40 protein-coding genes and 1 pseudogene are annotated in these 57671 nt (G+C 73.1%); 21 read left to right on the forward strand and 20 right to left on the reverse strand.

Features of this window, described 5'->3' with window-relative positions:
* Positions 1–158: 158 nt before the first annotated feature.
* Together AB0950_RS16175 and AB0950_RS16180 are read right to left on the reverse strand one after the other, a co-directional pair.
* Positions 159–2216, reverse strand: coding sequence for a cell wall-binding repeat-containing protein (locus AB0950_RS16175; RefSeq protein ID WP_366778747.1), 2058 nt, complete (start codon positions 2214–2216; stop codon positions 159–161).
* 209 nt (positions 2217–2425) lie between these two features.
* Positions 2426–3199, reverse strand: coding sequence for a VOC family protein (locus tag AB0950_RS16180; RefSeq protein ID WP_366778748.1), 774 nt, complete (start codon positions 3197–3199; stop codon positions 2426–2428).
* A 192-nt stretch (positions 3200–3391) separates the two neighbouring features.
* Here AB0950_RS16180 and AB0950_RS16185 point away from each other — a divergent pair, with 192 nt between their 5' ends.
* Positions 3392–4255 carry a hypothetical protein gene (locus AB0950_RS16185; protein ID WP_360571724.1) on the forward strand — a complete coding sequence of 288 codons (864 nt, stop codon included), beginning with the start codon at positions 3392–3394 and terminating at the stop codon, positions 4253–4255.
* Positions 4256–4384: 129 nt separating this feature from the next.
* Here AB0950_RS16185 and AB0950_RS16190 read toward each other — a convergent pair whose 3' ends face one another.
* A complete protein-coding gene (locus tag AB0950_RS16190; RefSeq protein WP_366778749.1) occupies positions 4385–9193 on the reverse strand; it encodes a DNA repair ATPase in 4809 nt (1602 codons plus the stop codon).
* Positions 9194–9338: 145 nt separating this feature from the next.
* On the reverse strand, positions 9339–11528 hold the full coding sequence (locus AB0950_RS16195) for a flotillin family protein (RefSeq protein ID WP_366778750.1): 2190 nt from the start codon (positions 11526–11528) through the stop codon (positions 9339–9341).
* Positions 11529–11779: 251 nt separating this feature from the next.
* Between AB0950_RS16195 and AB0950_RS16200 the strand changes: the two genes are divergently transcribed.
* Positions 11780–12859 carry a helix-turn-helix domain-containing protein gene (locus AB0950_RS16200; RefSeq protein WP_360152961.1) on the forward strand — a complete coding sequence of 360 codons (1080 nt, stop codon included), beginning with the start codon at positions 11780–11782 and terminating at the stop codon, positions 12857–12859.
* Positions 12860–12907: 48 nt separating this feature from the next.
* Here AB0950_RS16200 and AB0950_RS16205 read toward each other — a convergent pair whose 3' ends face one another.
* The 3 genes from AB0950_RS16205 to AB0950_RS16215 form a co-directional block, all read right to left on the reverse strand.
* The gene (locus AB0950_RS16205) at positions 12908–14812 is read right to left on the reverse strand and encodes an AAA family ATPase (RefSeq protein ID WP_366778751.1); all 1905 of its coding nucleotides are present in this window, start codon (positions 14810–14812) and stop codon (positions 12908–12910) included.
* Between the two features lie 185 nt (positions 14813–14997).
* The gene (locus tag AB0950_RS16210; protein WP_360152967.1) at positions 14998–15945 is read right to left on the reverse strand and encodes an MIP/aquaporin family protein; all 948 of its coding nucleotides are present in this window, start codon (positions 15943–15945) and stop codon (positions 14998–15000) included.
* A gap of 120 nt (positions 15946–16065) precedes the next feature.
* Positions 16066–16731 (reverse strand): SDR family NAD(P)-dependent oxidoreductase, encoded by a 666-nt coding sequence (locus AB0950_RS16215; protein ID WP_360152970.1) that lies wholly within the window; start codon positions 16729–16731, stop codon positions 16066–16068.
* Between the two features lie 214 nt (positions 16732–16945).
* On the opposite strand from AB0950_RS16215, the pseudogene ctaD reads away from it, so the two are divergent.
* Positions 16946–18607, forward strand: a pseudogene (gene ctaD / locus AB0950_RS16220) (cytochrome c oxidase subunit I); the annotation flags it as partial.
* 83 nt (positions 18608–18690) lie between these two features.
* Positions 18691–19020 carry a cytochrome C oxidase subunit I gene (locus AB0950_RS16225; RefSeq protein ID WP_360153716.1) on the forward strand — a complete coding sequence of 110 codons (330 nt, stop codon included), beginning with the start codon at positions 18691–18693 and terminating at the stop codon, positions 19018–19020.
* A gap of 13 nt (positions 19021–19033) precedes the next feature.
* On the opposite strand, the gene AB0950_RS16230 is transcribed toward AB0950_RS16225, so the two are convergent.
* Complete coding sequence (locus tag AB0950_RS16230) at positions 19034–19717, reverse strand: DUF6445 family protein (RefSeq protein WP_366778873.1); 684 nt, start codon at positions 19715–19717, stop codon at positions 19034–19036.
* A 314-nt stretch (positions 19718–20031) separates the two neighbouring features.
* Between AB0950_RS16230 and AB0950_RS16235 the strand changes: the two genes are divergently transcribed.
* Positions 20032–20772 (forward strand): DUF4142 domain-containing protein, encoded by a 741-nt coding sequence (locus tag AB0950_RS16235; protein ID WP_360153722.1) that lies wholly within the window; start codon positions 20032–20034, stop codon positions 20770–20772.
* Positions 20773–20781: 9 nt separating this feature from the next.
* Here the strand turns inward: AB0950_RS16235 and AB0950_RS16240 are convergent, their stop codons facing one another.
* The 3 genes from AB0950_RS16240 to thrS all read right to left on the reverse strand — a co-directional run bounded on the left by AB0950_RS16240 (position 20782) and on the right by thrS (position 24808).
* Positions 20782–22440 carry a glycoside hydrolase family 13 protein gene (locus tag AB0950_RS16240; protein ID WP_360571716.1) on the reverse strand — a complete coding sequence of 553 codons (1659 nt, stop codon included), beginning with the start codon at positions 22438–22440 and terminating at the stop codon, positions 20782–20784.
* 122 nt (positions 22441–22562) lie between these two features.
* A complete protein-coding gene (locus tag AB0950_RS16245) occupies positions 22563–23531 on the reverse strand; it encodes a nucleoside hydrolase (protein WP_360152976.1) in 969 nt (322 codons plus the stop codon).
* A 50-nt stretch (positions 23532–23581) separates the two neighbouring features.
* Positions 23582–24808, reverse strand: a complete 1227-nt coding sequence (thrS, locus tag AB0950_RS16250; RefSeq protein ID WP_360152979.1) for a threonine--tRNA ligase — start codon at positions 24806–24808, stop codon at positions 23582–23584.
* Positions 24809–25233: 425 nt separating this feature from the next.
* On the opposite strand from thrS, the gene AB0950_RS16255 reads away from it, so the two are divergent.
* Positions 25234–26208 (forward strand): hypothetical protein, encoded by a 975-nt coding sequence (locus tag AB0950_RS16255; RefSeq protein ID WP_360152982.1) that lies wholly within the window; start codon positions 25234–25236, stop codon positions 26206–26208.
* 3 nt (positions 26209–26211) lie between these two features.
* Here the strand turns inward: AB0950_RS16255 and AB0950_RS16260 are convergent, their stop codons facing one another.
* Positions 26212–27555, reverse strand: coding sequence for a helix-turn-helix domain-containing protein (locus AB0950_RS16260; RefSeq protein ID WP_360152985.1), 1344 nt, complete (start codon positions 27553–27555; stop codon positions 26212–26214).
* 163 nt (positions 27556–27718) lie between these two features.
* Between AB0950_RS16260 and AB0950_RS16265 the strand changes: the two genes are divergently transcribed.
* The 3 genes from AB0950_RS16265 (at position 27719) to AB0950_RS16275 (ending at position 31273) form a co-directional block, all read left to right on the forward strand.
* Positions 27719–27841, forward strand: coding sequence for a hypothetical protein (locus tag AB0950_RS16265; protein ID WP_360571710.1), 123 nt, complete (start codon positions 27719–27721; stop codon positions 27839–27841).
* A 100-nt stretch (positions 27842–27941) separates the two neighbouring features.
* Positions 27942–29186: an amidohydrolase gene (locus AB0950_RS16270; protein ID WP_360152988.1), complete on the forward strand. Its 1245-nt coding sequence runs from the start codon at positions 27942–27944 to the stop codon at positions 29184–29186.
* A gap of 113 nt (positions 29187–29299) precedes the next feature.
* A complete protein-coding gene (locus tag AB0950_RS16275; RefSeq protein ID WP_360152991.1) occupies positions 29300–31273 on the forward strand; it encodes an Ig-like domain repeat protein in 1974 nt (657 codons plus the stop codon).
* A gap of 30 nt (positions 31274–31303) precedes the next feature.
* Here the strand turns inward: AB0950_RS16275 and AB0950_RS16280 are convergent, their stop codons facing one another.
* Entirely contained in the window at positions 31304–32563 is a 1260-nt protein-coding gene (locus AB0950_RS16280) for a hypothetical protein (RefSeq protein ID WP_360152994.1), read from the reverse strand.
* A 544-nt stretch (positions 32564–33107) separates the two neighbouring features.
* Positions 33108–34286, reverse strand: a complete 1179-nt coding sequence (locus tag AB0950_RS16285; RefSeq protein WP_360153725.1) for a PP2C family protein-serine/threonine phosphatase — start codon at positions 34284–34286, stop codon at positions 33108–33110.
* 158 nt (positions 34287–34444) lie between these two features.
* Between AB0950_RS16285 and AB0950_RS16290 the strand changes: the two genes are divergently transcribed.
* The 7 genes from AB0950_RS16290 (at position 34445) to AB0950_RS16320 (ending at position 43557) form a co-directional block, all read left to right on the forward strand.
* Positions 34445–34927 carry a hypothetical protein gene (locus AB0950_RS16290; protein ID WP_366778752.1) on the forward strand — a complete coding sequence of 161 codons (483 nt, stop codon included), beginning with the start codon at positions 34445–34447 and terminating at the stop codon, positions 34925–34927.
* A gap of 320 nt (positions 34928–35247) precedes the next feature.
* Positions 35248–36210 (forward strand): hypothetical protein, encoded by a 963-nt coding sequence (locus tag AB0950_RS16295; protein ID WP_366778753.1) that lies wholly within the window; start codon positions 35248–35250, stop codon positions 36208–36210.
* Positions 36211–36442: 232 nt separating this feature from the next.
* Positions 36443–37399: an endonuclease/exonuclease/phosphatase family protein gene (locus tag AB0950_RS16300; protein ID WP_366778754.1), complete on the forward strand. Its 957-nt coding sequence runs from the start codon at positions 36443–36445 to the stop codon at positions 37397–37399.
* 72 nt (positions 37400–37471) lie between these two features.
* Entirely contained in the window at positions 37472–39415 is a 1944-nt protein-coding gene (locus tag AB0950_RS16305; RefSeq protein ID WP_366778755.1) for an FUSC family protein, read from the forward strand.
* 71 nt (positions 39416–39486) lie between these two features.
* Entirely contained in the window at positions 39487–40932 is a 1446-nt protein-coding gene (locus tag AB0950_RS16310; RefSeq protein WP_366778757.1) for a VWA domain-containing protein, read from the forward strand.
* 124 nt (positions 40933–41056) lie between these two features.
* Entirely contained in the window at positions 41057–42772 is a 1716-nt protein-coding gene (gene metG / locus AB0950_RS16315; protein ID WP_360153012.1) for a methionine--tRNA ligase, read from the forward strand.
* A 77-nt stretch (positions 42773–42849) separates the two neighbouring features.
* Entirely contained in the window at positions 42850–43557 is a 708-nt protein-coding gene (locus AB0950_RS16320) for a hypothetical protein (RefSeq protein ID WP_360153015.1), read from the forward strand.
* Between the two features lie 32 nt (positions 43558–43589).
* On the opposite strand, the gene aspS is transcribed toward AB0950_RS16320, so the two are convergent.
* On the reverse strand, positions 43590–45353 hold the full coding sequence (aspS, locus tag AB0950_RS16325) for an aspartate--tRNA ligase (RefSeq protein ID WP_360153018.1): 1764 nt from the start codon (positions 45351–45353) through the stop codon (positions 43590–43592).
* 199 nt (positions 45354–45552) lie between these two features.
* Between aspS and AB0950_RS16330 the strand changes: the two genes are divergently transcribed.
* Positions 45553–47709, forward strand: coding sequence for a SpoIIE family protein phosphatase (locus tag AB0950_RS16330; RefSeq protein ID WP_360153021.1), 2157 nt, complete (start codon positions 45553–45555; stop codon positions 47707–47709).
* Here AB0950_RS16330 and AB0950_RS16335 read toward each other — a convergent pair.
* From AB0950_RS16335 to AB0950_RS16345, 3 genes are all read right to left on the reverse strand, one after another.
* Positions 47646–48725, reverse strand: coding sequence for an AI-2E family transporter (locus AB0950_RS16335; protein WP_360571700.1), 1080 nt, complete (start codon positions 48723–48725; stop codon positions 47646–47648). The two genes, AB0950_RS16330 and AB0950_RS16335, sit on opposite strands and share 64 nt — an antisense overlap.
* 108 nt (positions 48726–48833) lie before the next feature.
* Entirely contained in the window at positions 48834–49811 is a 978-nt protein-coding gene (locus AB0950_RS16340) for a pirin family protein (protein ID WP_360153027.1), read from the reverse strand.
* 107 nt (positions 49812–49918) lie between these two features.
* Positions 49919–50386: an SseB family protein gene (locus AB0950_RS16345; RefSeq protein WP_360153030.1), complete on the reverse strand. Its 468-nt coding sequence runs from the start codon at positions 50384–50386 to the stop codon at positions 49919–49921.
* 319 nt (positions 50387–50705) lie between these two features.
* Between AB0950_RS16345 and AB0950_RS16350 the strand changes: the two genes are divergently transcribed.
* The 3 genes from AB0950_RS16350 to AB0950_RS16360 all read left to right on the forward strand — a co-directional run bounded on the left by AB0950_RS16350 (position 50706) and on the right by AB0950_RS16360 (position 54247).
* Positions 50706–52532 (forward strand): acyl-CoA dehydrogenase, encoded by a 1827-nt coding sequence (locus AB0950_RS16350; RefSeq protein WP_360153033.1) that lies wholly within the window; start codon positions 50706–50708, stop codon positions 52530–52532.
* Positions 52533–52605: 73 nt separating this feature from the next.
* Positions 52606–53904, forward strand: coding sequence for a M18 family aminopeptidase (locus AB0950_RS16355; RefSeq protein ID WP_360153036.1), 1299 nt, complete (start codon positions 52606–52608; stop codon positions 53902–53904).
* Positions 53905–53992: 88 nt separating this feature from the next.
* On the forward strand, positions 53993–54247 hold the full coding sequence (locus AB0950_RS16360; RefSeq protein WP_360153039.1) for a hypothetical protein: 255 nt from the start codon (positions 53993–53995) through the stop codon (positions 54245–54247).
* 31 nt (positions 54248–54278) lie between these two features.
* Here AB0950_RS16360 and AB0950_RS16365 read toward each other — a convergent pair whose 3' ends face one another.
* The gene (locus tag AB0950_RS16365; protein WP_366778759.1) at positions 54279–56099 is read right to left on the reverse strand and encodes an NHL domain-containing thioredoxin family protein; all 1821 of its coding nucleotides are present in this window, start codon (positions 56097–56099) and stop codon (positions 54279–54281) included.
* 119 nt (positions 56100–56218) lie between these two features.
* Positions 56219–56614: a cupin domain-containing protein gene (locus AB0950_RS16370; RefSeq protein WP_360153045.1), complete on the reverse strand. Its 396-nt coding sequence runs from the start codon at positions 56612–56614 to the stop codon at positions 56219–56221.
* Between the two features lie 52 nt (positions 56615–56666).
* Here AB0950_RS16370 and AB0950_RS16375 point away from each other — a divergent pair, with 52 nt between their 5' ends.
* On the forward strand, positions 56667–57668 hold the full coding sequence (locus tag AB0950_RS16375) for a helix-turn-helix domain-containing protein (protein WP_360153048.1): 1002 nt from the start codon (positions 56667–56669) through the stop codon (positions 57666–57668).
* The last annotated feature ends 3 nt before the right edge of the window (positions 57669–57671 follow it).

Consider the following 57671-nt stretch of genomic DNA (forward strand, 5'->3'; position numbering starts at 1 on the left):
GTCCACGTCGCTCATGCTGATGGCCATGCCGGGGATCCTAGCTGGCGGGTCCGGGCACGTCCTCGGGGTTCCGGGCGGGGCGTCGCCCCCCCCCCCGCATCCACACAGCCCCGGGTCCAGAGGACCGGGGGCTGCGTGTCGGCGGACCGGCGGCCCGGCTAACGGGCGCTGTGGGCGTCGGGTGCGGGCAGGTGCTCGCCGGGGACCACGGCGGGATCCGGAGCCGGCCGGGCGCTGCCGCCGGCGGGGGCGGCGGGCGTCGCGGCGAAGGCGGACCGGCCCGCGGACTGCGCCGGCAGATCGCCGTCGGCCGCCCAGTACGTCGTCGTCCAGGAGCTGTTCGCGGCGATCGCCGAGGCGATGGCGGTGCGGTTGGCCGGCGGGTAGGAGGCGTTGCCGCCGAAGGTCTGCACGATCCAGATGCTCGCGGCCTCCTGGCCCAGGTAGTACGAGGCCGGCGCGGACAGCGTGGACTCGGTGGACCAGAGCATGGGCCCGTACGTGGCCGTGGCGGCGCCGCCCGCGACCGCGTTCTGCCAGGTCCAGGTGTCCTCGACGGTGGCGCTCGTCGGCGCCGACCACCAGAAGCGGGCCAGGTTGGCGGCGACGTCCTCGTGGGTCTTGCCGCCGATCGTCCAGAAGCTCCACGCCTTGTCCAGCGTCGCGTGCTCCATCGCCTGGGTGGCGTTGTAGCCGACCGCGACGAGGTTCGTGGTCTTCGGGTTCAGGGCGTTCAGGTAGTTCCTCACCGAGGCGGGGACCGTCTTGCCGTTGGTGAGCAGGACGACGCCGGTGCCGTGGTAGCCCAGCGCGCCGGCGGCCGTGGAGGCGGCGATCGGGTCGTGGTAGTCGGCTCCGTCGGCGACGAAGACCCAGCTCGGGGTCGCGCTGATCTGCCTGGCGACCCGGGCCGACAGCGCGGACAGGTCGGTGCCGTCGAGGCGCAGCGCCTTGTAGCCGAGCGCCTGCACCTGGCTCGCCACCTTGGAGCCGAGGATGCTGGTGCCGCCGTTCAGGTAGACGGTGCCGCCCTTGGGCAGGGACCGCTTGAGCTCCTTGGCGGCGGACGCGTCCAGGCCGCTGCCGGAGGTCATCAGCACCGGGCCCTGCTTCTCGGCGGCCAGCGCGATCGCCGGGGCCGAGTAGGTGGCGTTGCCCTTGTTGACCAGGACCGCGGACTTGGCGGCGAGCAGCCCCGGTACGTGGGTCGCGCCCACGGTGTCGAATGTCCAGCGGGAGGCGGCGGCGTCGATGCCGGTGGAGCCGGTGCCGTAGACCCGGGTCAGGGAGTTCTCACGCAGCGGCTGCCAGGACGGCCCGGCGCCCTGGCCGGCGCCGGTGACCTGGGCCGACGTACCGCCGGCCAGGTCCAGCAGCCGTACCGTCTGCACGTCGTCGGACCAGCCGGCGTGCGAGCTGTGCGCCTCGTAGGCGATCCGGCCGCCCGCCGGGTCCCAGGCCGGGGACAGGTGGTCGGAGGCGTCCGTGGTGACCTGCTGGACGCCGGTGCCGTCCGCGTCGGCCGTGAACAGCTGGTTCCAGCCGTCGACCTGGCGGGTGAAGGCCAGCTTGGTGCCGTCCGCCGAGAAGACCGGGGCGGAACCGGAGGCGATGATGTTCTTCAGCGCCTTGGTGGACGGGTCGTACGTCCAGATGCCCTGGCTGTCGGAGCAGCCGCCGTGGTGCCGTTCGAAGGCCAGCGTGCCCGTCGGGCTCGCCGTCGGGTGGGTGTCGCACACCGTCGACGGTTCCTGGGTGTCCGTCAGCAGCGGCTCGGGCGCCCAGGATCCGTCCGAGGGGCCGTAGGCGAGCTGGCCGCCCGTGCTGAACACCACGTACCGGCCGTCCAGCCAGAACACCGGGTCCTCGTACGACGCGCTGGAGCGCATGTCGGTGGCCCAGGGCAGCGTGACGACCGAGGTGGTGCCGGTGACGCGGCCCGTGGCGAGCCGGCTCCAGCCCGCCACCACCCTGCTGCCGTCCGGCGCCCAGTTCGGCACGTACCCGGCGTTCGGGATGTTGGGCACGGACCGCAGCCCGGACCCGTCGGCGTTGACCGTCTCCACCCCCGTGGAGCCGCCGTACAGGCTGATCTGACCCCCGGTCACCTCAGCCTGCGCGGCCTGTGCGCCCGATGCCGCGGCACCGAGCAGGCCGGCCGCCATCGAGACGGCCGACGTGAGCGCCGCGATACGACGGCGCGTGCGAGATCTCAACGAAGAAGCCCCCCTGCGACATGCCTGCGTGTTCCCGCAGGTCACTGCTGGAAGCAGGACGCTATGTGATGACGGACGGGGGGCACCGGAAAGTGTGTTCGAACAGTGGGTGAACAAACTTCGATCCACGTACTCGGCTCGCCGCAGCGGACGTTACTTCCCCCGTCGGACGCGCCGGGCCGGTGCGGATGGTCGTGCTGTCCGTCTTCTCAGGTCTGGCGTGGGTCCGGCCTGAGGACGGCGAACAGGGCCTGGGCCGGGTCGGTGAGCCAGGCGACGCGGCCGACGCCGGGGATGTTCGCCGCCGGCATGACGACCGAGCCGCCGCCCGCGGCCGTCGCGGCGACGGTCGCGTCGACGTCGGTCACCGCGAAGTACGGCACCCAGCGCGCGTCCTCCCGCTCGTCCGCCAGCGGGGCCACGCCGCCGAAGGAACCCTCCTGCTGGTCGCCCTCCGCGATGCTGAGCACCTGGTACGTCATGCCCGGCCCCTGCATCTCCTGGGTACGCCAGCCGAACAGCCCCTGGTAGAAGCCGATGGCCGCCGCCGGGTCGCCGACGTGCAGCTCCACCCACACCAGGGCGCCCTCCTCCGACGCCCGCTGCAGTCCCTGCCCGGACTGCAGCACCGCGAACTGCGCGCCCTGCGGGTCGGTGAACTGGGCCAACGTGGCCTCGCCCATGCTCATCGGCGCGGTGCGCACCGTGCCGCCGGCGTCGGTCACGGCGCGCGCGGTGGCCTGGGCGTCGTCGGTGCGGAAGTACGTCATCCAGGCGGACCTCGCCCCCGGTTCGGTCAGCGGGCCGAGTCCGGCGACGGTGCCGCCGTTCTTGCGGAAGAAGCCGTAGCCGCCGCCCTCCGGCCCCGCGGAGGCGAACTCCCAGCCGAGGACGGCGCCGTAGAAGGCGGCGGCCGCCTGGGTGTCGGGGCTGCCGAGGTCGATCCACTCGGGCGATCCGGTGCGGAACTCTGTACCGAGCATGCGTCTCCTCCTGCCGGTCCGGTACGAAAGCCGCCCGCCACTATGCCGACGCCGACGCCCGGGCACGGCCGGGACACGGGAAAAGAACCCCAGGAATCTGCGCAGGAGCGCCACAAGGGCTGCACACAGCCTTTCGAAAGGCTCGTTAGCGTGACGGACGCCCGCTCCCCTTTGGACTCAGGAAGACCACAGATGGACTACTGCTCCTCGTGCCGCCGGCACCTCAATGGCGCCCTGGTCTGCCCGGGGTGCGGTGCCTACGCCCCGGACATAGCCCCGCCCCAGACCGCAGCTCCCCGCCCCGGCGGACACGCCACGACGCCGCCCGCCGCGCCGCCCACCGACGACTGGTTCGCCACCGAGCACCCGTCCGGATCACCCGGCTCGGACACCGGCGCCTCGGCCGATGTCACGGACGCGCCGCGCGCTCCCCAGGGCCGCGCCGCTCGCCGCCGGCAGCTGGCGCGCTGGAAGAAGAACCAGCGCCGGGCCGTGGTGGCGACGGCCGTCGCGCTCGTCGGCGGCGGTATCACGCTCGCCTCGCTGGACCGCGGCAGCGGCGACAAGGCGCAGGCGGCCACCGCGCCGGACAACCGCAGCATGGGCCTCACCGACGAGCCGTCGGCAGCGCCCAGCCAGCCGGCGCCGGCGCCCACGTCGCCCGCCGCCGGGCACCGGCACACCCCGGCCACGCCGACGGCGCACACGCCCGCCGTCAGCGTCCCCCGGCAGCAGTCCGCCGCACCGGCGCCCCGCACGGTCCAGTCCGCCGACCGGCCGCACACCGCCGCGGTGGCCCCCCACCCGGCCGCCACCGCGTCACCGGCCACCCCGGTCGTCCCGCAGCAGCGCGGCACCACGACGTCGTCATCCGGAACAGACACGGGCACGGGCACGACCACGAACACCGGCGCGAGCAAGGGCTCCTCCGGTACGGCGGCCCAGCCGGCCCCCAGCACCGGCGGCGGCACCTCCGCGTCCTCCCCGTCCACACCGTCCCCGTCGCAGACCTCATCCTCCGGCCAGCTCTGCCTGGTCCTGCTCTGTCTGGGCTGAGACGACGCGTCCGGCCCCGGACTCACTCCCGGTACCGCCGTGCCGTGCGTCGGTCCCGGCGGATCAGGAGGGCCGTGGTCAGGGCGGTGAACGCGCATGCCGCCGACAGGGGGATGAGGAAGCAGGCCATCAGCGGGTCCGTCCTGTGTGCCGGGGGCGGTTGATCGCGGACTCCACTGCCGCCACGCGGTCCGCGAGCAGGCCCAGGGCCGCTACCGCGCGGCTCAGCGGATCGTCGTCGGGGCCGCCGAGGGTGCGGGTGCGGACGTGGGCGGTCTTCACGTCGGCCCAGCGGGCGGCCTGGGCCTCGGTGAGCGTGCCGCGCAGTTCGGCGAGTTTCAGGAGGTTGGCCTCGGCGCCCGTGGTCAGGGTCTGGGCCTCGGCGGCGTAGTGGTCGTCGACGACGGCCTCGCGTTCGGTGTCGTTCATGACCGGGCGCAGGCGCCCGGCGATCCTGTTCATGTCGCGGTAGGAGCCCTGGAGGCGGAAGGGCGGCTCGGTGCGGGCGTCCTCCGACTGGGCGGCGGAGGCGATGTAGGCCGCGTTGACGCTGAGCACGGTGTCGCGGACCGCCGTCAGATGGCGCAGCACCGCCAGCACGGCGTGCAGTTCGGCCGCCGGCATCGGATGGGCGAGGCGGTCGGCGCGGGCCGTGGGATCGGCCGCCGCGAGCCGGACCAGCAGGTCGAGGTCGGCCCGGTCGCGGGCGGCGAGCGGGGCGAGCACCGGGTTGGCGGTGAGGGCGTTCTCCACGAAGCTGAGCGCGAAGACGTCCTCCTTGCCGGTCAGCACGTCGCCGAGGTTCCACACGTCGGCGCGGTTGGCGAGCATGTCGGGGATGCGGAAGCGCTCCCCGGACTCGGTGTAGGGGTTGCCGGCCATGCAGACGGCGAACCGCTTGCCGCGCAGGTCGTAGGTGCGCGGCCGGCCGTCCCACACGCCGTCCACGCGCCGGGTGGCGTCGCACAGCGGGATGAACCTCTGCAGCAGCTCGGGCGAGGTGTGCTGGATGTCGTCCAGGTACAGGAGCGTGTTGTTGCCGGCCGCCAGCGCGAAGTTGATCTTCTCGATCTCGCGGCGGGCGGTGGCGTTCGGGGCGTCGGCCGGGTCGAGCGAGGTGACGGTGTGGCCGAGCGCCGGGCCGCTGACCCTGACGAGCATCAGGCCGAGCCGGTCGGCGACGTACTCCATGAGGGTCGTCTTGCCGTAGCCCGGAGGGGAGACGAGCAGCAGCAGGCCGCCGGTGTCGGTGCGTTTCGACTCGCCTGTGGTGCCGAGCTGGCGGGCCAGGCTGTCGCCGATCAGGGGAAGGTACACCTCGTCGACCAGGCGGCCCCGGACGAACGCCGACATCACGCGCGGGCGGTGCTCGTCCAGGCGGAGGCGGTCGCGTTCGGCCGCCACCAGGGCCGTACGGCGGCGCTGGTAGGCGCGGAAGGCGGGCACGTCCGAGGCCGCGAAGCGGGACGTGCGGGCCAGGAACTCGTCCAGCCGGAGATGGAGCCGGCCGCCGGCCACGCGCGGGTGGGTGCCGAGCAGGCCCTCCGCCGTCGCCGTCAGCGGGGCGTCGCCGTCGTAGCGGGGCAGGCCGGGGCACAGCTCGGCGGCGACCGCCTCGGCCAGCTCGCCGGGCGTGGCCTCGGTGCCGGTGGCGGCGGCGTACGCGGCGAGCCAGGCGTGCACCACCTGCCGGCGTGCGGCCAGGTCGGTCAGCCCCTCCAGGTCGGCGCGGTAACTGCCGCCCGCGTGCCGGAACTTCTCCAGCAGCGTGCGCGCCGTGACCCCGAGGACGAAACCCTCCGGGCCGCCGGTCAGCTCCTCGAAGAGGTACGAGGCGGCCGGCCCGCCCGGCGCCGACGCCTCCCACGCCGCGATCGCCCCGGCCAGCTCCCGCTCCAGCTCCCCGATGGCCGGTACGGCCCCGAAGGCGTCCCGGGCCCGCGCCAGCGACACCGCCCGCCGGGACCAGGCCGTCCGGGCCTCCTCCGTCGTGCCGTGCGCCCAGAACAGCTGGGCGGCGGCACGCGCGGCGGGCTCGTGCCGCAGGGTCCCGGCGCCCTCGTACAGCGGCAGCAGGGCCCGGAGCACGAGTGTCGCGTCGTGGTCGTGGACGCCGCGCTCGTAGCCCTCGTCGTACGACTCCTGCGCCGCCCGGCGGACCAGGTCCGGCAGGTCGTCGGCGGCGGCGAGGGCGGCCGGGCCGTGCTCGGCGAGCAGGCGGGCGGCTAGGTGCTCGGCGCGGTACACCTCGGGCGACTCGGAGGGCAGACGGCGGTCCCAGTAGGGGCGGTACGCGGCGAAGTCCGGGTCGGTGACCGGGGCCCGGTAGTCGGTGCCGGTGACGGCGAAGGCCAGGGTGTCGCCGTGCGGGACCAGGGTGAGGTCGAGCGGCTGGGTGTTGACGGCGAAGCGGTGGCCGCCGAGCAGCAGGGTGCGGCCGTCCCCGTCGTACAGGTCGGCGCGGTCACGCAGGGCGCGGGCGGCCTCCTGGCGGGCCGACTTCAGCCGGCCGTCCAGCTCCTCGGCACGCACGCTGTCGCCGAGGGCGCGCAGCTCGTCGGCGGTGCGGCGGACCTTGGCGACCAGCGGGTCGGAGGCGAAGTACGCGGCGACCGCGTCGCCGTCGGCCAGGGTGGCCGCCCGGCGCCCGACCGTCTCCAGCACGCGCCCCGCCGAGACGGCGAGCTGCTCGGCGCGGCGGGCGCGGGCGTCGGTCAGGGACTGCTTGCGGGCGGCGAACGCCTCGTAGATCTCGGTACGCCGGTCCGCCAGCTCGGCGAGGAAGTCGTCGGACTCGGCGAACCGCCCGTCCAGGTCCTCCAATCGGGCCAGCACGGAAGCGAGTTGGTCGTCGCACTCCTCGGGTGTGCCGGACGCGGCGAGCGCGGCGGTGACGGCCTGGGCGAGCAGCGCGGTCTCGGCGGCGAACTCGGCCCGGCCCTCGCTGTCCTTCAGGGCGCGGCGCCGGCCGTCGAGAAGGGCACGGGCGCGGTTGACACCGCCCAGCACCTCGGCGATCCGCTCCAGCACGGCCGTACGGACGGTGGCGTCGGCGATGTCGAGACCGGTCACGACCTCGGTGACGGTACGCAGCCCGTCGGCGAGTGTGTCGAGCCGCTCGGCGACCGGCCGGGCGCCGGCCACGGTCTCGACGGCCGCAGCCTCCCCGGCCAGGTGCTCGACCTCCGTCTGCTGGGCGGCGAAGGCGTCCTCGCGCGCCAGGAACTGCACCGCGCGCCGCCCGAACCCGGCGAGGTCGTCCTCGGCGGCGGCCGCCAGGGCGTCGATCCGGGCGGTGTCGGCGTACCGCAGGTCCCGCAGCGTGAGCAGGTGCCCGTGCGCCTGCCGCAGCTCGGTCAGGCCGCGCACCCAGGCGGCGGCCTCGCGCGGGGCCTCGCCGCGCAGCCGGCGCACCACGGCCGCGATCCGCGCCTCGGCGTCGTCGAGGGCGTCGGCGGCCTGCCGGGTCAGCTCCCGTACGGTCTCGAACTCGCCCAGCACCTGCTCGGCGGTCGCCCGTACCTCTCCCAACGGACCGGCAAGGCCGCCCAGTTCGGGATCGGCCAGCCAGTGATGGGCGTCGGCGGCCCGCACGCACGCGGCGACGAGCGCCCGGTACCCCTCGCTCGTCCCGACGCCGTCGGTCACCAGCCGGGCCACGGACAGGCAGTCGGCGAGCCCCCGCACGAGATCGGCGTTGCCGACCCGGGCGAACGCGCCGGTGCCGGTGCGCAGCGCGGCGGCGTGCGTGTCGGAGACGTACGGCGAGGTCCACCACTGCACCGGATGGGTGTGCGCGGGCTCCTCGCCGGCCGCCCGCAGCACGGCGAGCGCGCCGTCCCCGAACAGCGCCCAGCCCCGGCACGGCAGCGGGGCGGCGACCTCCTTGCGCAGGGTGTTGTACGACAGCAGCAGCGCGCGCCCCCCGGCCCGGGACCGGAACGCGTACAGCACGTCCTCGCCGTTCGGCGCGCGCACCTCGCACTCGAACTCCAGGCCGGCCACGTCGAGGTCGTACGTCTTGTGGGCGCCGCCCGCGAGGCAGTACCCGCCCGGGAAGACGATCCCCTGCTCCTCGGGCAGCCGCCGGCACGCCTGCCCGATGCCGTCGAGCCGCACCACCGTACGGCTGAGGGTGTCGAAGACCAGGTACCGGTCGTCCTCCTCCTTGTACGGCCGCACCCGCAGCAGCACCAGCGGGCCCACGCGCGCGTGGGCGACGGCCGCGTCGGCGAGCGCCTGCAGCGGCTCCCGCACGGGCTCGGCGTACAGCTCGTCCCCTTCCGGGGTGCGCACGGTGAGGGAGCCGCCGACGGTCGACACCCCGAGCCCACCGGGGACGGCGACGTACGGGCCGCCGCGTTCGAGGACGTGGTCCTCGCGGGTGGTCCGCGCCCAGGTGAGGTCCTGGGCGGGCGGGAAGACGTCGTCGCGGTCGCCGCGCGCGTCCAGGAACGCCACGGCGCCGTCCTCGGCGACGCTCCAGCGCAGCACGCGGACGTCGTCGGCCTTCTCGCCGGTGCGGAACACCGCGAGCAGCCGGCCGTCGACCCGGCGCAGGCGCAGCAGACTCGCCTCGCGGTAGTAACGGTGCAGCGCGCCGAACTCCCTCACGAACCCCGGGTCGTCCAGCAGACCGGGTACGGCGTCCCCGGCCGGCCGCTCGCCGTCGCGGCCGTACAGTGCGAGGACGTCCGTGACGGTGCCGGTCGCGCCGAAGAGGAGTGCGTCGCCTACGGCCACGATGTCGCTCGGCACACACGCGTGCTCGGTGCGGAGGCGAGCGGTGCGCGCGAGGTCCAGCCCGGCCGAGCCGAACTCCTCGGCTCGGCGGGCGTTCAGCGTCTCCGCCCTGCGGGCCAGCTCGGCCGCCTGCACGGCGAGCCGGTCGCGGAGCACCTCGTAGGTACCGGGGTCGACGGCACCATCGGTTGCCATGGCGGATGCGGTTCCCTTCGTGGATCGGACGGCTGGGAGCTCGGTGGCGTGCGTCGTATGCCGGGTGCGGGTGCGGGGTGGGCTGGTCGCGCCCGCGCGGCGGAGCCGCGTATCAGGCACAGCCCCGCGCCCCTCCCCGGCCGCCTCAGTTCTGGCTCACGCTGCCGTTCAGCGCCGTCACCGGTGTGTCGGCCAGCCCCAGTTCGCTCGCTCGGTCGAGGAGTTTCTGGAGCTGGCCGGCGTTCGGGCCGCCGCCCTTGATCTGCTTCATCAGCAGCGCGGACACCGTCAGGTTCCGTACGTCCGCCGAGCCCAGCGAACCCAGCACCCGGCTCAGGTCGTCCGTGAAGCTGCCCGAGCCGTCCAGCCACGGCTTCGCCAGGGCCTGCGCGGTGTGGGAGCTGGAGAGGAAGCCGTCCACGCCCTTGCCGAGGGCGATGGAGGACACCAGCCGGTCGAAGAAGACGGACTCCCCGCCGACGATGTCGATGTCGGCGTGCTCCAGACCGGTCGCGAGGACCGTCGCCTGGGCCTCGGCCACCTGCCGCTGGGTCTCCAGTCCGGCCAGCCGGATCTCCTTCTCCGCCTGGAGCCGGAGCCGGTACTCCTCGTGCCCGCGCGACGCCTCGTCCAGCGCGGCCATCGCGGCGGCCTTGTCGGTCAGACCGGCGGCCTCGGCCTTCAGCTTCTCGCCGATGGCGGTGGCCTCCGCGAGCGCCTTCGCCTTGGCGCTCTCCGCCTCGGCCAGGCCCTTGGCCCGCGCGCCCTCCGCCTCGGCCTTGAGCCGCGCCTCGGTGGCCTCCGCCGCCGCCCGCGCGCCCTCGGCCTCCGCGAGCCCCTTCGCCCGCGCGCCCTCGGCCTCGGCGAGCGCCTTGGCCTGGGTGCCCTCGGCCTCGGCCCGCAGCCGTGCCTCGGTGGCCTCGGCCTCCGCGCGGCCGGCCTTGACGGTGACCTCGGCCTCCTTGTCGCGGACCTGCACCGCGGCGAGGCCCTCGGCGGCGGCCTCGGCCTGGACGCCCTCGGCGAGGCGGAGCTTGGCCCGGGCGTCGAGGTCGGCGGTCTTCATCCGGACCTCGGCGAGGGTGAGTTCCTCGGCGGCGCGGTGCGTGGCGGCCTGTTCCGCCGCCTCGGCGGCCTTGATGTCCTTGACCAGCTTCTCCTGCGCCTCCGCCTCGGCGGCGATGACGAGGGCCTGCCGCTCCCGCTCGGCCTCCTCGACCACGCGGAGCTTCTTGATGGACTCCTCCTGCTCGGCGACCGTACGGTCCACCGCGACCCGCTCCCGGATGACCTCGGCGATCTCCCGCTTCTCCGCCTCGACCTCCTTCTCGGCGGAGATCCTCGTCAGCTGGGTCTCCCGCTCGCGGGCGATGACCTCCAGCAGCCGGTCCTTCTCGATCCGCTCGTTCTCGACGGCGATGACCCGCTCGCGGTTCTTCGCGGCGACGGCGATCTCCCGGGCCTGGTTCTCCCGCTGGACGCCCAGCTGCTCCTCGGTGCGCAGGAAGGCGGCCTGGGCGCGCAGCCGTTCCTCCTCCACCACGCGGGCGGTCTCCGCCTCCTCGCGGGCGCGTGACGTCTCGATCTCCCGCTTCTGCTTGATCTCGGCGTCCGCCTGCCGGCGCTCCAGCTCCAGGATGGCCTCACGGGCGTCGACGTTCTGCCGGGTGATCTCCTTCTGCTCGGTGCGCTGCGCCTCGTTGGTGCGCACGTGCTCGACCGCCGTCAGCTCGGTGATCTTCCGGATGCCCTGGGCGTCGAGGACGTTGGCCGGGTCCAGCTGGGTGAGCGGGGTCTGCTCCAGGTAGTCGATCGCCGCGTCCTCGAGGTGGTAGCCGTTGAGGTCGATGCCGATCAACTCGATGATGTGATACCGGAGTTCCTCGCGCTTGGTGTAGAGGTCGGTGAAGTCCATCTGCTTGCCGACGGTCTTCAGCGCCTCGGAGAACTTCGCGTGGAACAGCTCCTGCAGCGTGTCCTGGTGGCTGGCGCGCTCGGTGCCGACGGTCTGGGCGACCTTGATGACGTCCTCGACGGTCTTGTTGACCTTGACGAAGAACAGGATCCGGATGTCGGCGCGGATGTTGTCCCGGCAGATCAGGCCGTCCCGCCCCGAGCGGCTGATCTCGATGGTCTTCACCGAGATGTCCATGACCTCGGCCTTGTGCAGGATGGGCAGCACGACCTGGCCGGTGAAGGAGACGTCGACCCGGCGCGTCTTCGACACGATCAGGGCCTGGCTCTGGTCCACCTTCCGGTACAGCCGCGAGAACCCGAGCAGCACGAGCAGCACGACGACGAGACACGCGGCGACGAGCGCGCCGAGGACTTCCATGGCATACGTCCTTGCGTCAGACGACGAAACCGGAGCCCCCTCAGGGCCGCGGTGCCGGGCGTCTGATGGCGCCCGGCACCGCGGCCCTCCGTAGTGCTCCCCGCGGACGATGGTGCGGCCCGGGCCGCGGCCCGCGCATTGCCGGTTTCCGGCAGTGTTCACTAGGGTCTGCATGCCGGACAGGCGCTGAGGATGTGTCACCGGCGCGTCAAAATCGCGGGAGTACGGGGACACGGGGGACGGGAACCGCCATGGGGGACGAGCACGACAGACACGGCGCGCCCGAGCACTACCTGGACGGGTTCGCCCGGACGCTGGCGGAGGTCGCGGCCACCGGCCGGCGGCTGACCAGGGAGGAGCTGAAGGCCCGGCGGGCCCTGGGCGAGCAGGCCGCCGACGCCGGACACGGACTGCGCGCGCTGATCGTGGCCCATCTGGCCGTCACCCGCGCCGCCTGGCCGGCCGTGCCCGGCTCCGCCGAGAGCGGTCTGGCCACGCTGGCGGCCGCGGAACAGGCGATCGACGCGTTCGCCGAGGGCTACGAACGCGCCCAGCGGCTGACCGTACGCCGGGAGGAGGCAGCGCGCCGGGAGTTCATCGACGACCTGCTGTACGGCCGCAGCGACCTGGGCCGGCTCGCCGAGCGCGCCGAGCGGTTCGGGCTGCGCCTGTCCCGGGCGCACGCGGTGGCCGTCGCCGAGGGGCCGTCCGCGTACGTCGAGCAGGGGCCGGTCGCGCGCCGGGTCGAGGCCGCCGTACTCGCCCGCTTCGACTCCCGCAGCATCCTGCTGACCACCAAGAACGGGCGGATGCTGTGCGTGGCGCCCGGCGAGGAGGACGAGATCCTCCAGCACTTCGCCCAGCAGGCGCACGCGGCGACGGACGGCTGCCGGGTCGCCATCGGCCGGCCGCAGCACGGCGCGAGCGGGGTGGTGCAGTCGTACGAAGAGGCCCTCGCCGCGCTGGAGATGGCGGCGCGGCTCGCTCTGCCCGGGCCGGTGCTGCGCGCCGCCGACCTGCTCGTGTATCCGGTGCTGGCCCGGGACCGGCAGGCGCTGGTCGACCTGGTGTCGCACACGCTCGGCCCGTTGACGGCGGCGCGCGGGGGCGCCGTGCCCATGCTGGACACGCTCAGCGCGTACTTCGACTCCGGGTGCGTGTCCGCGGAGGCCGCGCGGCGGCTGTCGCTCAGTGTCCGCGCGCTGACCTACCGCCTGGACCGCATCCGCAAACTCACCGGCGCCGACCCGTCCGACCCGGCGCACCGCTACATGCTCCAGACAGCGGTCATCGGCGCCCGCCTCCTGGACTGGCCGAACCTGCCTCTGTGAACACGGCTGGCTCTTGCGGCTGTTGGGCGAACAGCCCGTCGGCCGGCTTCAGCAGGGGCTGACCAGGCGCGGGCGCCCGGTGTGTTCCCCGCGGGGCGGTGGTACGAAGACGCAGGTCTGGTCGCCGGACTCGATGGCGGTCAGCAGTCCCTGGAGCGCCAGTCCCGGTACCTCTCCCGTGCGGTCCAGGACGGCCAGCGCACGGCGGGCCCGGCGCCAGGCCCGTTCGCCCCGGCCCTGCCGGTGTTCGACGTACGCCCGCGCCCAGTGCCCCACGGCCACGGCCCAGGCGTCGTCCCGCACCCCCGGCCACGCCAGCGCCCGCCGCGCACTGCGCCGTGCCGCGGCCGGCGCCGTACCCGCCTGGACGACGGCCAGCGCGGCGAGGCTCACCGCCGCGGACGGCCCGCCGGGCGCGTACGCCGGTACGGCGCCCGCGGCCTGCCGGAAGCACTCGGCCGCCGTGCCCGCGTCCCCCTGCTCCCAGGCCAGCACCCCCTGCACATGCGCGATCCACCCCACCAGCGCGTCGTCCCCGGCCAGCACGGCGGCCGGCCAGGCCCGGTCGAGCAGGGCGCGGACGGCGGCCGGGTCGCCGGGCGCGTGCAGCCAGGCGGCGAGCCAGCGGGCGCGGGCGGCCAGCCGGTCGTCGGGCGCGTACCGGGGCAGCAGCAGCCCCAGCTGCTCACGGCCCTCCTCGCCGTGCTCGTGCACCGCCCACCAGAACCACAGGTCGACCACGGTGGCGAGCGCCGCCCGCACATGCTCGGCGGGGGCGTCCGGTACGAGTGCCTGCCGGATCAGTGCGGTGAGGTCCTCCCGGTTGTCGCGCACGAGTTCGGCGGCCTGCCGCTGCTCGCCCTCGCTCCACAGGTTCCCGGCGACCTCAGCGAGCCGCCGGTAGTGCAGCAGATGCCGTTCCCGCGCGACCGGCGTCTCGCTCGCGTGGCGCAGCCGTTCGGCGCCGAAGTCGCGGGCGGCGCGGGCCATGCGGTAGCGGGGCGGCCGTACCCCGCCCGGGTCGCCGACCGTCTCCAGCACCCCTTCGGCGGCCAACCGGGCCAGGCAGGCGGGCACTTGCTCCGGGGTGGTGCCGGCCCCGGAGCACAGGTAGACGGCGGTCGCCTCGGTGAACGCGCCCACGAACACGCTGGCCCTGCTCCACACCGCCCGCACCGGCCCGTCGCTCAGCAGGTACCCGGCGCCCAGGGCGGCCCGCAGCGAGCGGTGTCTGCGCAGCCGGGCGCCGGGCGCGGTGAGCCAGCACCGGTCCCGCTCCAGCCGCTCGGCGACCGCCCGCACGGACATGCCCCGGCGCAGGTGCGCCGCCGCGAGCTCCACGGCGAGCGGCACGCCGTCCAGCAGCCGGCAGACCCGGGCCACCTCCGCCAACTCGCCCTCACTGGGCTCGAATTCGCCCCCGTACTCCCGGACCCGCGCCAGGAACAGCCGTACGGCGTCCGGTTCCGCCAGCGGGCCCAGCCGCACCACCCGCTCGTCCCCGAGCCCCAGCGCCCGCCGCGAGGTCACCAGCACCCGCACCCCGGGCACGGCCATCAGCAACCGTTGCACCAGCCCCGCACACTCCGCGTGCACGGCGTCGGCGTCGTCGATGAGAAGCGCACGGGTCGAGGAAGGCCCCGGCGCCGCCAGCCCCCGGACGATCCGTTCCGTCAGGGCGTCCAGGTCGGTCCGTTCCTCCGGTGCCGGGCGGCTGCCCGTCACGGCCTGCGCGAGCAGTGCCGTCAGGGTGCCGGGGACCGTGGGGGCGGTGTCCGGGCAGCGGACGCGGATCGCTGTGCGCCACGGCTCGCCGCAGGCCGGGGCGGCCTCGGCGGCCAGTCGGCTCTTGCCCACTCCGGCCGCGCCGGTGACGGTCACCAGCCGGCCCCGCTCCAGGCCCTCCCGCAGCGCCGCGATCTGCACGCCCCGCCCGATCACTGTTCCCGACACTCCACACCCCCGAGCGGTCCGATCCCACCGGCGGCAAATCGTTCCTGCACGCCGCCACCGGCAAGTCCAACGCCCCGCCCGCACCCCCGGTGGCGCTCCCGGAGCAGGGATCACACGCCGCACTGAAGGGTCGAACGCGCGTCCAGACCGCGTCCGTCGGCGCCGGCACGCCTCCGCGCGGCCGGCTACTCCTCGTCGGTGGTGCGTACCGGCGTCGCCCGCCCCGGCTCCCGCGGTTCGGCCGTCTCGGCGCGCAGCAGCAGGACGTCGCCGATGAAGAGGTCGTACACGAGGATCCCGACCACGGCGCCGATCAGCGGGCCGACGATCGGGATCCACCAGTAGCCGCTGTACACGCCGGACACGCTGCCGGGGAACGCCAGACTGTTCCAGCCGGCCGCGTAGGTGAACAGGCGCGGCCCGAAGTCACGGGCCGGGTTGATGGCGTAGCCCGCGTTCGCGCCGTAGGACATGCCCACGGCGGCGACGACGAAGCCCACGACCAGCGGCCCGAGGTTGGCCCTCACGGCCTGGTTGCGCAGGTCCAGGACGGCGGAGATCAGCATCAGCAGGAAGGCCGTGCCGACGATCTGGTCGACCAGGGGCCCCCACACGCCGCCGTGGAAGTACGCCGCCGGGAAGGTGGCGAAGATGGAGAAGGTGGCGTTCGTGTGGCCGTTCACCTTCGGCCCCGGCGCCGCGTGGTCGTAGGCGTGGATGGCGTCGTGGTAGACGAGGTACACGATCGCCGCGCCGGTGAGCGCGCCAGCGACCTGCGAGAACCAGTACGGCAGCACCTTGGCCCAGGAAAAGCCGCGCCGCACCGCCATGGCCAGGGTCACCGCCGGGTTGATGTGGGCCCCGCTGACGCCGCCGGCCACGTACACGCCGAAGACCACGGCGAACGCCCAGCCCCAGGTGACCAGCAGCCAGTCGCCGGCCGCCAGGAAGATGGTGGTCGGCGTCGCCGCGCGGCCGGAACCGGGCAGTGCGGCGACCGCCATGGCGACCACGCCGCAGCCGAAGGCGATGAGCACCAACGTCCCGAGGAACTCGGCGAGGCACTCGCCGAGCAGGCCTCCCCGGCTTCTCAGCCGGGACGGCTTGATGATCGGGGGGATGTCGACAGCCATGCGGGCCCCCTTGAAGAGAGCGATACGGCCAACGTCACCATCTTGGCCCACAAACCCCTGCACCGCAGGTTGACAGTGCCCGGTCAGCTGTCGGCAGGGCGGGCCGGGGCCGTCGCCGGCTCAGGCGTCGAGGTCGTCGGCGAAGTGCCGGAACCCGTGCCGGTCCCGGTGCAGCCCCCACAGGGTCTGAGCCAGCACGGCCGGGTCCTTGCGCGCGTGCCCCGGGGTGATCGCGCCCGGGATCACCAGCTGGGCGACGTGGATGCCCTCGCCCGCGAGGCGTTCGTGCAGCAGATGGCCGTACGCGCTCTCCGCGGCGAACGCGATGGACGTACCGGCCCGTTCGGTGTGCGGTACGACGGCGGTGCCGCCGTTGACGAACAGGATCGTGCCGCGCCCCAGCCGCCGCATCCCCGGCAGCACCTGCTGCACGGCGGCGACGGCCCCGTACACGGAGAACTCGATGGGCCCCACCAGGTCCCGGTGCCGGGTCTCCAGCACGGGCCGCATGAAGTCCCGGTGCGGCACCGGGCTGTACTGGAGCACCTCGACGGTGCCCAGTTCGTCCGCCGCCCGCGCCAGGGCGGCGGACAGCTCCTCCGGTCTGCGCACGTCGGCGGCGAAACCCCGCGCCCGCACGCCGTTGCCGTCGAGGTCGCGCACCAGCGCGTCCAGCCGCTCCCGGTCCCGGGCGAAGAGGGCGACGGCGAACCCCTCCCGCCCGAACCGCCGTGCGACGGCGGCTCCGAGACCCGGCCCGGCACCCACGATGGCGATGGTGGTCATGCCCTGCATCCGTACCGCGCACCGCGGCTGTCCACACACGCCGCCGAGCGTGCCGGACGGCGCGTGGCGCGAATGGGCCGTCCGGGTGCATCCGTCACCCGGACGGCCGCGCGTCGGCCGCTCAGCGCCGCCCGGACGCCCTCGCGCGGCAAATATGGCGGGTAGCCGACGTCATGGCGTGCGCGGACCGCGAGCAGCAGGAGACAGACGACTTGTGAGCATCCTCAACGAACCCCATGGTGCCGCCGCGGCCGCGGAGTCGTACGAGAGGGAGATCCCGCTCAGGGGCCGGGAGCCCGGCAACGTCGTGGTGAAATGGCTGACGACCACCGACCACAAGACGATCGGCACCCTGTATCTCGGCACGTCCTTCGCGTTCTTCCTGGTCGGCGGCCTGATGGCGCTGATCATGCGCGCCGAGCTGGCCCGGCCGGGCCTGCAGATCGTGTCCAAGGAGCAGTTCAACCAGCTGTTCACGATGCACGGCACCGTGATGCTGCTGATGTTCGCGACGCCGCTGTTCGCCGGTTTCACCAACTGGATCATGCCGCTGCAGATCGGCGCGCCCGACGTGGCCTTCCCGCGGCTGAACATGTTCGCCTACTGGCTGTACCTGTTCGGCTCGCTCATCGCCGTGGGCGGCTTCCTCACCCCCGACGGCGCGGCCGACTTCGGCTGGTTCGCCTACTCGCCGCTGACCGACGCGAAGTACTCCATCGGGCTGGGTCCGGACGTGTGGATCATGGGTCTGGCCTTCTCCGGCTTCGGCACGATCCTCGGCTCGGTCAACTTCATCACCACGATCATCTGCATGCGCGCTCCCGGTATGACCATGTTCCGCATGCCGATCTTCACCTGGAACGTGCTGCTGACCGCCGTGCTGGTCCTGCTGGCCTTCCCGGTCCTGGCGGCCGCGCTGTTCGCCCTGGAGGTGGACCGCCAGTTCGGCGCCCACGTCTTCGAGGCCGCGAACGGCGGACCACTGCTGTGGCAGCACCTCTTCTGGTTCTTCGGCCATCCAGAGGTGTACATCATCGCCCTGCCGTTCTTCGGCATCGTCAGCGAGATCATCCCGGTGTTCTCCCGCAAGCCCATGTTCGGCTACATGGGCCTGATCGCCGCCACCATCTCCATCGCGGGCCTGTCCGTGACGGTGTGGGCGCACCACATGTACGTCACCGGCGGTGTGCTGCTGCCGTTCTTCTCCTTCATGACCTTCCTGATCGCCGTCCCGACCGGGGTGAAGTTCTTCAACTGGATCGGCACCATGTGGAAGGGCAGCCTGTCGTTCGAGACGCCGATGCTGTGGGCGACCGGCTTCCTCGTCACGTTCCTCTTCGGCGGCCTGACCGGCGTCATCCTCGCGTCCCCGCCGATGGACTTCCACGTGTCCGACTCGTACTTCGTGGTGGCCCACTTCCACTACGTGGTCTTCGGCACGGTCGTCTTCGCGATGTTCGCGGGATTCCACTTCTGGTGGCCGAAGTTCACCGGCAAGATGCTGGACGAGCGCCTCGGCAAGATCACCTTCTGGACGCTGTTCGTCGGCTTCCACACCACGTTCCTGGTCCAGCACTGGCTGGGCGCCGAGGGCATGCCGCGCCGGTACGCCGACTACCTGGCCGCCGACGGCTTCACCGCCCTGAACACGCTGTCCACGATCGGCTCGTTCCTGCTCGGCCTGTCGATGCTGCCGTTCCTCTACAACGTGTGGAAGACCGGCAAGTACGGCACGCCGGTCGGCGTGGACGACCCCTGGGGCTACGGCCGCTCCCTGGAGTGGGCGACCTCCTGCCCGCCGCCGCGTCACAACTTCGTCACCCTGCCGCGGATCCGCAGCGAGTCCCCGGCGTTCGACCTGCACCACCCCGACATCGCCATGGGCGAGCACGCGCTGCAGTCCCCGGCGGGGATGCCCGACCGGAGCCAGGGGTGAGCGGTCCGCCCCGGCGCCTGCCCATGCAGGGGGCCGACGACGCGCTCGCCAACCAGGTCGAGGGCTATCTGCTGTGGCAGGCCCGGATCGCCGAGGCGGAGCAGCGGGCCCGGGAGTTCACCGGCCCGCTGGAGTGGCTGACGACCGCCCAGCGCGAGGAGATCGAGCGCCGCTACACCGCCGACAGCCTGGCCCGGGCCCGCGCCGACCTGGAGCGCATCGCGGCCCGCTGCGTGTCCCTGCGCGCCGAGTACGAACACCGCTACCAGGACCTCAAACGCCGCTGCCTGGCCGTCACCCTCGCCGTCTGCGCGCTGTGCGCGGCCCTGGCGGGGCTCCTGCTGCTCCTGTGACCCGGCCGGCGGCTCACGCCATCCAGAAGAAGACCGCCGTCATCCGCTTCTCCTCCAGCGTCGTGCCGTGGTACGCCGTCGCGCTGTGCACCAGGTTGGCGTTGTAGAGGAGCAGGCGGTTGTACCGGTGGGGGACGCGGACGTCCTCCTCGAAGTGGTCGGCGGGCACGAAGCGGGTGCCGAGGGCCTCGACAAGGTTGTTGTGCGGGGCCTGGACGATGTTGCCGCCGAGCCGGCCGCCCGGCAGGGACTGGCGGTAGAAGGCGGTGCCGCAGGCCTTGGGCACGTGGGGGCTGAGGTAGAGCACCGCCGCGTACCGGCACAGGGCGCGGGAGTCGGTGTGCGGGCGGGGCTCGCTCTCGCCCTCGCCGACCACCTGGACGCAGTTGTGGTTGAGGGTGCCGCCGCCGGGCGCCTGCTGCACCCACAGCTCCTTCGCCCCGGTCGCCTTCTTCACCAGCCGTTCGATGACGGCGAGTTCACCGGGCTCGAGTCCCGGCATGGCGCGCAGGCCGGGCCAGGTCTCGGAAGTGTACGGGTAGCCCTCGACCCAGTCGTCCTTGGCCAGGCACCGCTCCCGTACGGCGTCGACGTCGGGCAGGGCGTCGTCGATGACCCAGTAGTCGCGGCCCTTCGTGGGCTTGCGGTAGGGCAGGACGGGGAGGGCGGCGGCGCCCGGGGGGCGGGACGCGGGCATGCCGGATGCGGGCATGCGGGACGGCGGCTGTGGGGGCATGCGGCGAATCTAGGTCCGCGCTTGGTCCGCCTTCTCCCGGAGATCGGTCAACGTTTCACCAACCGTTTGTCATGCACACCAATGCATGGCAATCGCCGGTGGAGTTCCGGCCCGCGCCACGGACGCACTTTTTACCCGCGCCACCGATACGAATCGCCCCCGCGTCCGTATTCCTGTGCGTCCGAACCGCCCGGAGCCGCCGTCGCCCTGGGTGGATCCACGACCGGGCAGGAGGCACGGTGCGCTTTTCGCGGAACGCGACGGGAACTCTCTTCGTGGGCGGTGCGATGGCCATGACGCTCGCGGCCCTCGCCTACCCGAGCATGCTCGGCCTGAGCAAGGCCACGACCGCCCAGGACCGTGTCATCGCCACCACCCAGTGGGGGCCGCTCACCGAGCAGGACCGGGACTTCGTGGTGAAGGTGCGGGCGGCCGGTCTGTGGGAGTACCCGGTGGGGCAGATGGGGCTGCAGAAGGGCACCACGCCGGGCGTCATCACGGCCAGCAAGCACCTGATCGACGGGCACGCCGCGCTGGACACCACCTGCCGCAAGATCGCCCCGCTGCTGAACATCACCCTGCCCAACCTGGCGAGTCCCCAGCAGCAGGGCTTCGTCAGCCAGTTGAAGGCGGACAGCGGGAAGAAGTTCGACACCGACTTCGCCAACATCCTGCGGATGACGCACGGCGCGATCTTCAACGCCATCGCGAAGATCCGCTCCACCACCAAGAACTCGCTGGTGCGCGCCCTCGCCGACCAGGCCAACGACACCGTGCTCGACCACATGACGGTGATGGAGAAGACCGGTCTGGTCGACTTCGACCAGACCCTCTTCCAGCAGACGACCCCGCCGAAGCTGCCCGCCTCCGACCTGACCCCGCCGCCCCCGGCCGCCGGCCAGCCGCAGGTGGTGCTCACGCCGCCGCCGACCGCCACTGCGACGCCGGTCGACATCAGCGGGCTGACCGGCGGCAACGCGTCGGCGGGGCCGAGCCCGAGCCCGACGGTGCGCTGAGCGGGCCGCTCAGCCGAGCCAGACCGTGGTGTCCGGCGGCAGGGTCCGGGCGTCGGGCAGGGGCGTGCTGGCCAGCAGCAGCTCGCCCGGCGGCAGCGGTACGGGCCCGCCGCCGAGGTTGGTCACGCACCGCCAGCCCTCGCGGCGGGTGAAGTCCAGCACGCCGGTGGGGCTGTCGGCCGCCCAGGTCAGCGTCTCGCCCTCGAGCAGCTTGCGGCGCAGCCGCAGGGCGGTGCGGTACAGCTCCAGGGTCGAGCCCTCGGCGCCCGCCTGGGCCTCGACGGCGTACCGGGCGAAGGAGGACGGCTGGGGCAGCCACGCCGCGCCGGGTCCGAAGCCGTACGACGGTCCGCTCGTCGTCCACGGCAGCGGCACCCGGCAGCCGTCGCGGCCCTTGCGGACATGGCCGGTCTGCTCCCAGATCGGGTCCTGCAGGACCTCGGTGGGCAGGTCGGCGACCTCGGGCAGCCCGAGTTCCTCGCCCTGGTAGAGGTACGCCGATCCGGGCAGCGCCAGCATGAGCAGGGTCGCGGCGCGGGCCCGGCGCAGCCCGGCCGCGGTGTCCAGCGCGGGCGCGGTGCCGCCGGAGATCAGCCAGGCCTCCGGGTCGGTGCCGGGCGGCAGCATCAGCCGGGAGGCGTGGCGTACGACGTCGTGGTTGGACAGCACCCAGGTGGCGGTGGCGCCGGCGGTCCGGGCGGTGGCCAGCTCGTCGGTGATGACGCGGCGCAGCTCCTCCGCGTCCCAGCCGGTCTCCAGGTACTCGAAGTTGAAGGCCTGGCCGAGTTCGTCGGGGCGCGCGTACAGGGCGCGGCGGGCGCCCGGGACCCAGGCCTCGGCGACCGCCGTGCGCGGCGGGCTGTAGGCGTCGAACACCTTGCGCCAGTCCCGGTAGATCTCGTGGACCTCGTCGCGGTCCCAGTAGGGGTGGCTGCCGGGCGGCAGGAGCGGCAGGGCCGCCTCGCCGGTCGCGCCGATGCTCCCGATGTCCCGCAGCGGCTCGGCGAGGTCCTTGGCGAGGCCGTGGGCGACGTCGACGCGGAAGCCGTCCACGCCCCGGTCGGACCAGAAGCGCAGGGTGGTGCGGAAGTCGGCGCGGACCTGCTCGTGGTCCCAGTCGAGGTCGGGCTGTTCGGGGGCGAACAGGTGCAGGTACCACTCGCCGTCCGCGGTGCGGGTCCAGGCGCTGCCGCCGAAGACGGACGGCCAGTCGGTGGGCGGGAGTTCGCCGTGCGCGCCCCGGCCGGGGCGGAAGACGTAGCGCTCGCGGGCCGGGGAGCCGGGCCCGGAGCGCAGGGCCTCCTGGAACCAGGGGTGCAGGTGCGAGGTGTGGTTGGGGACGATGTCGACGACGACCTTCAAGCCGAGCCGGTGGGCCTCGGCGACCAGGGCGTCGAAGTCGTCCAGGGTGCCGAGGCGGGGGTCGACGTCCCGGTGGTCGGCGACGTCGTAGCCGCCGTCGGCCAGTTCGGAGGGGTAGAACGGGCTCAGCCACAGGGCGTCGACGCCGAGCGCGGCGAGGTGGTCGAGGCGGCGCGTGACACCGCGCAGATCACCGAGCCCGTCTCCGTCGGCGTCGGCGAAGCTGCGCGGATAGACCTGGTAGATGACGGCCTGGCGCCACCAGTCGGGGTTCTTGGAGGAGAGGTCCGGGAAGCGGTCTGCCATGCGGGCTCCCTTCGAGGGTGGACGACGGTACAGGAAATCTGTCCCCATTGCCCGGAAAAAGAACCCTTGCGCCTCCGGCGGTTCGGCGCGAAGAAGTTCGCTCCCCCGGCTGACCCGGACCGCTACGGCCGCTCCACCGTCTCCAGGTACAGCTTCACGTAGCGCTCCACGTCCACCTCCAACGCCACGTCCACCAGGGCCTGTTCGCGTGCGCCCTCGTGGATCTCCGACTCGCCGGGGCGGGGGCGGCGGTCGACCAGGGTCTGGCCCCGGGTGGGGCCGGGGGCGAGGGCGACCTCGACCGGGAGGAGCCGGGTGCTGATGCCCTGCGGGTCGATGACCGCGCACACCGCGCCCGCGTCGCCGAGGCCGCCCGCCTCCTCGGCCTCAGGGGCCTCGCCCTGGAAGGTCGGCCGGTGGGAGAGGAGTTCGCCGGCCAGGCGGGTGCCGGGATCGCCGCTCGCGCGCATCCGGTGGACGTCGGCGGCGGGCACGACGACCTGCATGAAGACGTCGAGGCCGTACATCGTGACCGGCACCCCGGCGGTGAGCAGGACCGCCGCCGCCTCCGGATCGTGCCAGACGTTGAACTCGGCGACCGGCGTGGCGTTGCCGGTGGCCACCGCGCCGCCCATGAACACGATCCGCTCGATGTTGCCGGTCACCTCCGGATGGGTGCGCAGCAGCAGGGCGATGTTCGTCAGGGGCGCGGTGGGGATCAGCGTGACCGGGCGCGGGGAGGCCAGGATCTCGCGCCGCAGGAGCGTGACGGCGTCCACGTCGGCCGGGGTCCGGGCCGGCGCGGGCAGGCCCAGGTCGCCCATGCCGTCGGAGCCGTGCACGTGCCGCGCCGAGCGCGCCGGCTCGATCAGCGGGCGGGCGGCGCCCCGGCCCACCGGGATGTCCGGGGCGCCCGCCTGCTCCAGCACGGTCAGGGTGTTGCGGACCACGCCGTCGACGTCCGTGTTCCCGGCGACGCAGGTCACCGCCCGCAGGTCGAGGCCCGGGTGGCGCACGGCCAGCAGCAGCGCGAGGGCGTCGTCGACGCCGGTGTCGCAGTCGATGATCACGGGGATGGGCTGACCGGTCACTGCGGGCTCCTTCCGTCACGCCGACCTTAGATCAGGACGGATCGGTACGGTCACTCCCACAGGGCGGTACCGCGCGCCCGCACCCGGTCGGCGATCCGGCCCAGCAGCTCGGGCACCGGCAGCTCCCCGGGCCGCCCGCCGCCACGCAGCCGTACGGCCGCCCGCCCGGCCCCGGCCTCCCGCGCGCCGATCACCGCCTGGTACGGCACCAGGCGTGCGGCGCGGATCCGGGCACCGAGGGTGCCCTCGGCGGGACCGGCGAGTTCGGCACGCAGGCCCAGCGCCACGGCCTCCCGCACGACCTTCGCCGCCCGCTCCTCCTGCTCCTCGGAGACCGGCAGCACCACCAGCTGAACGGGCGCCAGCCAGGCCGGGAAGGCGCCCGCATGCGCCTCGATCAGGTGGGCGACGGCCCGCTCCACGCTGCCGATGATGCTGCGGTGCACCATCACCGGGCGGTGCCGGGCGCCGTCCGCGCCGATGTAGTGCAGGTCGAAGCGGGCCGGCTGGTGGAAGTCGATCTGCACGGTGGACAGGGTGGACTCGCGCCCGGCCGGGTCGGCGATCTGCACGTCGATCTTCGGCCCGTAGAAGGCCGCCTCGCCCTCCGCCTCCTCGTAGCGGATGCCCGACTCGTCCAGCACCTGCCGCAGCAGTTCGGTGGCCCGGCGCCACAGCTCCGGGTCGGCGACGTACTTGCCGCCTTCGCCGGGCAGCGACAGCCGGTGCCGTACGGCCTCGATGCCCAGGTCGGCGTAGGCGCGGGCGATCAGCTCCAGCGCGGCGCGGGCCTCCTCGACCGCCTGGTCGAGGGTGCAGAAGATGTGCGCGTCGTTGAGCTGGATGGCGCGCACGCGGGTCAGCCCGCCGAGGACGCCGGAGAGTTCGGCGCGGTGCATGCCTCCCAACTCGGCGATCCTGAGCGGCAGTTCACGGTAACTGTGGGGGCGGGACCGGTAGATCAGCGCGTGGTGGGGGCACAGGCTCGGGCGCAGCACGACCTCCTCGGCGCCGAGCTTCATCGGCGGGTACATGTCGTCGCTGTAGTGGTCCCAGTGCCCGGAGATCTCGTACAGCTCCCGTTTGCCGAGCGCGGGCGAGTACACGTGCCGGTACCCGGCCAGGCGTTCGGCCTCCCGGATGTACTCCTCCAGGGTGTGCCGTACGACCGCGCCGTCGGGCAGCCAGTACGGCAGACCGGCGCCGATCAGCGGGTCGGTGTCGAAGAGGCCGAGTTCACGGCCGAGGCGGCGGTGGTCGGGGATCCGGTCGTTCATGGGGGTTCCTCCGCGGGTCCGGTGGGCGGGGCGAGGAACCGGGAGAACACGGCAACGCCGAAGCCCCGGGGCGCTCGCCCCGGGGCTTCGATGCTGGTCATCTGTCAGCGCGCCGGGACGGTCTCCGGCGTCGTCGTGCTCTTCGGGCACTGCGGGGCGCGCTGCATGCGGCGAGGGTAGCAGGCAGCGAAGCCGCCGCTCGAGCGCATTACGCCGAGCCACCCGGGCGGGCCGGGCCGGCCGCCGTTCACACCGGTCCGGCAGGTGTTTCACCCGGTTTCGGGGGGCCGGTCACCCGGACGGACGGGAGCGCTGGTGAGGCGGTCGGGGCGGTGGTGCCGTGAGATCAGGGACCACCGGCAGGTGCCCCCACCGGCAGTCACTCGCCGGCAGCCCCACCGGCCCCGAGCACTCAGGAGGCACCGATGACCCCCGCGATACGCCCGCGCGACCCCCGTGCCTCCAAACTCCACGGCGACCACGGCGACCACGCGGATCGTGACCAGCACGGCGGTCACGGTGACAGCGCCCCAGGCACCCGGAGCACGCCCCGTGTCCCGTGGAACCCGTACGGCCCGGGCCTGCGACAGAGCCGCCTGCCCGGTCTGCCCCTGCTCGCCCGTCTCGCCGATCTCCCCCGCGGTGTCGTGCTCTCCCTCATAGCCGTCGGTCTCGTCCTCGCCGGCGGCTGCGCGGCCCTGGGGCTGAAACAGCAGGAGACCGCGACGCCGCCGATGCCGACGATCGACAAGCCGTCGAAGGCGCCGAAGACCTCGCCCCGGCCCGACGGTTCCACGCTCACCGACGAGCAGGCCCAGGCCGCGCTGCTCACCCAGACCGACCTCGGCGCCCCCTGGACGGCGACCCAGGGCGCGGCCACCTGGCGGGACCAGCTGCTGAAGGCGACCACCTCGGCCGGCGACTGCCAGCGGCTGCTGGACGCCCTCTACACCGACGAGATCCTCGGCGGCCCCGCCCGCGCCGCCGTCGGCCTGGACGACGCCGACACGGGCGCCCAGCTGCGCTACCAGATCGCCGCCCGCCGCCCCGCCGACGTCGACGCCGCACTGGCGTGGCTCGGCACGATGCCGGCGCGGTGCGCGCGGTTCACGGCCACCACGCAGACCGGGATCCAGGAGGACGTCCAGGTCAGCGACGCCCCGCTGCCACAGGTCGGGGACAAGCGCCAGGGCCTGCGGATCAGCCTCGCCGCCACCGACTCCGACGACCGCCACGCCGTGCTCACCCTGGACGTGGCCGCCGTCCGCGTCGGCCAGGACGCGTTCGCCCTCACCAACGGCGGCCTGCACGACGTGCCGAACGACGCGACCCAGGCCGCGGTCCAGGTCGGCGCCCTGCGCCTGGCGGACACCCGCAAGCAGGGGAGGGTGCAGGTGTGAGCGTCACAGCGGGGGCTGTGCCGGGGCCGGGCCCAGGGTCGTCGTACCCGGCGCCGTGCGGTGGCCGAGACCGGTGCGGTAGGCGTCCAGGGCGGCCTCCACGCGGCCGGTGCGGCGGAACAGGTCGCCGAGGAGGCGGCACAGGTCGGCCAGGTCGCCCGCCGCGCCCGCGCGTTCCAGGAGGCTGAGCGCGCGGACGTAGTGCTCCTCGGCGGCCTCGGTGTCCCGGGCGTCCTCGGCGATGATGCCGAGCAGCCGGTGGGCCGCGGCGGCGTGCACCGCGCCGCGCTCGGAGGAGAAGTCGCCGAGGACGCCCTGCAGGAGGACGGCGGACTCCTCGGACTTGCCGCGCCGGTGCAGCACGTCGGCGAGTTCCACGGCGGCTTGGCTGCGGTACAGGGCGGCCCGGCTCTCCGCGAGCATGGCGTGCGCCTGGCGCAACTCCGCCTCCGCGCGCTCCAGTTCACCGTTCTGCACGCAGACGTACCCGCGCATCCAGTGGCAGTTGGCCAGCTCGGTGCGCAGCCGCAGCCGGCCGTACAGCTCGGCCGCCTTGGCGAGGGAGGCGTCGGCCTCGGCGACCCGGCCCTCGGCGATCAGGGTGCGGGCCACCGAGCGGTGCATCCGGGCGATCAGCGCGGGGTCGCCGGCCTGCGGGGCGAGCGCGAGCGCGAACTCGGCGGCCTGGGCGGCCCGGGCGTGCGCGCCCATGTCCATGTACGGGCCGATGATGCCGGCGTAGAGCAGGAGCAGGGCGTCGGGGTCGTGCAGGCCGCCCCGGTTCAGCTCGTCGAGGGCGGACTCCAGGAGGTAGACGGCGTACCGGAGTTCGCCGGCCAGGTAGTGCGCGACCGCGCGGCCCCGCACGGCCGGGACGCGCACCGGCAGCGACTCGTCCGCCAGGTGCCGCTCGGCCCGTTCGAAGAACTCCCGCGCCCGCTCCAGCTCCCCGGTCTCCAGGGCGCATTCGCCGAGCCCGAGCAGCGCGGTCGCCTGCTCGCGGCCCAGGGCGTGGGTCTCGGCCCGGGCCAGCAGTGCCGCGTACTGGACGGCGGCCTCCTCGGCCCGTCCGTCGGCGAGGATGCGCTGGGCCTCGGTGAGCGCCAGCCTCAGGTCGGTGGCGAGGTGGGCGGGCCGGCCGACGGCCAGCTCCTCGAAGGCCACGCCGAGCCGGCCGGCGATGTGCCGCAGCGCCTCGTCGGAGGCCCGCACCCGGCCCGCTTCCAGGGTGGAGATGTAGGCGGGCGTGTAGGCGGGCTCCGCGAGCTGCCGCTGGGTGAGTCCCCGCTCGGTGCGCAGCTGCTGCACGCGCTGCCCTATGACCACCGGGTCGTCCCGCTCCGGCATCCCCCGCACCCCCAACTCCCCTGGTGCCTCTTGCCGTTGGCACCGCTCAGCCCCTAGGTTAAACGGCAGATTAAGTGTGCTTAATACGTCGCTGTTGTGTTGCGAGGTCGCCGTGCCGGGACGTACAACCGCACCCTACGGAAACACCACCGTACGCAGAGCCGTGGCCGCAGCGGTGATAGCCGCGTCGGCCCTGATCCTCGCGGCGAACGCGGGCCCGGCCCACGCGGCGAACCCCGGCCGGGGCGTCCAGACCCAGCAGGCGGCGCCTGTGCAGCACGATTAGGGACGACGAAGCCCAGGGGAGCGGCCAGGGGACGGACCGGCCGAGCCCGCAGCACCAGGTGAGGGTGTCGGCGCAACCAACGGAGGCCTACGCTCCCGTCATGACCTCTGCCGCCGCCCGTGCCGCCCTGGACCTGACCGCCGACCTGCCGGTGCCGGACCTGGAGGACCTGTACCGGGATCTGCACCGGCACCCCGAGCTGTCCCTGACCGAGCACCGGACCGCGGGGAAGCTGGCCGAGCGGCTGGCGAAGGCCGGGTACGAGACGGCGCAGGGCGTCGGCGGCACCGGGGTCGTGGGGCGGCTGGCCAACGGGGACGGGCCGACCGTGCTGCTGCGGGCCGACATGGACGCGCTGCCGGTGCAGGAGGAGACCGGGCTGCCGTACGCCTCGCGGACGGACGGCGTGATGCACGCCTGCGGGCACGACCTGCACGTCACCTGGCTGACCGGCGCCGCCGCCGCGCTCGCGGCCGGGCGGGACGCCTGGGCCGGCACCCTGCTGGTCGTCGGGCAGCCCGCCGAGGAGAGCGGGCAGGGGGCGAGCCGGATGCTCGCGGACGGGCTGTACGAGCGGTTCGGCCGGCCCGACGTCCTGCTCGGCCAGCACGCCACGCCCGGCCCGGCGGGGCTGTACCCGCACTCGCCGGGGCTGATCATGTCCGCCGCGACGGACGTGGACATCGTGGTGCACGGCCGGGGCGGCCACGGCTCGCGCCCGGAGTCCACCGTGGACCCCGTCGTCACCGCCGCCTATCTCGTGACCCGGCTGCAGACCGTCGTCTCCCGGGAGATCGCCGCCGGCGAGTCCGCCGTCCTGACCGTCGGCCGGATCGAGGCGGGCACCCGGCACAACATCATCCCCTCCGAGGCGCGCATCTCGCTCAACCTGCGCACCCAGTCCGAGACGGTACGGCAGCGGATGCTGGAGGCGATCCGGCGCATCGCGCACGGCGAGTGCCTGGCCGCCGGCTGCCCGCGCGAGCCGGACGTCACCCTCGGCAACAGCTTCCCGGTGACCGTCAACGACGCGGACACCGACGCGCGGGTGGCCGCCGTGCACGGGGAGGTCTTCGGCGCGGGCACGGTGTTCGACCCGGGCCCGGCGATGGGCAGCGAGGACTTCCCGCAGCTCGCGCTGGACAACGCCATCCCGTACTCGTACTGGTTCGTCACCACGACCCCCGCCGACGTCTGGGACCGGGCGCCCGGCGACAGCCTGCCGGAGAAGTTCGCGGCCGTGCCGAGCAACCACAGCCCGCACTTCGCTCCCGATCTGTCCGTGATCGCCCCGGGCGTCCGCACGCTGGTCTCGGGGGCACTGGCGCTGTTGTCGGAGGCATGACCTAGTCTTCGCTCACTCGCCACACGAGGAACACAGGGCAGGCACAGGGGAGTCAGAGCGCCGTGCCCGCGTGGCGTCCCATTCGACATTCGTTCCGGGGGGTTCGCATCAGCGTGCGCAAGCGCTCTCTCACGGCCGCCACCACCTTGGCGGTCCTCTTCGCCTCGGCGGCCCTCGCCGCCGGGCCGGCCTTCGCCGACTCCAGCGCCGTCCTGCCGGTCAAGCAGACCGGCGCCGTCGTCGTCGACGGCGTCCACCACCAGGTCTTCGTCAGCGATCCGGCGAACGGCAAGATCGTCGTCACCGACTACAGCGGCACCGTCGTCAAGCAGCTCGGCTCGCTGCCGGGCGTCCTCGGCCTCGAACTGTCCCCGGACTCCGGCACGCTGTACGCCGCGGTGCGGGACGCGGACCGGATCGCCGTCATCGACACCGCGACCGACACCGCGGGCACGCCGTTCACCGTGGGCGACAACCCGGTCAGCGTCGCGCTCGCCGGCGGCAAGCTGTGGTTCGGCTACGGCGCGGCCGGCGAGGGCAACATCGGCTCCGTCGACCTGTCCGACGACCAGCACCAGGTCACCCTCGGCGAGGAGGGAGTCTTCTGGTACCAGGGGCCGATGCTGGACGCGGCGCCCGGCTCCGGCACCCTGGTGGCGGGCTCGCCCGGACAGAGCCCGGTCTACCTGGCCTCCTACGACGTCTCCTCGGGTACCGCCAAGCGGCTCGCGTTCACCTCGGACGCCGGCAGCAACCTCGGCGACCTCGAGGTCACGCCCGACGGCAAGGACGTCGTGGTGGCCTCCGGCGCCCCCTACCACCACCAGGTGTTCAAGACCTCCGACCTCACGGCGGACGGCCAGTACGCCAGCGACGCCTACCCGAACTCCGTGGCCATCGCGCCCGACGGCGCCGTCGCGGCGGGCATCTCCGGCTCCTACGAACCGGACGTGTACGTCTACCGGCCGGGCGCGACGACCGCGGTCCGCCAGTACGACTTCCCCAACACGGGCCAGACCACCGGCGCCGACCTGCTCGCCGACGCGGGTCTCGCCTGGGCGCCCGACGGCTCCCGGCTGTTCGCGGTGACCTCCAACAGCGACGGGGTCTACTCCCTGCGGACCCTCGACGCGCCCACCAAGGCGGCCACCACCGTCACGGTGAACGCCCCCTCGTCGGCGACGCGCGCCAAGCAGCTCACCGTCACCGGCAAGGTCGCCTCGAACATCGCCGTCCCGGCCGGCGCCAGGCTCACCGTCACCCGCACCGACCTGGAGTCCCCCACGGGCAAGGCGCTGCCCGCGGTGACCGCCAAGTCGGACGGCACGTTCTCCTTCACCGACACCCCGCCCGCCGGCGGCTCGGTGAAGTACAAGGTGTCCTACGCCGGCGACGCCGACCACGCGGCCGCCTCCGGCTCCGACACGGTGTCCGTCTCCCGCGCCAAGACCTCGCTGACGCTGAACAACAACGGCAAGCTGTACGACTACGGCAAGGCCGTGAAGTTCACCGCCCACCTCGGTACGACGTACAAGAACCGCACCGTCGAGATCTGGGCCGACCCCTACGGCTCCGACCGGCCGAACAAGCGGGTGAAGTCCGGCAAGGTGGACTCCCACGGCAACCTGTCGGTCACGCTGAACCTGTACCGGGACACCAAGCTCACCGCGAAGTTCGCGGGCGACGCCCGGTACGGCACGGCGTCGGCGGTGAGCACGGCCTACGACCGGGTGAGCGTCTCCACCTCGGTCAGCGGCCAGTACAAGTCCCAGTCCGCCTGGGGGCACACGTACTACTTCTTCCACAAGACCAAGAACCCGCTGGTCACGACGAAGATGACGTACTACCCCGGCCGGGCGCAGAAGTTCGAGTTCCAGGTGTACTACCAGGGCGCGTGGCACTCGGGCGACCCCATGTACGTCAAGCTCGGCGCCGACGGGGTCTCCCGCGTCCAGATCACCGGCGACCACAGCCAGGACATCGGCTGGCGCTTCCGCGTCCGCTCCTCGTACGTCAACGGCTCCTCCGGAGACACGGTGAACTCGACGACGCACGGGGCGTGGAAGTACCTGACGTTCACCAAGTAGGCCGGTCGGGGGGCTTCGGGGGCGGGGGCCTTATGGGGCGGTGGCCTGCAGTTGCCGTAGCTGGCGTCGGACGTTCTCCAGGGCGCCCTGCCGCCGGCCCGGCACCCGCAGCCTCAACTCCGCCAGCGCGGGCCCGAGTTCACGGGCCCGCGCCGGGTCCGTGATCCGCGTCCACTGATGGTGCGCGCGGTCCGCGGCCGCCTCCACGGCGGGCGCGTCCACGGCTTGCCCCGCGGTCAGCCGCGCCTGGGCGACCGCCAGCCAGGCGCGGCAGCTGCGCACCGCGTCCCCCGCGAACATCGCGAGATCGGCCCGCACTTCGGCCCAGTGCAACGCCTCCTCGGACCCCGCACCGCGAGCCCCCACGGCACGCTCCTCATACCGAGCGGCAAGAGCCTCGGCTTCCTCGTGCCGCCCGCTCTGGACGGCGGCGCTGATCATGGCGTGCGGGTCCTGATCGGGGGTGCGTGTCGAGGGGTGGGGGATCGGAGTGTTCGGGTGAGGGGCCTGCCCGACCCCGGACGGCACCGGCTGCGCGGCGGGCGGGAGTGAGCTGACGGGGGCCGGGACCACCGGACCGGTGCCGGGCTGGAGCGTGCTGGGTCGGCCGCTCAGCCGGCCGAGTCGGGCGGGCGCATGGGCGAACGCGGGCCTTGCGCCCCCGGGGAGGGTCAGCAGCAGGTCGCGGCCGGCGCTCGCGTCCGCGATCCGGGCCAGCGCCTGCTCGTGCAGCTGAGGGAGCGGCGGCCGGTACCCGCTGCGCAACAGCGTGGCCACCGCCTTCATGTACGCCGGCTCGGCCACCCCGCGCCGCCCGGCGGCAGGGGCGACACGGCCGTACACCGCGGCGTTGGCCCCGCAGTCCAGGCCCCGCTCGGCGACGTACCGCCAGGCCTCCGCATCCGCGTGCAGATCCACCACGAGCGCCGTGTCCGCGGCGGACCGCAACCGCAGCTCCTCGCGCACCCAGTGCCACGGCAGCGCGGTGTAGCGCACCGTCGCCGCCGTGGTGCGGGCCAGCGCGAGATGCGGCAGCCGCTGCCGCCGGTCCAGGTGCAGTTGCCCGGCGACGTACACGGTCAGCGGCCCCGGCGCCGCCGCGGCGGCCCGCAGCCGGGTCAACACCGCCTGCGGCTCCAGCGGATCGGCGAGTTCGACGACGTTCGCGGTGTCGGTGCCGGACAGCACGGCGGGGGCGACGGCGGCCAGCACCGGCAGCACCCCGGCCGCGTCCACCAGGCGCCCCCGGCCCAGCGGCGAGGCCGCGAGCAGCAGCACGGTTCCGGGCATCGTCCCTCCCCCTGTCGGACCCAGATCGGCTCTCCAGCCAGCACCGTAACCGCTGCGGCTGCAAACGCGCGCCCCACCAAGGCGACAGGCCCGCAATCGCCCCTCTTCACCCCCTTCGCCCCCGCCCACTCCGTCCCCCATCACCCGCCGCCCACCGCAGGCGGCCGCGAGCACCCCTCCGCCCCCCTTCCCCTCCAACGGCCGGCCCTTCGCCTCCCACACCCCCGCACGCCATCACCCCCCGCCCCACCGGCAGCAGCCATCAGACCCGCGATCGCCCCTCGTCGCCCGCCACCCACCGCAGGCGGCCACGAGCGCCCCTCCGCCCCCTCGCCTCCAACGGCCCTTCGCCTCTCACACCCCCGCACGCCATCACCCCCCGCCCCACCGGCAGCAGCCATCAGACCCGCGATCGCCCCTCGTCGCCCGCCGCCCACCGCAAGCGGCCGCGAGCGCCCCTCTCCCCCTTTCGCCTCCAACGGCCCTTCGCCTCTCACGCCCCCGCCCACTCCATCAACCCCCCCCACCCCACCCGCGTCAGCCATCAGACCCGCGATCGCCCCTCGGCCTCGTCGCCCTCCGCGCCCTCGCCGCCCTCCTCCCCCTCCGCACCCCGCAGTCGCCGTACCGCGAACACCGTGGTGTCGTCGGCCAGGTGGCCCCGGCAGTGGCGTAGTACGCCGTCCCGGACGCGGCGGACCAGTGCCCGGGGGTGGGCCTGCGCCGGGTCGGTGGTGACCGCGGGGGTGATGTCCTGGACCAGCGGATAGAAGGCGCCCCCGGGGTCGCGGGCCTCGGTCACGCCGTCGGTGACCAGCAGCAGCGTCTCGTCGTCGGCCAACCGCACCCGGTGCACCGGCGGCAGCCCGCCCCCCAGGTCGCCGAACCCGATCGGCAGCCCGTCGCCGCTGGGCAGCTCGCGGACCCCGCGCGGGCCGACGGCGAGCGCGGCCTCATGACCGAAGTTGACCAGCTCGACGGTCTCGGGACTGCCCTCGGGAAAGCCGATCAGCACGGCGGTGGCGAACCGGTCCCCGTCGTCCCGCCCCAGCGCGGTGACATGCCACCGGTGCCGCAGCATCCGGGTCTCCAGCCGCTCGGCGACGGTCGCGAGATCCTTCTCGTGGTAGCCGGCCTCCCGGAACGTGCCGAGCAGCGCCGCCGCCGTCTCCACCGCGCCGAGCCCCTTGCCCTGCACGTCACCGACCAGGATCCGGGGACCGTGCGGGCCGGGCTGGATGTCGTAGAAGTCCCCGCCGACCTGGGCGTCGACGTCCGCCGCCAGATACACCCCGGCGTGCTCGAGACCGGCCCAGGGCGCCGGCAGCGGACGCAGCACGGTGCGCCGGGTGGTCTCGGCGATGTCCCGGATGTGCAGGCTCTGCCGCTCCTTGCGCACCCGCGCCACGCAGGCCACCACGGCCAGCAGGCCACCGAGCGCGACCAGGACGAAGTCGCCGAGGCCGGCCCGGTACTGGCCGGGCCAGGCGGAGTCGACGGCGACGTACGTCACCACGGCCAGCACGACGTACAGTCCCGTCGTCCACGCCCCGCAGATCGCGGCGGCCGTGCCGGGGACCAGCACGATCCAGGAGACGATCCGGAACCGTTCGCCGGTGTTGAAGTCGAGCAGCACGATGCCGACGAGCAGCAGCAGAGGGAACAGCCAGGCGACGTTCCGGCCGTATCCGCCCAGCGGTTGCCGCCGCCGGCCGAACTCCATCTCCGTCACGGCGGGCAGCCTCCATGTATCTCGGATTTCCAGCGAAACACGGGAGGGAAACCGTCGCATCCGGGCCCCGTCACCCTCCCGGCCGACTTGCCAGGCCGTGCCCCCCGGTGTGCTCTGGAAGGCGGGGGCGAGGAGAGAGGAGTGCTCTCATGGCTCAAGCGGCACCCGCGCCGGGTGGCACGCCCCGCCCCGGCCGTACGGCTCCGATCGAGCGCCGGACCTCCGGCGTCCCCGTCCGTTCGCCGGACGTCTTCGACGCGCGCACGCACCGCATCGCGCACATCGCGGTCCCGGTGGTGCTGGGCCTGGTCTACGGCTACTGGGTCGCGGCGAACGCCCGCCAGGGCGGCCCCATCACGGACGGCAACCTGCTGCTCGGCTGGCTCAGCGCGCTGGTGTTCGCGGTGGTGTGCATCGCCCTGCTGACGCTGGCCCCGCGCATGCTCCGGGAGGTGCACGCGCTGCTGTGGACGGCCTTCACCGGCATCGCCTTCGGCTTCCTCTACATCCAGACACCGCACTCGGTCTGGCGGTCGGTGATCATGTCGCTGCTCATCGCGGGGTGCACCTTCGCCGTGTTCTTCTACCGCTACTACACGCGCGAGGACGCCTTCGGCCGCCGGGTCCGCTGAGCCGGGCGGCCGTACAGGAGTGCGGACGTACGGCACGCGGCACGGTGACGGAGCAGGGGTGTGCGGCGGCACCGTCACGGCAGCGCGGGCCCCGGTTCGCCGGGACCCCCACGCCCGCCCTCCCGTGTTCCCGCTTCCCTCACCCGGCCGTGGACCCCGGCCCGAGGACCGGACTCCCGCTCCCCCACACCAGGAAACACCCGTTCGGGTGAAGCCTCCACCGGAGAGCGCAAGCCCCGGTTCCGCCCAGGGGTACGGTCCTTCCCCCGAATGCAGTCGTCCCGCTCGCGGCCCCGCCCCGCAGGCCGTTGCCTGGAAGCGTGCCCCCACGCCTCAGGAGCGCCCTGTCGGCCGTACTGCTCGCGCTGTCCTGCCTCCTCGTGCCGTTCGGCACGCTGGCGGCCTGGGCGGCGTACGGGCTCGCCGACACGGGCCGGTACGTCACCACGATGGCGCCGCTCGCCGCCGACCCGAGCGTGCGGGAGGCCGTCGCGGACACGGTCGGCGACGGCATCCTGCGCGCGGTGGACCAGCACATGGACGTCCGCCCGGCTGGGGGTACCCCCGCTGGGGGAGGTTCGCTCCGCCCGTTCGTGCGGGACGCGGTGCGCTCCTTCACCCAGACCGAGGCCTTCCGCCTGGCCTGGGACACCGGCAACCGGGTCACCCACGACGCGGTCCTGCGGGCCCTGCGCGAGGAGGAGGACGACGGGACGGCCGGACGCCCGGTCACCGTCGACCTCGCCCCCGTCACCGACCAGGTCAAGCGGCAGCTGACCCGGGACCACGTGCCGCTGGCCGCCCGCATCCCGGTGGAGCACACCGCGGTGTCCGTCCTCCCGGCGAGCCGGCTCGCCGCCTTCCGGAAGGGGTTCCACGTGCTCGAAGTCGCCGGTCTCTGGCTGCCGGTGGCGGCCGTCGCCCTCGCCGCCGCCGGGATCGCCCTCGCCGTGCACCGCCGGCGCGCCGTCGCCGCGACCGCGCTGGGCACCGCCCTGGGCGGGGCCCTGCTGTCCCTGGCCGTGGCCGTCGGCCGCGGCCTCACCCTCGCCGACCTGCCCGCGGACGTGCCCCATCCGGCGGCCGGCGCGGTCTACGACGCCCTCACCGCGAGCCTGCGCACGGCCTCCTGGCTGCTGCTGGGCCTGGGCCTGGCGGTGGCGCTGACCACCTGGCTGACCCGCCGCCTGCGCCTGAGCCGCGCGACCCGCCCCCGGCCCCCGTCCGGCCCTGACACCCCACCACCGCCCTCGGTCCACACCCCGACCCAGGCCCGGACCTGACCGGTCGACCAGGGCCCGAAACGCCGGAGATGCCCGACCGCTGCGCGCCCCCCGGCAGCCGACACGGCACACTCTGCCCCCACCCTGTGGACAACCGACCGACGCCCCGGCCACCGAAGCCACCGCGCGCCCCCCGGACCTCCCGGTAGCCGACCCGCCAACCGCGCAACCACCGGCCCCCGCCCCTGCCGCATCCTGGCGCCCACCCGAACACCCCCCGTACGCTCGCCCCGTGAACCGTCGCCGCGGACGCGGGCTCGGTGTCTGGTGTGCCGGACTGCTGCTCGCCGGGGTCGGTGTGGTCGCCGGCTGCCGGGCCGCCGGCACCGACGGTGTCACCCCGGTGCCCCAACTGCTCGCCTTCCTGCCCTGGCTGCTCGTGCCGACCGGCTTCGCCCTGCTCTGCGCGCTGCTCGCCCGCTGGTGGCCGGGCCTGGTGTGCGGGGCCGTCGTACTCGGCGTGCTCGCCTGGTACCTGCAGCCGTACGGCGGCGCCGCCGATCCCGGCGGTCCGCCGCTCGCCACCCTGCGCGTGCTGACCTCCAACGTGGAGTTCGGGCGCGCCGCCCCCGCCCTGGTGCCGCTGATCCGCGACCGCCGGCCGGACGTCGTCTTCGTGGAGGAGTGCGAGTTCACCTGCCAGGGCATGCTGGAGACCGCGTTCGCGACCGCCTACCCCTACCGGCGGGCGGTCCGCGCGGCCGGCTCGCACGGCTCGCTCATCCTCAGCCGCCACCCCTTGAGACCGACGGCCGGTGTCCCCGGCACCATGGGCATGCCCGGCGCGATCGCCGACGTGCACGGGCAGGCCGTGCGGCTCCAACTCGCCCACCCCATGCCCCCGCTGCCCGGCCAGGTCGGCCTGTGGCGCCGCGAACTCGGCTCGCTCCGCGCCTTCGCCGCCGCCGACCGGGGTACGCCCACCGTCCTGGCCGGCGACTTCAACGCCACCCGGGACCACGCCGCCTTCCGCCGCATCCTCGACACCGGCCTGACCGACGCCGCCCGCCTCGCCGGACCCGGCCTTGCCGCCAGCTGGCCCGCGCGCACCGCCTCGGTCTTCGGCGCCCAGATCGACCACGTCCTGCTCTCCCCGGACTTCACCGCGACCGGCGCCCACTTCCTGCGCGTGACCGGCACCGACCACCGCGCCCTCGTCGTGGACGTCACCCTCCACCACCGCGGCTGACTCCGCCCTGACCGGCGCCAAGAGCTGGGGCGACTCCGGCCCCCCCGGGTACGAACCGGTGATAATGGCCGCATGTCGCGCGAGTTCCCCATCGGCCTCACCCCTCCCGACTGGCTGGTGCGGAACCTGCGCCCGGAGCAGGCCCCCGTCAACAAGGCCGCCGTGGCCCGGGCCGCCGTCGCGATGGCCCTCCCCCTGGTGCTCGGCCTCGCCGCCGGCTATCCGGCGTACGGCGCCCTGGCCTCCATGGGCGCCGTGTCCGGCGTCATCGGCGACACCGCCGACGCCTACCGCATACGCATCCTCAACATCGCCGTCCCCCAGCTCTTCGGCGCGGTCGGCGTGACCCTGGGCACGCTGGTGTACGGGCACGGCTGGTACGCGGTGGCCGCCGTCACCGGGGTCGCCCTGGTCTCCGGCATGATCTCGACGATCGGCGCGGTGGCCTCGGTCTCGGGCCTGCTCCTCCTGCTGAACTGCGTGATCGGCGCGGGCCTCCCGCTGCCCCGCCCCTGGTGGCTCGCCCCCGTCCTGATGACGGGCGGCGGCCTGCTCGTCCTCCTCCTCGCCCTCCTGGCCTGGCCCCTGCGCTCGGGTGTGCCCGAACGCACGGCGGTCGCGGCCACCTACCGCACGCTCGCGGCCCTGCTCGCCGTCTCCGGCACCGACCGCACCGAGGCGTACGACGAGGCCCGGCGCACGGTCACCCAGTCCCTGAACCAGTCGTACGACCTGATCCTGGGCCGGCGCGCCCGCCACCACGGCCGCAGCCGCGAACTCACCCGGCTGCTGGCCCAGTTGAACGCCATCACGCCCGTGATGGAGGTGGCCCCCGCCGCGCATCTGGCGGGCCGCCCCCTGCCGTCGCAGGTCCCCGAGGCGGTCGGCCACCTCGCCCGGGCCATCGAGACCGGCTACACGGGCCCGATAGCCCTGGACCTGCCGCTCCCGACGACCGAGACGGCGCGCGCCGTGGACCACGCCCTGCGCCACACCGCGGAGGTGGTGACGGCCCCCGACACGGACCCGCGGGGAATCGACGACCCCCTCGGCCGGCCCCCGACGCTGGGCATCCGCACGGCACGAGCGGCCCGCAACGTCGTCCTCTCCGCCAACTCCTGGCGCTACGGCGTACGCCTGGCGCTCTGCATCGCCCTCGCCCAGGCCCTGGTCTCCCTGGTCCCGGTCCCGCGCTCGTACTGGGTGGCCCTGACGATCACGTTCGTGCTCAAGCCCGACTTCGGCTCGGTGTTCTCCCGCGCCCTGCTGCGCGCCCTCGGCACGGTGGCGGGCCTGGTGATCGCGGCGGTGGTGCTGGCGGAGGTACCGCTCGGCTGGTGGGACGTACCGGTGATGCTCGTCCTGGCCCCCCTGATCCCGGCCCTCACCCCACGGGGCTACGGCTACCAGACGGCGGCGATCACCCCGGTGATCCTGCTCCTCTCCGACCTGCTGAACCGCCAGGGCACGGCCCTGCTCCTGCCCCGCCTGACGGACTCGCTCCTCGGCTGCGCCATCGCCCTGACCGCCGGCTACCTGCTCTGGCCGGAGAGCTGGCGCACCCGCGTCGGCGACCGCCTCGCGGACGCGGTGGCGGACACGGCCCGGTACGTGGAGACGGCGTTCGGCGCCGACGGCGACCCGGCCGCCCGGGCCCGTATGCGCAGGCGGCTCTACCGCGACCTGTCGGTGATCCGTACGGAGTTCCAGCGGGCCCTGACCGAGCCGCCGCCGACCGGCCGGCGTGCGGCGGCGTGGTGGCCGCTGGTCGTGGCGGTGGAACGGATCGTCGACGCGACGACGGCGGCCCGCGTCCGCGTGCGGCACGGGGCGCCGCCGCCGTCCCCGGCCGAGATCGCCCACGTGGTACTGCAGTTGAGGGAGTTGGCGGAGGGTGTACGGGACGCCGACGTGCTGACCCCGGTCCGTACGGATCTCACCGGTCCCGCGGGCAGTGTCCTCGAACCGCTGCGGCAGGAGGTCGCCGCGGCCCGGTCGATCGCTTCCCCCCACTGAGCCCTTCGCTAACCTTACGTGTCCGTCCTGGCCAGGGATCGACGGGCATCAACTCACGAAGGGTTGCGCACATGGGCATTCTCACTCTCCTGCGGAACGCGTTCAGCCGCTCACGCAAGGGACGCGCCACACCGGCAGAGGATGCGAACTCCCTGCTCACGAGGGCGGAAGAGCCGGCGAAGGCGGAAGCCACCCAGCCGGAGGAGTCCGCACCCCGCCCCGCGAAGCCGGAGGAGCCGGCCCCCCGGCGCACGCAGCCCGAGCAGCCGGTCGCCTCGCTCCCCGCCCAACAGCAGGCCCCCACCGAGGCCGAGCCCACCACCCCGACGGTGCCCGAGCCGCGCCGCGAGGAACACGAACTGGTCTCCGCCATCTTCGACAAGGTCCAGGTCCCCCGCCCGGCAGAACCCCACAGCAACTCCTCCACCCCGGAATCCCCCGAGCCGAAGCCCGAGCAGCCGTCCAAGGACAACGCCGAGCCGGAGTCGACCGAGAAGCCGGTCGCGGAGAAGCCGACCGAGCCGGAGCCGGAAGCTGAGCCTCAGCCGGTCGCGGAGACGGTGTCGGCAACGGCCGAGGAGACCGCCGTACCGGCCGAAGAAACCACGGCCCGGCAAGCCGCCGACGGCGAGACCGCCACGCAGGGGCCACCCGCGGCCGACGGCGAGACCCGCACGGGTGGTGCGGGTGGGAACGACACCCCCGCCGAAGGCGAAGCCGAGGCGGCACCCGCCGAAAACACCCCCGCGGCACCCGCCGAAAACACCCCCGCGGCACCCGCCGAAGACACCCCCGCCGACGCCGAAGGCCCCCGCAAGAAGACCCCCGCCACCACCCTCGCCAAGGTCAAGTCCCGCACCCCCTCCCTCACCGCCGCCTACAAGGCCGCCACCACCGCCCTCAAGAAGCACGACCTCACCGGCACCCGAGCCAAGCTCTACCTCGTGCTCGACCGCTCCGCGAGCATGCGCCCGTACTACAAGGACGGCTCCGCGCAGGCCCTCGCCGACCAGACCCTCGCCCTCGCCGCCCACCTGGACCCCGAGGCCACGGTCCACACCGTCTTCTTCTCCACGGAGATCGACGGCACCACGGACCTCACCCTCGACCCGGACCACGAGACCAAGATCGACGACGTGCACGCCGGCCTCGGCCGCATGGGCCGCACCAGCTACCACGCCGCCGTAGAAGCCGTACTCGCCCACTACGACAAGCACGCGGAAGAGGAAGAGACGGAAGGGAACGAGACCCCCCGCACCCCCGCCCTCGTGATCTTCCAGACCGACGGCGCCCCGGACGCGAAGACCCCCGCGACGCAGGCCCTCACCGAGGCCGCGGCGTCGCACCCCGCCGTGTTCTTCTCCTTCGTCGCCTTCGGGGAGCACGACAACAAGGCCTTCGACTACCTCCGCAAGCTGAAGACCCCCAACACGTCCTTCTTCCACGCGGGCCCCACCCCCCGCGAGCTGACGGACGCGGAACTCTACGAAGGTGTACTGGCCGCCTGGCGGCCGTGACCGTCCGTGATTCCGGGGCCGCCCTTTCCCAACCAGCAAAACGGGAAACGGGCGGCCCACCCCTGTCGGCTACGATTTCAAGGTTCGAAACCGCAGAAAACGCAGCGACCTGGGAGCAGCCACGATGGCTCGACACCTCATCACCAGCGCCCTTCCCTACATCAACGGGATCAAGCACCTGGGCAACATGGTGGGGTCCATGCTCCCGGCGGACGTGTACTCCCGGTACCTCCGCCAGCGCGGCCACGACGTCCTGTACATCTGCGCCACCGACGAGCACGGCACCCCGGCCGAGCTGGCGGCGAAGGAGCAGGGCCTGCCGGTGGAGGAGTTCTGCGCCCAGGCGCACGACGCGCAGAAGGCCGTCTACGACGGCTTCCAGCTCGCCTTCGACTACTTCGGCCGCAGCTCCTCCGCGGAGAACCGCGAGATCACCCAGCACTTCGCCCGCAAGCTGCACGAGAACGGCTTCATCGAGGAGCGGGCGATCCGCCAGGTGTACAGCCCCACCGACGGCCGCTTCCTCCCGGACCGCTACGTGGAGGGCACCTGCCCGCACTGCGGCTACGACAAGGCCCGCGGCGACCAGTGCGAGAACTGCACCCGCGTCCTGGACCCGACCGACCTGATCAACCCCCGCTCGGCGATCTCCGGCAGCACGGACCTGGAGGTCAGGGAGACCAAGCACCTGTTCCTCCTGCAGTCCAAGCTGGAGAACGAGGTCCGCGAGTGGGTGGCCCGGCACGACAAGGACTGGCCGCAGCTGGCCTCCTCCATCGCCCACAAGTGGCTGACCGAGGGGCTGCACGACCGGGCGATCACCCGTGACCTGGACTGGGGCGTCCCGGTCCCGGCCGACACCTGGCCGGAGCTGGCCGCCGAGGGCAAGGTCTTCTACGTCTGGTTCGACGCCCCGATCGAGTACATCGGCGCGACGAAGGAGTGGGCCGACCAGGACCCGGAGAACCGCGACTGGAAGTCGTGGTGGTACGACGCCGACGACACCGTGCGCTACACCGAGTTCATGGCCAAGGACAACGTCCCCTTCCACACGGTGATGTTCCCGGCCACCGAGCTGGGCGTGCGCGAGCCGTGGAAGAAGGTCGACTACGTCAAGGCCTTCAACTGGCTGACGTACTACGGCGGGAAGTTCTCCACCAGCCAGAAGCGCGGTGTCTTCACCGACCACGCCCTGGAGGTCCTGCCGGCCGACTACTGGCGCTACTTCCTCATCGCCAACGCGCCCGAGTCGGACGACTCGTCCTTCACCTGGGAGCACTTCACGGCCACGGTCAACAAGGACCTCGCCGACACGCTCGGCAACTTCGTCAACCGCGTGCTGTCCTTCTCGAAGAAGCGCTTCGGCGAGGAGGTCCCGGCCGGCGGCGAGCCCGGTGAGGCGGAGACCCGGCTGGGCGAGGAGATCGCCCGTCTCCTCGGCGAGTACGAGGAGCACATGGAGGCGCTGCAGTTCCGCAAGGCCGCCTCGGCCCTGCGCGCCCTGTGGTCGGCGGGCAACTCCTACCTGGAGGAGAAGGCCCCCTGGCTGCAGATCAAGACGGACAAGGACGCCGCGGCCCTCACCCTGCGCACGGCGATGAACCTGATCCACCTGTACGCGGTGGTCTCCGAGCCGCTGATCCCGGCCACGGCGAAGGCGATGCGCGCGGCGTTCTCGCTGCCGGGCGACACCGCCACCTGGGTCACCGCGGACGAGGCCAAGTCCCTCGCCTCGGTCCCGTCCGGCACCCCGTTCACGGTCCCGCCGGTCCTCTTCGCCAAGCTGACCGACGAGGACCTGGCGGCGTACAAGGAGCGCTTCGGCGGCGAGGAAGCCTGACCGGCTCCTCCGGCCATCCGGGCCGTACGCATGAGAGGCTCCCCTCGAGCCTCGCGACAGGAACCCGGAAAAAAACCTTGAACGTCCCCGAATCCCACCACCGGCTCCTCGCCGACGTCGTCAGCGCGGGCGGCGCCTACGGGCTGGTGCTCGCCGGCGGATACGCGGTGCAGGCGCACGGTCTGGTGGTGCGCCCGCATGCGAATCTGGACTTCGCCACGGAGAGTTCCGAGGCGATGGACCGGATCGCCGCCGCCGTCGGCGCCACCCTGGAGGCCCGCGGCCGGCAGGTCCGGGTGGGGACGGGCACCGCGCTCACCGCGCAGCTGACGGTCGTCGATCCGCCGGCGGGCGAGCCCTGTGCCGTCGCGCTGCACAAGGAGGTGTTCTGGCAGGCCCCGCAGCTCACCGGGTACGGGCCGGCGCTGTCGCTGGAGGACGCCGTCGGCACGAAGATCCGGGCGCTGTACGACCGGGGAGCGGCCGTCGACCTGATCGACGCGCGGGCCGCCGCGGCCCGCTTCTCCCTGCCCGATCTGGAGGCGCTGGGCCGCCGGCACGCCCATGACCCGTTCGACCTGCCCACGCTGCAGTCCCGGCTGACGGGCACGGACTTCTACTCCGACGGGGACTTTCTGCGGTACGGCCTTGCGGAGGCCGAGGTCGCCGCCCTGCGCGCCTGGGCCCAGGAGTGGTCCGACGACATCGCCGAGCGGCTGCTCGAAGACGGCGCGTCCCCCGACATCGAGCCGGACGCGGAGTCCGGGCCCGACGCGGGGGACTGAAGAGACGCGGAGGACCGAAGAGCGGCGCCGTCCTACTTCGGCTGCGGCTTCCTGATGGTCAGGTGCAGCTCGCGCAGGCGGGTCTCGTCCAGCTCGGTCGGGGCGCCCATCATCAGGTCCTGGGCGTTGCCGTTGAGCGGGAAGGCGATCGTCTCGCGGATGTTCGGCTCGTCCGCGAGGAGCATGACGATGCGGTCGACGCCGGGGGCGATGCCGCCGTGCGGCGGGGCGCCGAAGCGGAACGCGCGGAGCATGCCCGCGAACTTCTCCTCGACGGTCTCACGGTCGTAGCCCGCGATCTCGAAGGCCTTGAGCATGATCTCCGGCTCGTGGTTCCGGATCGCGCCGGAGGACAGCTCGACGCCGTTGCAGACGATGTCGTACTGCCAGCCCAGGATGTCCAGCGGGTCCTGGGTCTCAAGGGCCTCCAGGCCGCCCTGCGGCATGGAGAAGGGGTTGTGCGAGAAGTCGATCGCGCCGGTCTCCTCGTCCTTCTCGTACATCGGGAAGTCGACGATCCAGCAGAAGCGGAAGACGCCCTCCTCGAAGTGGCCGGCGCGCTTGGCCGCCTCGACCCGGACCGCTCCCATGATCTTGGAGACCTCGTCGAACTCGCCCGCGCCGAAGAAGACCGCGTGGCCGGGGGCCAGCGAGAGCCGCTTGGTCAGCTCGGCGACGTTCTCCTCGGTGAGGAACTTGGCGATCGGGCCGGACAGGGAGCCGTCCTCGCCCACGCGGACCCAGGCCAGGCCCTTCGCGCCGAGCGATACGGCGAACTCGCCGAGCTGGTCGAAGAACTTGCGCGGCTGGTCCTGGACCGCCGGCACCGGCAGCGCGCGCACGTGCTTGCCGGCGAACGCCTTGAACTCCGAGCCCTCGAAGACGTCGGTGATGTCGACCAGTTCCAGCTTGGCGCGCAGGTCCGGCTTGTCGGAGCCGTACTTCGCCATCGCCTCGCGGAACGGGATCCGCGGGAAGGGGGAGGTGACGTGGCGGCCGCCGCCGAACTCCTCGAACAGCTCGGTCATCAGCTTCTCGACCGGCTGGAAGATGTCCTCCTGCTCGACGAAGCTCATCTCGATGTCGAGCTGGTAGAACTCGCCGGGCGAGCGGTCGGCGCGGGCGTCCTCGTCGCGGAAGCAGGGCGCGATCTGGAAGTAGCGGTCGAAGCCGGAGATCATCAGCAGCTGCTTGAACTGCTGCGGGGCCTGCGGCAGCGCGTAGAACTTGCCCGGGTGCACACGGGAGGGGACCACGTAGTCGCGGGCGCCCTCGGGGGAGGTGGCGGACAGGATCGGCGTCGCCATCTCGTTGAAGCCCATCGCCGACATCTTCTGCCGCATGGCCGAGATGACCGCCGTACGCAGCATGATGTTGCGGTGCATGCGCTCGCGGCGCAGGTCCAGGAAGCGGTACTCCAGGCGCCGCTCCTCGTTGACCCCGTCCTCGGTGTTGATCGTGAAGGGCAGCGGGGCCGCCGCGCCCAGTACCTCGACGTCGCCGACCTCGATCTCGATCTCGCCGGTGGGCAGGTCGGGGTTCACGTTCTCGGTTCCACGTGAAACAACGCGGCCGTCCACGCGGACCACGGTCTCCTTGGACAGCTTGTCCAGGGCCTCGTACGCCTCGGTGCCGGGGCGGGCGACCAGCTGCGTGATGCCGTAGTGGTCGCGCAGATCGATGAAGAGGATGCCGCCCAGGTCGCGCCGATTGTGCAGCCAGCCACTCAGCCGGACGTCGGTGCCGACGTCAGAAGCGCGGAGCTGGCCGCAGGTGTGGGACCTGTACCGATGCATCGTCGTTCATCCAGTCTTTGCGGATCGGGTGTCGCCAGGCGGGTACGGCCTAGGCCACCCCAAGGGTACCGGGCACCCCCACCTCGGCTCCCCACCCTTTTCCCGTGCCGCACGCTGGAGGATCCTCCGAGCGACCGGGGACCGGCTCCTCCTCTTCCTACGGTGGCACCCATCCGTCATATCTTCTTAAAGTGGGCGAATGCGTACAGGCCAGCCCCTCCCGTCCGTCGGGGACGTCCTCGCCGCCCTCGCGACCGGGCTGTGGCACTGGGACACGGCCGCCGGAGAAGTCACGGTCGACGCGGAGGCGGCGCGGCTGCTCGGCCTGCCCGCGCAGCCGGCCACCCTGACGGAGGCCCAGACCCGGGCCCGGCTGCACCCGGTCGACTGGAACGAGATCACCGGGGTGATCCCGCTGGCCGTCGCCGAGGGCACCCTCGCCGAGGTGCGCATACGGATCATGGACGAGCAGGGCAACGTCCTGCGGGTCGTCCGCAGCCGGTCGAAGCCGTCGTACGACCCCGTGCGGCAGACCTACGAGCTGATCGGCACCCTCCAGGAGGTCACCGAGCCGACCCCCGGCACCTCCGCCGCCCGCAGCGCGGTCACCGGCGACTGGCGGCGCTCGCGGGAGGCGTTCCTGCTGGACGCGGGCCGGGCGCTGGCCGAGGCACGGTCCACCGCCGAGGTGCTGCGGGTGGCCGGCGGCCTGTCGATGCCGGGGTTCTCGCCGGACGGGCTCGTGGTGTTCGGGGTGCAGGGCGACCGGCTGACGATCACGGGCCAGCACGGGCACCAGCCCGGCGACATGGGCCCCTTCTCCCACATGCCGGTGACCACCGGCTATCCGGCCGCCGAGGTGGTCCGCACGGGCCGCGCGGTGTATCTGTCCTCCCCCCAGGAGTACAAGGAGCGCTATCCGGCGACCTGGCCGCTCGCCCGCCACTTCGGCCGGCAGTCCTGGGCCTTCCTGCCGCTGACCGTGGCCGGACGCACCATGGGCGCCTGGATGGCGGCCTTCGCCTATCCCGTGGCGTTCACCCCCGACGAGCGCGCCGTGCTGACGACCGTGGCCCGGATGCTCGCGCAGGCGCTGTCCCGGGCCGGGGCCGCCGAGGAGGAGCGGGAGCTGACCGAGGGCCTGCAGCGCTCCATGCTGCCCTCGCTCGGCCCGGAGATCCCCGGACTGCGGGTGGCCGCCCGGTACATCCCCACCGGCGGCGGACTTCAGGTCGGCGGCGACTGGTACGACATGATCCCGCTGCCCTCCGGCCGCTTCGCGCTGGTCATGGGCGACGTCCAGGGCCATGACGTACGCGCCGCCGGCCTCATGGGCCAGCTGCGCATCGCCCTGCGCGCCTACGCCTCCGAGGGCCACCGCCCGGACGCCGTGCTCTCCCGCGCCTCGAGGTTCCTGCACGGCATCACGCACGACGACGGCGCCGACCACCCGGCCGATCCGCGGTTCGCGACCTGTGTGTACGCGGAGGCCGACCCGGTGACCGGGATGCTGGAAATCGCCCGCGCCGGGCACCCGGACCCGGCGATCCGGATGGCCGACGGCACGGTGATGATGCGGCCCACGGCGGGCGGACTGCCGCTCGGCATCGACCCCGACGCGGACTATCCGACGACCCGGTTCACCCTGGAACCCGGCGAGACGCTGATGCTGTGCACCGACGGCCTGATCGAGACCGGCGGGCACGACCTGGACAGCGGCTGGCGCCGGCTGCGCGGGATCCTGGAGGAGCACCCGGGAGACGACGGGGTGGATCCGGAGTCGCTGGCGGACGCGCTGGTGCAGGGCGTGCACGGGCCGTCCTCGCACCACACCACCGGCCCGCTGGCCGACCGCCGAGAGGACGACATCGCGCTGGTGCTGCTGTGCCGCCCGCTGGAAGGCACCGTGCGGCCCACGGTCCGGCGCACCCTGCTGTCGGTGGCGCAGGACGAGCCGGCCCGGATCGCCGACGCCCGCCGGCATCTGCGCGAGCTGCTGCACGACTGGCTCTCGCCCGAGCAGGTCGACTCGGCGGTGCTGCTGGTCTCCGAGATGGTCACCAACGTCCTCGTGCACACCGACACCGACGCGCTGCTGCTCGCCGAGGTGACCGGCGAGGCCGGGCTGCGGCGGCTCCGGGTGGAGGTCACCGACGCGGGCGACGACCTGCCGCACAAGCGCCGGCCCGGTGAGCTGGCCTCCTCCGGCCGCGGCCTGATGCTGATCGAACTGCTCGCGGACGCCTGGGGGGTGGAGCCGCGCGGCGAGGGCAAGAGCATCTGGTTCGAGCTCTACGAGCCGGGCGGCGTCTCGGTGGACGGACCCGCCGATGCCGCGGAGGAGGGCGCCGCGTAACGCGTCCGCAGCTCCTGTACGACCCCGAAGGCGGCGGCGGTCAGCGGTACGGCGAGCAGCATGCCGAGGATGCCCGCGACGGACGCCCCGGCGGTGATGGCGACCATCACCACGGCCGGGTGCATCTGCACCGTCCGGCTCTGGATGACGGGCTGCAGCACATGCCCCTCCAGCACCTGCACGGCGAGGACGACGCCGAGCGTCCACAGCGCGATGACGAAGCCCCGGTCGGCGAGCGCCACCAGGACGGCCACCGTGCCGGAGACGAAGGCGCCGAGGTAGGGGATGTAGGCGCCGACGAAGACGAGCGCGCCGAGCCCGACCGCGCCGGGCACCCGGAGGATCAGCAGACCGACGGTGATGCACAGGGCGTCGATGAGGGCGATCACGGTCGTCCCGCGCATGAACCCCTCGACCGCCTCGAAGGCGCGCCGGGCGACGGCCTCCAGCATGTCCCCGGAGCCGCGGGGCGCGACGGCGCGCAGGGTCTGCACGGCCCGGTGGGAGTCGCGCAGGAAGAAGAAGACGAGCAGCAGGGCGAGCACGGCCATCGCGAGGGACTCGCCGACCACGCTGACCCCGCTGATCACGTTGGAGGCGGCCGTGCTCCCGAACCTGCCCAGCAGCTTGCGGGAGTTGACGGCGAGGTCGTCCAGGCCGGTGCCGGCGGCCCCGAAGTGCGCGGCGACGCTCTTGGCGGCGTGCCGCAGCGAGGCGATGATCTCGTCGCCGGTGTCGATGAGCGCGGCGACGACGATGTACACGGCGCCGCCGACGACGGCCACGACGGCGACACAGGTGAGCCCGGCCGCCACGGAGGCCTGCACCCCGGCCCGCACGAGCCGCCGGTGCAGCGGGCCGAGCAGCGCGGTGCCGAGCAGCGCGAGCAGCACTGGCGTGACGGCCGTACGAAGCTCCCCGCACAGCCGCACCCCGACCCATCCCACCCCGGCGACCAGCAGCAGTACGGCGCACCAGGCGGCGAGGCGGCGGACGGGGTCGGGCAGCAGCTGCACGCGTCCAGCGGATCACGCCCCGGCGACGGGTGTCCTGCGCACGGCGCCGGGCGGGTGAGGCGGTACCGGCGCCGGCGCCCGCCCGGGGCCGGCGCCGGTACCGGTGCGTCAGGCCTGGGGGCCGGTCTCCGTCATGCCGTGCACCGCCGGGATCGAGCCCAGCCGGCCCTTCTGGTAGTCCTCGAAGGCCTGCATCAGCTCGTCCTTGGTGTTCATGACGAACGGGCCGTAGTGGGCCATGGGCTCACGGATCGGCCGTCCGCCCAGCAGCACGACCTCCAGGTCCGGGGTGTGGGAGTCCTGCTTCTCGTCCGCGCGGACGGTCAGCGAGCCCCCGGCGCCGAACACGGCGGTCTGGCCGAGGTGGATCGGCCGGCGCTCCGTGCCGACGCTGCCGCGGCCCGCGAGGATGTAGGCCAGGCCGTTGAAGTCCTCCCGCCAGGGCAGGGTCAGCTCGGCGCCCGGGGCGAGGGTCGCGTGGATCATCGTGATCGGGGTGTGGGTGACGCCGGGGCCCTGGTGGCCGTCCAGCTCGCCCGCGATGACCCGCAGCAGCGCGCCGCCGTCGGGGGAGGTGAGCAGCTGGACCTGGCGGCCGCGGATGTCCTGGTACCGCGGCGCCATCATCTTGTCCTTGGCCGGGAGGTTCACCCACAGCTGGAGGCCGTGGAAGAGGCCGCCGGACACCACGAGCGCCTCCGGCGGGGCCTCGATGTGCAGCAGGCCGGAGCCGGCGGTCATCCACTGGGTGTCGCCGTTGGTGATGGTGCCGCCACCGCCGTGGGAGTCCTGGTGGTCGAAGATCCCGTCGATGATGTAGGTCACGGTCTCGAAGCCGCGGTGCGGGTGCCAGGGGGTGCCCTTGGGCTCGCCCGGCGCGTACTCCACCTCGCCCATCTGGTCCATCATGATGAACGGGTCGAGGTGGCGGTAGTTGATCCCCGCGAACGCCCGGCGCACCGGGAAGCCCTCGCCCTCGAATCCGCTCGGAGCGGTGGTGACCGCCAGCACCGGACGCGCCACGGCGTCGGCGGGAGCGGTCACGCGGGGCAGCGTCAACGGGTTCTCGACGGTCACTGCAGGCATGGTCGGTACCTCCTTGTGGACCCAGGTTAGTTGAGCATTGAACTTTCTGCCACCCCTAACAGAACGAGCCCGGAGGGCATTCCCTCCGGGCTCGCAGGCGGCGACGGTCAGCCGTACATCCGGCGCATCGCGAAGTCGACCATCTGCTCGACGGCCTTCGCGTCGAAGACCATCCGGTGCTCGCCCTCCATGTCCAGGACGAAGCCGTATCCGGTGGGCAGCAGGTCGATCACCTCGGCGCCGGTGATGACGAAGTACTTGGACTCCTTGCCCGCGTACCGACGCAGCTCCTTGAGCGAGGTGAACATCGGGATCACCGGCTGCTGGGTGTTGTGCAGGGCCAGGAAGCCGGGGGTGTCGCCGCGCGGGCAGTACACCTTCGACGTGGCGAAGATCTGCTGGAAGTCCTCGGCGGACATCTGCCCGGTCGTGAAGGCGCGCACCGCGTCGGCGAGCGAGGGCGGGGACGGCTCCGGGTAGAGCGGCGGCTGCTGGCCGTACCCGCCGACACCGCCCGGCTGCTGCGGCGGGGCGTACTGCTGCTGGGCGCCAGCATTCTGGTCGTAGCCGTACATGGCGCAAGAGTACCGAGGGCGGGCGGCGCGGTGGGGCGCCGGAGGATTTCCTCCGCCCGGGCGCGCGGGCGGTGCGCATACCGGGCGGTCACCCGTCTTCTGCCGGCCCCACGGAGCGGTCGGCGGCTACGCTCACGCCCTGCTCACGGGCGGGCACACCGCCCGGTTCCCGGACACGCGGGAGTAGACCCTTCTCACACTTGCGCGGGCGGGGCTTGCTTCTTATTACCGACGGGTAGCATCATCGTGGCTACTTGTTGGTACGTGAACTAGGTGCGAGGAGTCAGTGCCTCGCCGATCCCTCTACGGAGCCGTGACCATGGGGCACTACAAGGCGAATCTCCGCGACATCGAGTTCAACCTCTTCGAAGTACTCGGGCGCGACAAGGTGTACGGCACCGGCCCGTTCGAGGAGATGGACGTCGACACCGCGAAGAGCATCCTGGAGGAGATGACCCGCCTCTCGGAGAACGAGCTGGCCGAGTCCTTCGCCGACGCCGACCGCAACCCGCCCGTCTTCGACCCGGAGACCAACACCGCGCCGGTCCCGGCGTCCTTCAAGAAGAGCTACCAGGCCTTCATGGACTCCGAGTACTGGCGGCTCGGCCTGCCCGAGGAGATCGGCGGCACCACCTCGCCGCGCTCCCTGATCTGGGCCTACGCGGAGCTGATCCTGGGCGCCAACCCGGCCGTGTGGATGTACTCCTCCGGCCCGGCGTTCGCCGGCATCCTCTTCGAGGAGGGCAACGAGGTCCAGAAGCACATAGCGAAGATCGCCGTGGAGAAGCAGTGGGGCTCCACGATGGTGCTCACCGAGCCCGACGCGGGCTCCGACGTGGGCGCCGGCCGCACCAAGGCGATCCAGCAGGAGGACGGCTCCTGGCACATCGAGGGCGTGAAGCGCTTCATCACCTCCGGTGAGCACGACATGTCGGAGAACATCCTCCACTACGTGCTCGCGCGTCCCGAGGGCGCCGGCCCCGGCACCAAGGGCCTGTCCTTGTTCCTCGTGCCGAAGTACCTGTTCGACTTCGAGACCGGCGAACTGGGCGAGCGCAACGGCGTCTACGCCACCAACGTCGAGCACAAGATGGGCCTGAAGGCCTCCAACACCTGCGAGATGACCTTCGGCGACCAGCACCCCGCCAAGGGCTGGCTCATCGGCGACAAGCACGACGGCATCCGCCAGATGTTCCGCATCATCGAGTTCGCCCGCATGATGGTCGGCACGAAGGCGATCTCCACGCTCTCCACCGGCTACCTGAACGCGCTGGAGTACGCCAAGGAGCGCGTCCAGGGCCCGGACCTGGCCAACTTCATGGACAAGAGCGCGCCCAAGGTCACCATCACCCACCACCCGGACGTGCGCCGCTCGCTGATGACGCAGAAGGCGTACGCCGAGGGCATGCGCGCCCTGGTGATGTACACCGCCTCGATCCAGGACGCGATCCAGATCAAGGAGGCCGCCGGCGAGGACGCCTCCGCCGAACACGCCCTGAACGACCTGCTGCTGCCCATCGTCAAGGGCTACGGCTCCGAGAAGGGCTACGAGCAGCTCGCCCAGTCGCTGCAGACCTTCGGCGGATCCGGCTTCCTGCAGGAGTACCCGGTCGAGCAGTACATCCGGGACTCCAAGATCGACACCCTGTACGAGGGCACCACGGCCATCCAGGGCCAGGACTTCTTCTTCCGGAAGATCGTCCGCAACCAGGGAGCCGCGCTGAACTCCCTCGCCGAGGACATCAAGAAGTTCCTGGCGCTCGGCACCGGCGGCGAGGAACTGGCGGGCGCCCGCGAGCACCTGGCCAAGGCCGCCGTGGAGCTGGAGGCGATCGTCGGCCTGATGCTGACCGACCTCGCCGCCACCGAGCAGGACACCAAGAACATCTACAAGGTGGGCCTGAACACCACCCGTCTGCTGATGGCCTCCGGCGACGTCGTCGTCGGCTACCTGCTGCTCAAGGGCGCCGCGATCGCCGCCGAGAAGCTGCCCACGGCCTCCGCCAAGGACAAGGCGTTCTACACCGGCAAGATCGCCGCGGCGAAGTTCTTCGCGGCGAACGTCCTGCCGGGCGTCACCCTCGCCCGCAAGGTCGCCTCCGGTGTGGACCTGGACCTGATGGAGCTGGACGAGGCCGCGTTCTGAGGCTCTGTAGATACCCTGTGCGGGCCCGCTCCCTTTCCGGGAGCGGGCCCGTGCACGTCGTTAAGGTGAATCCATGAGCGCACCCGTCCGCTTCGACCGCGGCCACACCGACGACCTGATGTCCTTTCTCGCGGCCGGCCCGACGCCGTACCACGCCGTGGCGGCCGCCGCCGAACGGCTGGAGAAGGCCGGCTTCCGGCAGGTGGCCGAGACGGACGCCTGGGACGGCACCAAGGGCGGCAAGTACGTGCTGCGCGGCGGCGCGATCATCGCCTGGTACGTCCCCGAAGGCGCCGAGGCGCACACGCCGTTCCACATCGTCGGCGCCCACACCGACTCCCCGAACCTGAGGATCAAGCCGCGCCCGGACAGCGGGGCGCACGGCTGGCGCCAGGTCGCCGTCGAGATCTACGGCGGCCCGCTGATGAACTCCTGGCTGGACCGCGACCTGGGGCTGGCCGGCCGGCTGAGCCTGCGCGACGGCTCCACGGTCCTGGTGAACGTGGACCGGCCGCTGCTGCGGGTCCCCCAACTCGCCATCCACCTGGACCGTTCGGTCAGCAGCGAGGGGCTCAAGCTCGACAAGCAGCGGCATCTGCAGCCGGTCTGGGGCCTGGGCGACGACGTCAGCGACGGCGACCTGATCGCCTTCCTGGAGCAGGAGGCGGGCCTCGCGGCCGGCTCGGTCACCGGCTGGGACCTGATGACGCACCCCGTGGAGGCCCCCGCCTACCTCGGCCGGGACCGGGAACTGGTCGCCGGTCCGCGCATGGACAACCTGCTGTCCGTGCACGCGGGCACGGCCGCGCTGGCCGCCGTCGCCACCTCCGGCGCCCGGCTCACCCGCATCCCCGTCCTGGCCGCCTTCGACCACGAGGAGAACGGCTCCCAGTCCGACACCGGCGCCGACGGCCCGCTGCTCGGCACGGTGCTGGAGCGTTCGGTCTTCGCGCGCGGCGGCTCCTTCGAGGACCGGGCCCGCGCCTTCGCCGGCACGGTCTGCCTGTCCTCCGACACGGGCCACGCCGTCCACCCCAACTACGCGGAGCGGCACGACCCGACGCACCACCCGCGGGTCAACGGCGGCCCGATCCTCAAGGTCAACGTCAACAACCGCTACGCCACGGACGGTTCGGGCCGCGCGGTGTTCGCCGCCGCCTGCGAGAAGGCGGGCGTGCCGTTCCAGTCCTTCGTCTCCAACAACTCCATGCCGTGCGGCACCACGATCGGCCCCATCACCGCGGCGCGGCACGGCATCAGGACCGTGGACATCGGCGTGGCCATCCTGTCGATGCACAGCGTGCGCGAACTGTGCGGCGCCGACGACCCGTTCCTGCTGGCCAACGCCCTGACGGCCTTTCTGGAGGGCTGATCCGGCAGGCGCCGACGGCTAGTCGGGGCCTCGCCGGGTACCCGGACGGCACCGGAGATTCCGGAACCGAAAGGGGAGGCGACTTCTCATGGGGCTCGGAGGATGCATCATCCTCATCGCCGTGGGGGCCATCCTCACGTTCGCGACGGACTGGCACATGCACGGCGTCAACGTGACCGTCGTCGGCGTGATCCTGATGGCCGTGGGCCTGATCGGCGTGGCGACCTTCAGCGGCATCGCCCGGCGCCGGCGGGTCGTGATGCCGCCGACGCCGGTGGTGGAGGAGGAACCGCACCACCATCACCACCACGTCGACGGCTACAGCGACGGCTACGGCGTCTGAGGAGGCTCCTTGATCCGGTGAACCTGCCTGCCTACCGCTCGTCCATCCCGGCCAGGACGAGGGGCAGTCGGTCCGCGCCGCCCGCGGTGAGACGGACCGGGACGCCCCAGTCCTGCTGGTGGACGTGGCAGGCGGGGTACTCGTTGGCCGGGTCGTCGTCGCAGCTCGCCGCCATCGCCGAGACGTGCAGCACACCCTCGGTGACCTCCGGGTCCAGCTCCAGGTCGCGGGAGAGGTCCGTGTCCGCGCCGTCGCCCTTGAGCAGCAGCTCGGGCGGGGTGGAGGAGACCAGGAGGCGGGTGGAGGGGCCGTACCGGGTGTCCAGCTTCTGGCCGGGCGGGGCCTGGAAGACGACGTCCAGCCGGAGTCTGCCGGGCGCGACCTCGGTCGCCGCCCGCTGGGTGCGGTGGGCGACCGCCTCCACCCGCACCGCCTCCTCCGGCAGCCGCAGCCGGGTCAGCCGGTGCCGGGCCGACTCCACCACCACGATGTCCTCGCCGACGAGCACGGCGTCGCTGGGCTCGCGCAGATCCGTGGCCAGGGTCGTGACCTCACCGGTCGCCGGGTCGTAGCGGCGCAGGGCGTGGTTGTAGGTGTCGGCGACCGCCACCGAGCCGTCGGGGAGGACCGCCACCCCCAGCGGATGCTGGAACAGGGCCTGCTCGGCGGCGCCGTCCCGGTGCCCGAAGTCGAACAGGCCGGTGCCGACCGCGGTGTGGACGTGTCCGTCCAGGTCCGCCCAGCGCAGGGCGCTCGTCTCGGAGTCGGCCAGCCACAGCCGCTCGGCGGTGGCCGCGAGACCGGAGGGCTGGGCGAACCAGGCCTCGGCGCCGGGACCGTCCACCAGACCCTCGTTGGTGGTGCCGGCCGCCACGCCGACCGTGCCCGCCCCGGGGTCGTACGTCCACAGCTGGTGCACGCCCGCCATCGCGATCCACACCTTGCCGCCGAACAACGCCACGTCCCACGGCGAGGAGAGGTCGACCTCGCGGGCCGGCCCGGAGCCGGCGGACCCCTGCCACCACTGCCGCCCGGTGCCGGCCAGGGTGGTCACCTCGCCGGAGACCGGGTCGAGGCGGCGCAGGGCGTGGTTGACGGTGTCGGCCACCACCACCGCGCCGTCCTCCAGCAGGGCGAGCCCCTGCGGCTCGTTGAAGGACGCGTTCTCCGGGCCGCCGTCGGCGAACCCGCGCGCACCGGAGCCGATGCGCCGTACGACGGTCTCACCGTCCTCCGCCAGCTCCACCAGCTGGTGTCGCGTGGTGTCGCTGACCAGCAGGTTCCCCGACGGCAGCAGCAGCGCCTTGCCCGGGAAGCGCAGGGTGGTCGGCTGCGGCTCCGGCGGCACGTACGGCCCGTCCCCGCGCCGCAGCGTGCCCTTCGCCTCGTGCTCCGCCTCCAGCTCCTCGACCAGCCGCTCGATGGCGTGCGCGTGCCCCTCGCCCGCGTGATGCGCGACCACGTAGCCCTCCGGGTCGATCACCACCAGGGTCGGCCAGGCACGCACCGCGTACTGCTTCCAGGTGGCGAGCTCCGGGTCGTCCAGCACCGGGTGCTCGACGCCGTAGCGCTCCACCGCGTCCACGACCGCCTGGTGCTCGGCCTCGTGCACGAACTTCGGCGAGTGCACCCCGATGATCACCACCGTGTCCCGGTGCTTCTCCTCCAGCTCCCGCAGCTCGTCCAGGACGTGCAGGCAGTTGATGCAGCAGAAGGTCCAGAAGTCCAGCACGACGATGCGTCCCCGCAGGTCGGCCAGGGAGAGATCGCTGCCACCGGTGTTCAGCCAGCCACCCTTGCCGGTCAGCTGGGGGGCGCGGACGCGGGCGCGGCGGGGTGTGGAGTCGGTCATGGCTCCAAGGGTGCCATCCGGCTCCGACTGCCGTTCGAGTGCCTGTGGACAACCGGCCGGGCCCGCTCGAGTGCCTACTCGGGTGCCTGTGGAAAACGCGCGCTTCCGCAGGCGGCCGGTCAGGTCAGGGCGTGGCCGGTGGTGACGTCCACGTGGGCGGGTACCTCCTCGTGGCGGTCGCCGACCGTGAGGGTGCCGGCGGGCTCGAAGAGGAGGACTTCGGCGCGCCGGGGAGCGGACGGCTTGTGGTAGGTGCCGCGCGGGACGGTGAACACCGAGCCCCTGGTCAGGACGACCGTGCGCTCCCCGGCCGGCTCGCGCAGGCCCAGGTGCACCTCGCCGTCGAGGACCAGGAAGAACTCGTCGGTGTCCTCGTGCACGTGCCAGACGTGCTCGCCCTCGAACTTGGCGATCCGGACGTCGTAGTCGTTGACGGCGGCGACGATGCGCGGACTCCAGCACTCGTCGAAGGAGGCGAGCGCCTTGTCCAGCGAGATGGGTTCCTTGGGTTCCATGGGCTCATCGTGCGGGGTTCCCCTGCCGCCGTACGAGTGCTAGGAATCGCACATGCCGCAAGGATCCTCTCAGCGAGCGCGCCGGGCCGAGCCTCCGCACCGGGTCGTCGTGATCGTGGACGCCGGCACCAACCCCTTCGAGGTCGGCGTCGCCACCGAGCTGTTCGGGCTGCCCCGGCCCGAACTGGGCCGTCCCGGGCCGCTGTACGCCGTCACGCTGTGCACGCCCGACCCGCGGACCCGGATGAACCACGGCTTCTTCACCCTGACCGGCGTATCCGGCCTGGAGGCGGTGGACGACGCCGACACCCTGGTCGTACCGGGACGCCCCGACAACGTCGTGCCGCGCGGCGCCGACGTCCTGGACGCCATCCGGCGCACGCACGCGCGCGGGGCGCGCATCGTCAGCTTCTGCACGGGCAGTTTCGCCCTCGCCGAGGCCGGGCTGCTGGACGGGCGCCGGGCCACCACCCACTGGATGTGGGCGGACGCCTTCCAGGACCTGCATCCGAAGGTGCTGCTGGAGCCGGACGTCCTCTTCGTCGACGAGGGCGACATCCTCACCGCCGCGGGCAGCGCGGCCGCCCTCGACCTCGGGCTGCACATCTGGCGCCGCGACCACGGCGCCGAACTCGCCAACGCCGTCTCCCGGCGCCTGGTCTTCGCCGCCCACCGCGACGGCGGCCAGCGGCAGTTCGTGGAACGGCCGGTGCCCGACGTGCCCGACGAGTCGCTCGGCCCGCTGCTGGCCTGGGCACAGGAACGGCTGGGCGAGCCGCTGGCGGTGGCGGACCTCGCCGCCCACGCGGCCGTCAGCCCCGCCACCCTGCACCGCCGCTTCCGCGCCCAGTTGGGGACCACCCCGCTGGCCTGGCTCACCGGGGAACGGGTGGCCCTGGCCTGCCGGCTGATCGAGCGGGGCGAGGAGCGCCTGGACGTCGTCGCGGCCCGCAGCGGCCTGGGTACGGCGGCCAACCTGCGGGCCCGTCTGCGCCGGGAGACGGGGCTCAGCCCGTCGGCGTACCGGAGGCGTTTCGGGCAGACGGCGCCGTGACGA

This window comes from Streptomyces sp. NPDC007189 (assembly GCF_040703635.1).
Classification (GTDB): Bacteria; Actinomycetota; Actinomycetes; order Streptomycetales; family Streptomycetaceae; genus Streptomyces.

Bases quoted from the DNA above. Each gene is read 5' to 3' on its own strand.
- AB0950_RS16350 (WP_360153033.1), top strand. From the start codon at position 50,706: ATGGGGCACTACAAGGCGAATCTCCGCGACATCGAGTTCAACCTCTTC.
- AB0950_RS16290 (WP_366778752.1), top strand. From the start codon at position 34,445: ATGGCTCAAGCGGCACCCGCGCCGGGTGGCACGCCCCGCCCCGGCCGT.
- AB0950_RS16225 (WP_360153716.1), top strand. From the start codon at position 18,691: ATGCAGGGGGCCGACGACGCGCTCGCCAACCAGGTCGAGGGCTATCTG.
- AB0950_RS16365 (WP_366778759.1), bottom strand. From the start codon at position 56,099: ATGACCGACTCCACACCCCGCCGCGCCCGCGTCCGCGCCCCCCAGCTG.
- AB0950_RS16370 (WP_360153045.1), bottom strand. From the start codon at position 56,614: ATGGAACCCAAGGAACCCATCTCGCTGGACAAGGCGCTCGCCTCCTTC.
- AB0950_RS16375 (WP_360153048.1), top strand. From the start codon at position 56,667: ATGCCGCAAGGATCCTCTCAGCGAGCGCGCCGGGCCGAGCCTCCGCAC.
- AB0950_RS16330 (WP_360153021.1), top strand. From the start codon at position 45,553: ATGCGTACAGGCCAGCCCCTCCCGTCCGTCGGGGACGTCCTCGCCGCC.
- AB0950_RS16210 (WP_360152967.1), bottom strand. From the start codon at position 15,945: ATGGCTGTCGACATCCCCCCGATCATCAAGCCGTCCCGGCTGAGAAGC.
- AB0950_RS16280 (WP_360152994.1), bottom strand. From the start codon at position 32,563: ATGCCCGGAACCGTGCTGCTGCTCGCGGCCTCGCCGCTGGGCCGGGGG.
- AB0950_RS16305 (WP_366778755.1), top strand. From the start codon at position 37,472: ATGTCGCGCGAGTTCCCCATCGGCCTCACCCCTCCCGACTGGCTGGTG.
- AB0950_RS16215 (WP_360152970.1), bottom strand. From the start codon at position 16,731: ATGACCACCATCGCCATCGTGGGTGCCGGGCCGGGTCTCGGAGCCGCC.
- AB0950_RS16340 (WP_360153027.1), bottom strand. From the start codon at position 49,811: ATGCCTGCAGTGACCGTCGAGAACCCGTTGACGCTGCCCCGCGTGACC.
- AB0950_RS16260 (WP_360152985.1), bottom strand. From the start codon at position 27,555: ATGCCGGAGCGGGACGACCCGGTGGTCATAGGGCAGCGCGTGCAGCAG.
- thrS (WP_360152979.1), bottom strand. From the start codon at position 24,808: ATGAACGACCGGATCCCCGACCACCGCCGCCTCGGCCGTGAACTCGGC.
- AB0950_RS16355 (WP_360153036.1), top strand. From the start codon at position 52,606: ATGAGCGCACCCGTCCGCTTCGACCGCGGCCACACCGACGACCTGATG.
- aspS (WP_360153018.1), bottom strand. From the start codon at position 45,353: ATGCATCGGTACAGGTCCCACACCTGCGGCCAGCTCCGCGCTTCTGAC.
- AB0950_RS16360 (WP_360153039.1), top strand. From the start codon at position 53,993: ATGGGGCTCGGAGGATGCATCATCCTCATCGCCGTGGGGGCCATCCTC.
- AB0950_RS16270 (WP_360152988.1), top strand. From the start codon at position 27,942: ATGACCTCTGCCGCCGCCCGTGCCGCCCTGGACCTGACCGCCGACCTG.
- AB0950_RS16345 (WP_360153030.1), bottom strand. From the start codon at position 50,386: ATGTACGGCTACGACCAGAATGCTGGCGCCCAGCAGCAGTACGCCCCG.
- AB0950_RS16310 (WP_366778757.1), top strand. From the start codon at position 39,487: ATGGGCATTCTCACTCTCCTGCGGAACGCGTTCAGCCGCTCACGCAAG.
- AB0950_RS16255 (WP_360152982.1), top strand. From the start codon at position 25,234: ATGACCCCCGCGATACGCCCGCGCGACCCCCGTGCCTCCAAACTCCAC.
- AB0950_RS16190 (WP_366778749.1), bottom strand. From the start codon at position 9,193: ATGGCAACCGATGGTGCCGTCGACCCCGGTACCTACGAGGTGCTCCGC.
- AB0950_RS16180 (WP_366778748.1), bottom strand. From the start codon at position 3,199: ATGCTCGGTACAGAGTTCCGCACCGGATCGCCCGAGTGGATCGACCTC.
- AB0950_RS16230 (WP_366778873.1), bottom strand. From the start codon at position 19,717: ATGCCCGCGTCCCGCCCCCCGGGCGCCGCCGCCCTCCCCGTCCTGCCC.
- AB0950_RS16185 (WP_360571724.1), top strand. From the start codon at position 3,392: ATGGACTACTGCTCCTCGTGCCGCCGGCACCTCAATGGCGCCCTGGTC.
- AB0950_RS16240 (WP_360571716.1), bottom strand. From the start codon at position 22,440: ATGGCAGACCGCTTCCCGGACCTCTCCTCCAAGAACCCCGACTGGTGG.
- AB0950_RS16195 (WP_366778750.1), bottom strand. From the start codon at position 11,528: ATGGAAGTCCTCGGCGCGCTCGTCGCCGCGTGTCTCGTCGTCGTGCTG.
- metG (WP_360153012.1), top strand. From the start codon at position 41,057: ATGGCTCGACACCTCATCACCAGCGCCCTTCCCTACATCAACGGGATC.
- AB0950_RS16285 (WP_360153725.1), bottom strand. From the start codon at position 34,286: ATGGAGTTCGGCCGGCGGCGGCAACCGCTGGGCGGATACGGCCGGAAC.
- AB0950_RS16200 (WP_360152961.1), top strand. From the start codon at position 11,780: ATGGGGGACGAGCACGACAGACACGGCGCGCCCGAGCACTACCTGGAC.